This is a genomic window from Thermosyntropha sp. (genome assembly GCF_017656155.1).
In the GTDB taxonomy this organism is placed as follows: domain Bacteria; phylum Bacillota; class Syntrophomonadia; order Syntrophomonadales; family Syntrophomonadaceae; genus Thermosyntropha.
Window position 1 is genome coordinate 57,672 of sequence record NZ_JACDOH010000005.1, and the last position, 57,671, is coordinate 115,342.

The 57,671-nt window shown below is 38.9% G+C and carries 56 protein-coding genes (2 of these 56 cut by a window edge); 2 read left to right on the top strand and 54 right to left on the bottom strand.

What is annotated here, in order from left to right; translation table 11 throughout:
- The 24 genes from H0Z36_RS06235 to H0Z36_RS06350 form a co-directional block, all read right to left on the bottom strand.
- Positions 1-1,062: the 5' portion of a TrpB-like pyridoxal phosphate-dependent enzyme gene (locus tag H0Z36_RS06235; protein WP_296864536.1), read on the bottom strand. The gene continues 306 nt to the left of window position 1, outside the view; the window shows 1,062 of its 1,368 coding nt (coding positions 1-1,062); its start codon is at positions 1,060-1,062; the stop codon falls past the left edge of the window.
- 116 nt (positions 1,063-1,178) lie between these two features.
- Positions 1,179-2,405: a sporulation protein YqfD gene (gene yqfD, locus H0Z36_RS06240; RefSeq protein ID WP_296864538.1), complete on the bottom strand. Its 1,227-nt coding sequence runs from the start codon at positions 2,403-2,405 to the stop codon at positions 1,179-1,181.
- A 13-nt stretch (positions 2,406-2,418) separates the two neighbouring features.
- Positions 2,419-2,697: a sporulation protein YqfC gene (gene yqfC, locus H0Z36_RS06245; RefSeq protein ID WP_296864540.1), complete on the bottom strand. Its 279-nt coding sequence runs from the start codon at positions 2,695-2,697 to the stop codon at positions 2,419-2,421.
- 383 nt (positions 2,698-3,080) lie between these two features.
- Positions 3,081-3,512 carry a MarR family transcriptional regulator gene (locus tag H0Z36_RS06250; protein WP_296864542.1) on the bottom strand — a complete coding sequence of 144 codons (432 nt, stop codon included), beginning with the start codon at positions 3,510-3,512 and terminating at the stop codon, positions 3,081-3,083.
- Between the two features lie 134 nt (positions 3,513-3,646).
- A complete protein-coding gene (locus tag H0Z36_RS06255) occupies positions 3,647-5,311 on the bottom strand; it encodes an EAL domain-containing protein (RefSeq protein ID WP_296864544.1) in 1,665 nt (554 codons plus the stop codon).
- Positions 5,312-5,348: 37 nt separating this feature from the next.
- Positions 5,349-7,097, bottom strand: a complete 1,749-nt coding sequence (locus tag H0Z36_RS06260; RefSeq protein ID WP_296864546.1) for a methyl-accepting chemotaxis protein — start codon at positions 7,095-7,097, stop codon at positions 5,349-5,351.
- A 448-nt stretch (positions 7,098-7,545) separates the two neighbouring features.
- Positions 7,546-7,995 (bottom strand): GatB/YqeY domain-containing protein, encoded by a 450-nt coding sequence (locus H0Z36_RS06265; protein ID WP_296864548.1) that lies wholly within the window; start codon positions 7,993-7,995, stop codon positions 7,546-7,548.
- 12 nt (positions 7,996-8,007) lie between these two features.
- The gene (rpsU, locus tag H0Z36_RS06270) at positions 8,008-8,184 is read right to left on the bottom strand and encodes a 30S ribosomal protein S21 (RefSeq protein WP_296864550.1); all 177 of its coding nucleotides are present in this window, start codon (positions 8,182-8,184) and stop codon (positions 8,008-8,010) included.
- 73 nt (positions 8,185-8,257) lie between these two features.
- Complete coding sequence (locus H0Z36_RS06275; protein ID WP_296864552.1) at positions 8,258-8,605, bottom strand: histidine triad nucleotide-binding protein; 348 nt, start codon at positions 8,603-8,605, stop codon at positions 8,258-8,260.
- 107 nt (positions 8,606-8,712) lie between these two features.
- The gene (locus H0Z36_RS06280; protein WP_296864554.1) at positions 8,713-9,891 is read right to left on the bottom strand and encodes an acyl-CoA dehydrogenase family protein; all 1,179 of its coding nucleotides are present in this window, start codon (positions 9,889-9,891) and stop codon (positions 8,713-8,715) included.
- Positions 9,892-9,911: 20 nt separating this feature from the next.
- Entirely contained in the window at positions 9,912-11,087 is a 1,176-nt protein-coding gene (locus H0Z36_RS06285) for an acyl-CoA dehydrogenase family protein (protein WP_296864557.1), read from the bottom strand.
- Between the two features lie 11 nt (positions 11,088-11,098).
- The gene (locus H0Z36_RS06290) at positions 11,099-11,467 is read right to left on the bottom strand and encodes a helix-turn-helix transcriptional regulator (RefSeq protein WP_296864834.1); all 369 of its coding nucleotides are present in this window, start codon (positions 11,465-11,467) and stop codon (positions 11,099-11,101) included.
- Entirely contained in the window at positions 11,457-12,818 is a 1,362-nt protein-coding gene (gene mtaB / locus H0Z36_RS06295; RefSeq protein ID WP_296864560.1) for a tRNA (N(6)-L-threonylcarbamoyladenosine(37)-C(2))-methylthiotransferase MtaB, read from the bottom strand. Before mtaB ends, H0Z36_RS06290 begins: the two co-directional genes overlap by 11 nt.
- A gap of 26 nt (positions 12,819-12,844) precedes the next feature.
- The gene (locus H0Z36_RS06300) at positions 12,845-13,588 is read right to left on the bottom strand and encodes a 16S rRNA (uracil(1498)-N(3))-methyltransferase (RefSeq protein WP_296864562.1); all 744 of its coding nucleotides are present in this window, start codon (positions 13,586-13,588) and stop codon (positions 12,845-12,847) included.
- Positions 13,589-13,638: 50 nt separating this feature from the next.
- Entirely contained in the window at positions 13,639-14,565 is a 927-nt protein-coding gene (prmA, locus tag H0Z36_RS06305) for a 50S ribosomal protein L11 methyltransferase (RefSeq protein ID WP_296864564.1), read from the bottom strand.
- 9 nt (positions 14,566-14,574) lie between these two features.
- Complete coding sequence (gene dnaJ / locus H0Z36_RS06310) at positions 14,575-15,729, bottom strand: molecular chaperone DnaJ (protein ID WP_296864566.1); 1,155 nt, start codon at positions 15,727-15,729, stop codon at positions 14,575-14,577.
- A 194-nt stretch (positions 15,730-15,923) separates the two neighbouring features.
- A complete protein-coding gene (gene dnaK, locus H0Z36_RS06315; protein ID WP_296864568.1) occupies positions 15,924-17,723 on the bottom strand; it encodes a molecular chaperone DnaK in 1,800 nt (599 codons plus the stop codon).
- Positions 17,724-17,763: 40 nt separating this feature from the next.
- Positions 17,764-18,348, bottom strand: coding sequence for a nucleotide exchange factor GrpE (gene grpE / locus H0Z36_RS06320; protein WP_296864570.1), 585 nt, complete (start codon positions 18,346-18,348; stop codon positions 17,764-17,766).
- Between the two features lie 18 nt (positions 18,349-18,366).
- Positions 18,367-19,929, bottom strand: a complete 1,563-nt coding sequence (locus H0Z36_RS06325; RefSeq protein ID WP_296864573.1) for a TCP-1/cpn60 chaperonin family protein — start codon at positions 19,927-19,929, stop codon at positions 18,367-18,369.
- Positions 19,930-19,944: 15 nt separating this feature from the next.
- Entirely contained in the window at positions 19,945-20,970 is a 1,026-nt protein-coding gene (hrcA, locus tag H0Z36_RS06330; RefSeq protein WP_296864575.1) for a heat-inducible transcriptional repressor HrcA, read from the bottom strand.
- 92 nt (positions 20,971-21,062) lie between these two features.
- Entirely contained in the window at positions 21,063-22,217 is a 1,155-nt protein-coding gene (hemW, locus tag H0Z36_RS06335) for a radical SAM family heme chaperone HemW (RefSeq protein WP_296864577.1), read from the bottom strand.
- A 22-nt stretch (positions 22,218-22,239) separates the two neighbouring features.
- Entirely contained in the window at positions 22,240-24,039 is a 1,800-nt protein-coding gene (gene lepA / locus H0Z36_RS06340; RefSeq protein ID WP_296864580.1) for a translation elongation factor 4, read from the bottom strand.
- Positions 24,040-24,187: 148 nt separating this feature from the next.
- Complete coding sequence (locus H0Z36_RS06345; RefSeq protein WP_296864582.1) at positions 24,188-24,481, bottom strand: hypothetical protein; 294 nt, start codon at positions 24,479-24,481, stop codon at positions 24,188-24,190.
- 6 nt (positions 24,482-24,487) lie between these two features.
- Positions 24,488-25,522, bottom strand: coding sequence for a stage II sporulation protein P (locus tag H0Z36_RS06350; RefSeq protein WP_296864584.1), 1,035 nt, complete (start codon positions 25,520-25,522; stop codon positions 24,488-24,490).
- A gap of 149 nt (positions 25,523-25,671) precedes the next feature.
- Between H0Z36_RS06350 and rpsT the strand changes: the two genes are divergently transcribed.
- Entirely contained in the window at positions 25,672-25,938 is a 267-nt protein-coding gene (gene rpsT / locus H0Z36_RS06355; RefSeq protein ID WP_296864586.1) for a 30S ribosomal protein S20, read from the top strand.
- Between the two features lie 25 nt (positions 25,939-25,963).
- On the opposite strand, the gene holA is transcribed toward rpsT, so the two are convergent.
- The 20 genes from holA to spoIVB all read right to left on the bottom strand — a co-directional run bounded on the left by holA (position 25,964) and on the right by spoIVB (position 46,344).
- On the bottom strand, positions 25,964-26,935 hold the full coding sequence (holA, locus tag H0Z36_RS06360; protein WP_296864588.1) for a DNA polymerase III subunit delta: 972 nt from the start codon (positions 26,933-26,935) through the stop codon (positions 25,964-25,966).
- A gap of 89 nt (positions 26,936-27,024) precedes the next feature.
- On the bottom strand, positions 27,025-27,363 hold the full coding sequence (locus H0Z36_RS06365) for a hypothetical protein (RefSeq protein ID WP_296864590.1): 339 nt from the start codon (positions 27,361-27,363) through the stop codon (positions 27,025-27,027).
- Between the two features lie 68 nt (positions 27,364-27,431).
- Positions 27,432-28,739 (bottom strand): pyrimidine-nucleoside phosphorylase, encoded by a 1,308-nt coding sequence (locus H0Z36_RS06370; RefSeq protein ID WP_366508873.1) that lies wholly within the window; start codon positions 28,737-28,739, stop codon positions 27,432-27,434.
- Positions 28,736-29,908: a phosphopentomutase gene (locus H0Z36_RS06375; protein WP_296864592.1), complete on the bottom strand. Its 1,173-nt coding sequence runs from the start codon at positions 29,906-29,908 to the stop codon at positions 28,736-28,738. The genes H0Z36_RS06370 and H0Z36_RS06375 overlap by 4 nt, the downstream gene beginning before the upstream one ends.
- Positions 29,909-29,934: 26 nt before the next feature.
- The gene (gene xerD, locus H0Z36_RS06380) at positions 29,935-30,825 is read right to left on the bottom strand and encodes a site-specific tyrosine recombinase XerD (protein ID WP_296864594.1); all 891 of its coding nucleotides are present in this window, start codon (positions 30,823-30,825) and stop codon (positions 29,935-29,937) included.
- A 55-nt stretch (positions 30,826-30,880) separates the two neighbouring features.
- Complete coding sequence (locus H0Z36_RS06385) at positions 30,881-31,138, bottom strand: hypothetical protein (RefSeq protein ID WP_296864596.1); 258 nt, start codon at positions 31,136-31,138, stop codon at positions 30,881-30,883.
- Between the two features lie 13 nt (positions 31,139-31,151).
- Positions 31,152-31,757, bottom strand: coding sequence for a stage II sporulation protein M (spoIIM, locus tag H0Z36_RS06390; RefSeq protein ID WP_296864598.1), 606 nt, complete (start codon positions 31,755-31,757; stop codon positions 31,152-31,154).
- Between the two features lie 142 nt (positions 31,758-31,899).
- Positions 31,900-33,819, bottom strand: coding sequence for a long-chain fatty acid--CoA ligase (locus H0Z36_RS06395; RefSeq protein ID WP_296864837.1), 1,920 nt, complete (start codon positions 33,817-33,819; stop codon positions 31,900-31,902).
- A 233-nt stretch (positions 33,820-34,052) separates the two neighbouring features.
- Entirely contained in the window at positions 34,053-35,405 is a 1,353-nt protein-coding gene (locus tag H0Z36_RS06400) for a putative manganese-dependent inorganic diphosphatase (RefSeq protein ID WP_296864600.1), read from the bottom strand.
- Between the two features lie 28 nt (positions 35,406-35,433).
- Positions 35,434-36,108, bottom strand: a complete 675-nt coding sequence (locus H0Z36_RS06405) for a hypothetical protein (protein ID WP_296864602.1) — start codon at positions 36,106-36,108, stop codon at positions 35,434-35,436.
- Positions 36,074-37,255 carry an endonuclease Q family protein gene (locus H0Z36_RS06410; protein ID WP_296864605.1) on the bottom strand — a complete coding sequence of 394 codons (1,182 nt, stop codon included), beginning with the start codon at positions 37,253-37,255 and terminating at the stop codon, positions 36,074-36,076. The genes H0Z36_RS06405 and H0Z36_RS06410 overlap by 35 nt, the downstream gene beginning before the upstream one ends.
- 3 nt (positions 37,256-37,258) lie before the next feature.
- On the bottom strand, positions 37,259-37,801 hold the full coding sequence (locus tag H0Z36_RS06415) for an NUDIX hydrolase (RefSeq protein WP_296864607.1): 543 nt from the start codon (positions 37,799-37,801) through the stop codon (positions 37,259-37,261).
- Between the two features lie 174 nt (positions 37,802-37,975).
- Positions 37,976-39,073 carry a DUF3866 family protein gene (locus H0Z36_RS06420; protein WP_296864609.1) on the bottom strand — a complete coding sequence of 366 codons (1,098 nt, stop codon included), beginning with the start codon at positions 39,071-39,073 and terminating at the stop codon, positions 37,976-37,978.
- The gene (locus H0Z36_RS06425) at positions 39,070-40,203 is read right to left on the bottom strand and encodes a M20/M25/M40 family metallo-hydrolase (protein WP_296864611.1); all 1,134 of its coding nucleotides are present in this window, start codon (positions 40,201-40,203) and stop codon (positions 39,070-39,072) included. Before H0Z36_RS06425 ends, H0Z36_RS06420 begins: the two co-directional genes overlap by 4 nt.
- 21 nt (positions 40,204-40,224) lie before the next feature.
- Positions 40,225-41,040, bottom strand: a complete 816-nt coding sequence (locus H0Z36_RS06430) for a hypothetical protein (protein WP_296864613.1) — start codon at positions 41,038-41,040, stop codon at positions 40,225-40,227.
- A gap of 2 nt (positions 41,041-41,042) precedes the next feature.
- The gene (locus H0Z36_RS06435; protein ID WP_296864616.1) at positions 41,043-41,717 is read right to left on the bottom strand and encodes a glycosyltransferase family 2 protein; all 675 of its coding nucleotides are present in this window, start codon (positions 41,715-41,717) and stop codon (positions 41,043-41,045) included.
- Positions 41,714-42,622, bottom strand: a complete 909-nt coding sequence (locus H0Z36_RS06440) for a copper transporter (protein WP_296864618.1) — start codon at positions 42,620-42,622, stop codon at positions 41,714-41,716. The genes H0Z36_RS06435 and H0Z36_RS06440 overlap by 4 nt, the downstream gene beginning before the upstream one ends.
- A 17-nt stretch (positions 42,623-42,639) precedes the next feature.
- Positions 42,640-43,761, bottom strand: coding sequence for a putative cytokinetic ring protein SteA (steA, locus tag H0Z36_RS06445; protein WP_296864621.1), 1,122 nt, complete (start codon positions 43,759-43,761; stop codon positions 42,640-42,642).
- A 226-nt stretch (positions 43,762-43,987) separates the two neighbouring features.
- The gene (spo0A, locus tag H0Z36_RS06450; RefSeq protein ID WP_296864623.1) at positions 43,988-44,791 is read right to left on the bottom strand and encodes a sporulation transcription factor Spo0A; all 804 of its coding nucleotides are present in this window, start codon (positions 44,789-44,791) and stop codon (positions 43,988-43,990) included.
- Between the two features lie 206 nt (positions 44,792-44,997).
- Positions 44,998-46,344 carry a SpoIVB peptidase gene (gene spoIVB, locus H0Z36_RS06455; RefSeq protein WP_296864625.1) on the bottom strand — a complete coding sequence of 449 codons (1,347 nt, stop codon included), beginning with the start codon at positions 46,342-46,344 and terminating at the stop codon, positions 44,998-45,000.
- Positions 46,345-46,567: 223 nt separating this feature from the next.
- Here spoIVB and H0Z36_RS06460 point away from each other — a divergent pair, with 223 nt between their 5' ends.
- Positions 46,568-47,524 (top strand): Rpn family recombination-promoting nuclease/putative transposase, encoded by a 957-nt coding sequence (locus H0Z36_RS06460; RefSeq protein ID WP_296864627.1) that lies wholly within the window; start codon positions 46,568-46,570, stop codon positions 47,522-47,524.
- Positions 47,525-47,861: 337 nt separating this feature from the next.
- On the opposite strand, the gene recN is transcribed toward H0Z36_RS06460, so the two are convergent.
- From recN to xseA, 10 genes are all read right to left on the bottom strand, one after another.
- Entirely contained in the window at positions 47,862-49,541 is a 1,680-nt protein-coding gene (recN, locus tag H0Z36_RS06465; protein WP_296864628.1) for a DNA repair protein RecN, read from the bottom strand.
- A gap of 11 nt (positions 49,542-49,552) precedes the next feature.
- Positions 49,553-50,014 carry an arginine repressor gene (gene argR, locus H0Z36_RS06470; protein WP_296864630.1) on the bottom strand — a complete coding sequence of 154 codons (462 nt, stop codon included), beginning with the start codon at positions 50,012-50,014 and terminating at the stop codon, positions 49,553-49,555.
- An 18-nt stretch (positions 50,015-50,032) separates the two neighbouring features.
- Positions 50,033-50,602 (bottom strand): class I SAM-dependent methyltransferase, encoded by a 570-nt coding sequence (locus H0Z36_RS06475; protein ID WP_296864632.1) that lies wholly within the window; start codon positions 50,600-50,602, stop codon positions 50,033-50,035.
- 12 nt (positions 50,603-50,614) lie between these two features.
- A complete protein-coding gene (locus H0Z36_RS06480) occupies positions 50,615-51,424 on the bottom strand; it encodes an NAD(+)/NADH kinase (protein ID WP_296864634.1) in 810 nt (269 codons plus the stop codon).
- Positions 51,402-52,235: a TlyA family RNA methyltransferase gene (locus tag H0Z36_RS06485; RefSeq protein WP_296864636.1), complete on the bottom strand. Its 834-nt coding sequence runs from the start codon at positions 52,233-52,235 to the stop codon at positions 51,402-51,404. The genes H0Z36_RS06480 and H0Z36_RS06485 overlap by 23 nt, the downstream gene beginning before the upstream one ends.
- Positions 52,216-54,135 carry a 1-deoxy-D-xylulose-5-phosphate synthase gene (gene dxs / locus H0Z36_RS06490; RefSeq protein WP_296864638.1) on the bottom strand — a complete coding sequence of 640 codons (1,920 nt, stop codon included), beginning with the start codon at positions 54,133-54,135 and terminating at the stop codon, positions 52,216-52,218. Before dxs ends, H0Z36_RS06485 begins: the two co-directional genes overlap by 20 nt.
- Before the next feature lie 9 nt (positions 54,136-54,144).
- Entirely contained in the window at positions 54,145-54,717 is a 573-nt protein-coding gene (locus tag H0Z36_RS06495) for a hypothetical protein (protein ID WP_296864640.1), read from the bottom strand.
- Between the two features lie 727 nt (positions 54,718-55,444).
- Complete coding sequence (locus H0Z36_RS06500; RefSeq protein ID WP_296864642.1) at positions 55,445-56,386, bottom strand: polyprenyl synthetase family protein; 942 nt, start codon at positions 56,384-56,386, stop codon at positions 55,445-55,447.
- Positions 56,386-56,616, bottom strand: coding sequence for an exodeoxyribonuclease VII small subunit (gene xseB, locus H0Z36_RS06505; protein ID WP_296864644.1), 231 nt, complete (start codon positions 56,614-56,616; stop codon positions 56,386-56,388). The genes H0Z36_RS06500 and xseB overlap by 1 nt, the downstream gene beginning before the upstream one ends.
- Positions 56,604-57,671: the 3' portion of an exodeoxyribonuclease VII large subunit gene (xseA, locus tag H0Z36_RS06510; protein WP_296864646.1), read on the bottom strand. The gene runs 150 nt beyond the window's last position; only the last 1,068 of its 1,218 coding nucleotides appear in the window; its start codon lies off the right edge, out of view; the stop codon is at positions 56,604-56,606. The genes xseB and xseA overlap by 13 nt, the downstream gene beginning before the upstream one ends.

Here is a 57,671-nt window from a genome sequence, read left to right on the forward strand (position 1 = left end):
ATGATAAAGCTGACTTACTAAAGGCGATTCTCCATGATATCTTAATCCTCCTGCATGAATGCCGGAAGGGGTAAAATTATGACCTAAAGTATACATCTTAACCATAGGAACCAAGCCTACTGAATCCCCATAATCATAAGCAAATACCCCTTTAGTAAGGGTAGGACATGCAGCCGGTTCTACCGCAACTAAACGGACATTCTTGCCTGCCAGCTTATCAGGGACAAACGGAAAGGCAATGCCTGCAAAGTTGCTGCCTCCACCACAGCAGCCTATAACTACATCCGGATAATCATCTACCATTTCTAGCTGTATTTTAACTTCCTGCCCTATAATGGTTTGATGCAAACATACATGATTAAGAACGCTTCCTAAAGAATAATTAGTGTCGTCTCTCTTTAAGGCTTCTTCTACCGCTTCGCTTATCGCAATAGCTAAAGTGCCGGGACTGTCAGGATTTTTAGCCAGTGCATCACGGCCACTCTGGGTAAGTTCACTCGGGCTGGGTACACATTTAGCCCCGTAAAGCTCCATTATAGAACGGCGGTATGGTTTTTGATAATAGCTGACCTTTACCATATATATCATGGCCTCAAGCCCAAAAAGCTTGCAGGCTAAAGCTAAAGCTGTTCCCCACTGTCCTGCTCCAGTTTCAGTAGTTATCCTTTTAATCCCCTGTTTTTTGTTGTAATAAACCTGGGCTAAAGCCGAATTAAGTTTATGGCTTCCGACCGGGCTTACCCCTTCGTATTTATAATAAATACGGGCAGGAGTATCTAAAGCCTTTTCCAAACCATGAGCCCGATATAAAGGAGTTGGACGATATTTTTTATAAAGCTCCCTTACTTCTTCTGGAATTTCTACATACCTTTCCTGTGAAACTTCCTGAAGAATAAGCTCGCGGGCAAAAATCGGCTCCAAATCAGCCGGAGTGAGAGGTTTTCCAGTTTTGGGATTAAGGCCAGGTGCTAAAGGGTTTGGCATGTCAGCCTGCACATTATACCAGAACCTGGGAAGTTTCTCCTCGGGCAGGACAATTTTGGTGAGCTCTTCTCTGCTCATCCTATCTACTCTCCTCTCAGCAAAATAATTAAAGAGTTAGCTTAAGTTTAACACAGAGATTCAATGTTTTACAAGATATGTTTACTTGTAATAACCTCATCCCACCTAACCATTTTCTATCGTGAAATTATCGGCTGAGGAACTGCAATATCTTCAATCACTTCAGCCTCTGCTTTAACCCTTACTAAAGAATCGCTGGGGGCAGAAACTACCTCAAACTTAATCTTAAGGAGCTCTTTATCTTTTCCCACTTCTTTTTTAATAACATCTAAAGCTTTTTTTCGGGCAATTTTAAAAGCTTCTTTATCTGAATATAATGTTACCTTTTTTGCCTGTTCATATAGATTCTCAGTTCCAATACCTATTTTACCCCAGGGAGTATTTATAGAATTTTCCCTTATTTCTTTTTTAACCATCTTAAATCCTGAATCATTACCTTTTTTCAAATTGAAAATCCTATCTCCCGCAATTATATAAACCTTTTTCTTTTTGTTTCCGGTCATAATCAAGGTTTCCTTTTTTAACGGACATTCCCCATAGCCTTCATACCATACCCTGGCCTTGACCTCCCCGCGCGCCCTTACCGTCCAAGGCTTTAATTCTTCATCCGAAACACCTTCAGATTCATTTTCTATTCCTGATATCACCTGATCTTCAGGAAAAATTATACCTGATATAAGAATATCCCCTTTGGCAACTACATCACCTATCTTTACATTAGGCTGTCCCTGTAAAACCAGTATATCATCTACAATACCATCCTTAGCAGCTACTATATGACACGGCTCAGTAACCGTTTTATCTGGCATAATTTTTTCCACTACCTGAATGTTAACCTTTACCCCCTCAATATCCACCTTAACGTAAGACAACTCATCTAAATCCTTTAAAATTCCTTCTTCCACTTCACTTCCTTTAAAATTCCATTTAGGGGCTCCTTCATAAAGACCATATTTAGCCGCAGTTATAATTATCCTGTTTTTATCAATCTTGCTGTTGCCGCTCACCTCAAGCACCCATACAAAAGAAGATAAAAGATATAAAGTAAGTACAAAAACTAAAGCTCCAATAATAAAACCTAACCGCCTTTTAACTATACCTCTTAACAAATAAAATCCTTTTTCTTCCACAACTTCAACTTCATGCCCGTTTTCTGCAGCTATATTACGCAAAGCCTCAAAACCGCTGCTTCTAACCTTAAATTCCATCTTATCCCCGTTCTTTTTTATCCCCCATATATATATTCCGCGGGCAGAAGCCATATTTACTATTTTTTCCTGTTTTTTCCCTCCTATGCGAACCTTCTTTACCCCGCCTACCAAGTCAAAAAAATTACCAGCCAAACTATCCTCCCCTTTAATCCATAAACCTTATAACATAAAACTCCCCTACTATGCTCATCTCCTCAGCTAAAAGAGCCTTTATCATCAAATCTTTGCCCTCAATCTCCAAAAATCCCCGTACCAAATTTATCCGCAAACGATTCAAGTTATACTCAATAATTCCCCGATGGTTTTCCAGATAAAGCTCATTCCTGCCTATAATAGTTATTTTAGGTAAATCTAAAACCAAATCTTTAGGTATTTCAAATATATCTGTCATAATTTTATTGATAACCTCCCGGCGTTTGCTCATCTTTTTCCTCCCATCCTTTGAACAGGTATTTTACTTTTCATACAAATATATTCCTGTAAAGAGGTCTAAATTACAAAAAAAATAACCCCCGGCTAAAACCGAGAGTTTAAAAAATCTTTAGATTTCCTCTGTTTGCATAACAAACTGCAAGCTCAACCACCATAACCATCTCTCTTCAAACAAAATTATAAGATTATAGAGTATCCGAAAATCCAAAGCGATTTTTATATAGGCAAGGCAGTGCTTTTTATAGACGCAATATCATGAGGAAGCGCATCAGCAGCAAAAATAAGGGGAACCAACGATTTTTCAAAATATGTTGGCAAAATAAAAAAAACAATAATGTAAAAATATTTGAATTTAAAATTATTAGTTTAAAAAAATTATCCTTCCTGGTTAAGTTTTTTGAGCAGGTTATATAAAACTTTCTTTTCTTCATCATTAAGAGGGCCGAAAATGTGATCAGCTACTATTTTTTTTACCTGGTCAATACGGCTGAAAGCTTCCTGCCCCTCTGGGGAAAGGGTTACCTCTACAATCCTTCGGTCTTCCTCTGGACGATTGCGCAAAACATATCCCTTCTCAACCAAACGATTAATGGTAGTAGTAAGCGTCCCTACCGTAAGCCGCAGGTGTCTAGCTAAATTGGACATTTTTTCGCGGCGCAAAAGTCCTAAACGATGAACTGCTCTTATATCAGCACGGGTAAGGTTTTCTAGGCCGTTTTTTTGCCAATATTGTTCTTCTATTGCTTCATATTTTTCCACCAAGTGCCAAAACAAATAACTTAACAATTCATGATCGGTTTTTTCCATTTTACACCTTCCTCAATACATTTTGAGTTTCAAAATATATATATATCATAAAATAAATCAAATGTCAAACATATAAATAATCCTCCCATAATAATTGGGAGGATTTACTATTACCGAAATATATTTACCTTAACCTATATATTCCTTTCAAATAAATAAGCTATAAAGTCTTCTTCATTAAGCGGTTTAGACCAGAAATATCCCTGTCCGTACTGGCAACCTAATCCTTTTAAAAATCTGATTTGCTCTTCAAATTCCACTCCTTCTGCCACTATCTCCATACCTAATTCCCTGGCCACAGAGACAACTGCTCTGGTTATCTTATTTTCTCTATCCCTCTCAATCTTGTCAATAAACTGTTTGTCTATTTTTATCTTATCAACTTCCAGGTTTAAGAGCATGGCAAAAGAAGAATAGCCGCTCCCAAAATCATCCATAGATATTTTTATTCCTAACTCCTTAATTTTTTGCAAATTCTCAGTTATAACTTTAATATTTCCTGCTGCTACCCTTTCAGTAATTTCAAACTCTAATTCCCTTCCCTCTACACCGTAATGTTTTAAAATCTCCCGAACTTCTTCCGCAAAATTAAGGCGTTCTAACTGTTTTAAAGATATATTAATCGATAAAGCCAATGATCTCCTTATTTTATTTCTATACTGATTTATAAACCGGCATGCCTCTTTAAGCACAAAATCTCCTATATCATGAATAACTCCGCTTTCCTCAGCCAAGGGGATAAACTTATCCGGAGGAATATTTCCCAAAGCCTCATTTTCCCAACGCAGAAGAACTTCAGCCGTTTTTACCTGTCCGCTTTTTAACTCTACTATTGGCTGAAAATGAATAAAAAGCTCTCCTTTTTCTAAAGCCTGGCGCAAACAGCTATGTATAAAAAACCTTTCTTTTATCTCTTCTTCCATTTCAGGTGAAAAAAATTTTATCCGATAAGTTTCATCATAGACGGCTTTAGCCTTATACATGGCTATATCCGCATTTTTCAGCAAAGTATAAGCATTAAGCCCATCCTCAGGATAACAGGCAATCCCTATACTGGCTGAAACATAAAAAGTCCTTCCTTCCATCCGGCAGGGCTGATTAATAGCATCAATTATCTTTTCTGCCAGCTTATAAAGCCTTTCTTTATCTTCCTTTTCTTCTAAGAGTACAACAAATTCATCTCCCCCGTAGCGGGCAATCATTGCATTTGAAGGAAGAATTTCTTCAATTCTTCGGGCTATTTGCTTTAAAAGCTCATCTCCCGCCTGATGCCCCAATGCATCATTTATCTCTTTAAAACGATCCAAATCAATAAAGAAAAGAACAACCTCTGAATTCTTACGCTCAGCCTTAAGAATATATTCCAGCTTTTCCCTGAAAAACCTTTTATCATAAGTCCCTGTAAGATAATCGCGCACCGGAGTAAAATCTAAAGCATCTTTATGGTCACATGTCCCATCCAGGTTGATAACTGTAGCCAGGCAAAAATCACCTTCACATTTTATAGCAACTTCTGCCCAAAATTCCCCTCCATCTTTACGCCTGTAAAGCCAGCGAAAACGGTTAAAGCCGGCCTCATAAGCCTTCCTGATCATCTTTTCTCCCTTATCTTTGGAATTGCCTTCATCAGGCTGGTAGGAAGGAGAAAACTTTAAAAACAACTCATTTATAATTTCTTCCCTTTCATATCCTAAAAGCTTAGCTGCCTTTTCATTGCACAAAACAATTTTTTCTCCTTTAAGGATATAAGAGGGAAGAGGAAAAAACTCTATCAAGCTGGTGTAAATAAATTCCTTCATGTTTAGCCGTCCTCTCCCCTGAGCAAAATCAAATGTTTTAAACTTTAAACCTTTCTACTGTGCGGTTCATATCTTCGGCAACAGAAGCCAGGGTCTGAGCAGTTGCTGCTACTTCCTCAGAAGAAGCTGTCATTTCTTCAGAAGATGCGGCTACTTCTTCAGTTGCCGCAGAGTTTTCCTGAGTTACCGCACTTACCTGCTCTACCCTCTGCATTATCTCATCTTTCGATTTTACGATTTCATCCATAGCCTGATATGTACGGTTCATTAAAGGAGCAATGTTTTCTACCGAATCTAATATATCCCCAAAGGCTTTCACGGTATTCTCTACCGACTTGGTCTGTTCTTTTACTGATATTTCTACATTGCGGGAAGTATTTATTACTTCATCTGTGTCTTTAGTTATAGATGTAACCAGGTTTACAATTTTCTCCGTAGAGTTTTTAGATTCTTCTGCCAGTTTGCGCACTTCTTCGGCTACTACCGCAAAGCCCCGGCCGTGCTCTCCTGCTCTTGCTGCCTCTATAGCGGCGTTGAGGGCAAGCAGGTTAGTCTGCTCAGATATGCCGGATATAATCTCCGTAATACCGCTTATCTCTCTTACTGAAGAAGTTAATGTCTCTACTTTTCTTACTACGGTTTCAAAAGCAGCCCTTATTTCTTCTATGGATTTAACCAGTTTATCCATTTCCTCTTTTCCAATATTAGCCTTGTTCTCTGTGTTTTCAGTTTCTTCTTTTACATTCTTAAGTTCTTTATAAACATTGTCTATATTATTGGTAAGCTGTTCCAGAGAACTTACTATCTCTGTAAGATCCTGGGCCTGGTTAGTCGCTCCTTCTGCCACCTGCTGCATGGTAGTTGCCAGTTCCTGAGAAGAAGCCGAAAGTTCCTCTGATACGGAAGCCAGGGTTTGGGACTGGCCGGTTACCTTGCCCGCATTGTCTTTTACCTCAGCCAAAGCCTGTTTCATGTTGCGGATAACACGGGATATGGTTAGGTTCATCTGGGCAAATTCGTTCTTGCCGTCTTCCTCTAAGTCAACCGTAAAGTCATATTCAGCCAACCTTGATAAGACATCATTAACCTGAGCCATAGAATCCCGAATAAACCTAATTAAAATCAAAATTAAAACCGCCAGAAGAATGATAAAAGTAAAGGCCAAAGTTGTAAAAAGACTGCGGGCTTTTCCGTAAAGCTCATTGGCCCTGTCTACCGCCTTCTGGGCAGTATCGGCATTAAGAGCCACCAAATTATTTATATTATTCTGCGCTTCAGAAGCATAGCCTATTATTACATTTACCTCCTCTGCACTTACACTGTTTCCTTCTTTTAAAATCCCCATAAGCCTTTCAGCTTCAGCTAAATACTGTTTATAGCTTTTTTCGATTTTATCAAATAAAGCCCTTTCTTCTGGAGTTAAGTCATAATTGCGGTATTTATCAAAAACTGCGCTAAGGCTTTCCTTTTTGCTTTCTATTTCTGAGGCTGTTTTGCCGTCATAATAATTGGAATAAAGCATCTGGGTCATATTAAGCCTGATAACATAAAATTCAGTTTCCAGGTTTTTGAGCTCGAGGGAAACCAGCATATTCCTGGTATAGAGGCGATTCATATCATTGCTTAAAATCCGCATCTCTTTTATAGAAGAATAAGAAAGATAAGATAAAACAGCGATGGTAAATATCAGAAGGCTAATTAACAGCGAGGTTATTTTTACATTTTTCAAAAAATTGCGGCTTCGTTTGTTCTGTTTACCTGAATCTTCCCTACCCAAGTTCTGCATACCATATTCCCTCCTCACACTTTACTTATAATCCTGCAAAACAAAAACATACAATAAAGATCTTAATTCCCCCCTTTCCCGGCAATTTAAAAACCGCAAAATTAATCCCAGTATAATGCAAAAAAGAATTATCAAAAAATATATATGTAATAGGACTTTGGTTATAACAATTTTATAATATCACAAATTTTATACCTTGAACAGCATTTGCCTCCGTCTTAAATTGCAGCATCCGAATTCTGAACTAGATAAAAGCTACGGCAACTATACTGGTCAGAAAAGATATTATAACCAGGCTTACTATTATAAAAAGCAGCCTTTTCTGTCTTTTTCCCTGCCTGATACGATTCATAAAGCTCACAGTTATACCCCCACTTAATAGCTTATATTCAAAATAATTATAAAATTAAAAGTCTGGTAAATTTATAACTTACCAGACTTCATTACCTTAAGCGAGCATTTCCTTTACCATCTCATTTACTGTTTTTCCGTCAGCACGCCCTTGAATCTTAGGCATCAAGACTTTCATAACCTTGCCCATGTCCTTAAGGCTATTAGCTTCAGTTTCCTGAATAGCCTTTTTCACCAGGGCTCTCAATTCATCTTCACCTAGCTGCTCGGGGAGATATTCCTCTAAAACACGAATCTCTTCATTTAACTGCTCAACCATTTCAGGACGGTTTGCTCTTTCATAGTCGGCGATAACATCCTGGCGTCTTTTTACCTCGCGCCTTATAAGCTGGATAAGTTCCTCATCCGTTAATTGGCGCTTTTTTTCTATTTCCAATTCTTTCTGCGCCGCTCTAACCATCCTTATAGTGGACAGCCTTATTTTGCCAGCTTCTTTAGCTTTCATTGCCTCCTTCATATCATTAAGCAGTCGTTCATTCAGAGACAAAGGATTACCTCCTTAGTATTTTTTCTTTTTACGCGCAGCTTCTGATTTTTTCTTTCTGCGAACACTTGGCTTTTCATAGTGTTCATGCTTTCTAATTTCCTGCATAACCCCTGCTTTCTGGCAGTTGCGTTTAAATCTCTTAAGAGCACTGTCCAAGGATTCGTTTTTGCCTACTCTTACTTCGCTCATCGTTTCCCTCCCCTCATCAACTAGGTAAGTAAATGCCTTTATATTTTACTATTCATAAAGAGACCCGTCAAGATTAGCCTGGAGGCCAGGCAAATGGTCTACCGCCCAAGAGATGGTAGTGAATGTGGAAAACAGTTTGCCCGCCCCATTCTTTGCAATTATTCACCAGACGATACCCGTTTTCCGCAATCTTAAGCTCCCTCGCCAAACGCGAAGCAACAAGCTGTATATGACCCATTATATTTAAATCATCTTCATTTAATGCATCGAGTGAAGGTATATGTTTTTTAGGTATTATAAGTATATGCACCGGAGCCGCCGGATTAATATCCTCAATTGCCATCACTTTATCATCTTCATATACGATCTTTGACGGCATATCTTTAGCAATTATTTTACAAAAAATACAATCATCCGCCATTTTTTCACCTCCTTTATCTTTTTTCATTTATTAATATCAGTTTAGACGTATTTTCTTAATTCTAACAGATAATTTAACCAAAGTGAACTGTTCAGGCCTTTTGGCATCTACAACTGAGCAGCTAAAACCTTTTTATGCAGATAATCACTTCCTGCAATCATAGAGAGCATCTGGGCATCACGCAGATATTTCTCGGCAGGATGCCCGATTAAAAAACCTAATCTGCCAATTATATCGACAGCATTTGAAGTTACCTGCTGAGCTACCTGAGTAGCATAAAGCCTGGCCATCCCCGACACACGGGCATAGTTTTCATCTACATCAATACAGTAGGCCGCCCGCAATACGGATAGCCTTGCTGCATCAATCTGGGTGGACATATCTGCCAAGCTGGAAGATATATAATACTTTGAAGGTGAATTCATTCCCAGCAAAGAATTATTACGGGCTGCTTTAAGTGCCAGGTTAAACGCAGCCTTTGCTACCCCTACCGCAATAGCCCCTAAAAGGGTGCGGTTAATATCAAAGGTTTGCAGGAGTAAAAGATAGCCTCCCCCTCTTCTTCCTACCGCATAATCAGACGGAATTTCCACATTATTAAATCCCATCTTTACCGTATGGCATGATCTCAGACCTATCTTGCGCAGTACTTCTCTTACCTCAACCCCAGAATTATCACCTGGAATAACAAAAAACTGCAGGCTCGATTTATGGCGGGATTCTTTGTCTCTGGCCAAAAGTGTGACAAAAGAAGCTTCGGCACCGTTTATTATATAATCTTTGCTTCCTTCAATAAGGACCTTTTCACCATCTTTATTATAACAAAAGGTAGTAGAAATTCGGGTAATTTCTTCACTCTGACTTTCCGGCCTTTCCAAGTTATAATCAGGTCTGGTCTCATTTATTGCAATAGCAGCCAAATGCGGATGCCGGACGCTAAGCAAAGGCAAAAACTTTTCTTTTAATTTTTTATTTCCGGCTATTAAAATCGGGGTAACTGCATAAATATTCTGCACTACCATCGCTGCTGCTCCTGCACATCCGGCAGCTAATTCTTCAATTACGGCTGCAGTAGCAACCATGCTCAAACCTCTTCCTCCATATTCCTCAGGAATAATGGGCGCCAGTAGATTTTTCTCGGCAAGAAGTTCGGGAATACTCCAGTCCTGAATTCCATCTCCAATAACATCTAAATCGGCAGCTCTTGGCGCAATCTTTTTAACTGCCAGTTCATGCACTTCATTTATAAGTTCAATTTCTTCCTTGCTTAAAATAAAAGTAGCCATAAAATTTCCCTTCCCTCCCCTCAGTATAGCTGAGAAGCCAGGAGATTTCGATGAAACTGCTCACTGCCGTCAATTATAGAAAGCATCTTGGCATCTCTTAAATATATTTCGGCATGGTGACCGTAAAGATAAGCCTGTCCTCCAATAATCTCCATGGCTTTGGCTGTAACTTCCTGAGCTACACTGCTGGCAATTATTTTCGCTTTAGATGAGGCCTGAGAATAATCAAGATCCTTATCAATAAGCCAACATGCAAAATGAACGCTTTGTCTGGCAGCATTAATCTTGGTTGCCATCTCAGCTAGGGTAAAGCTAACTGTGCTCTCTTCAAAAATAGGTTTTCCCATAAACATACGGTTTTTAGAAGCATTTAAAGCAGCTTCATAAGCTGCTCTGGCAACACCAAGCGATAAGGCAGCAGCCAAAGGAACCATTCGGTCTAAATTCTGCATAAATACTAAAAACCCACTTCCTGGTTTACCTATAAGATATTTTTCACTTACTTCAACATTATCAAAAATCACTTCATTTGCCTGACAAAATCTAAGACCCAAAGTTTTACGCTGTTTTCCGATAATAATCCCTTCTGTTTCTACAGGCAAAACAGCAATCTGCAAACCTGCTTTGTCTTTTTCCGGATTGGTAGATAAAGCAACTGCTAAAAAACCAGCTATTCCAGCATTCATAACATAATCTTTTAATCCTTTTACAACCAGGTGACCTTCTTCGATATTTTCCACATTAACTGAAGAATGTCTTATATCCATCGTTTCAGGTTGAGCAATCAGTTCCAGGTTAGGTTTATGTTCAATAATAGTAGCTGCAGCCAGTTTAGGGGATTCTCCGGTCATAAGAGGCAATATTTCTTTTTTCTGTTCCTCGGTTCCTACCGTTAAAAGAGGGCTTACCGCATGTAAATTGGTAAGCAGAACAGCCGCCAAACCGGCTGATCCAACCGCAATTTCTTCTAAAATCATCGCAGTGGTAATATTGCAAAGCCCTCTGCCCCCATATTCCTCAGGTATATTGGGAGCCATCAGGTTATAGCGGGCCAAAAGATTTACAGGGGACCAATCAAAACTCCCATTTTCATCTTTATCGTAGCTTACTGCCTTTGGAGTAATATGGGTTTCCACCAGTTCCCTTACCATCATTACCAGTTCGCGGTCTTCTTTAGGAATAGTGCTTCTAAACATGTTCCTCCCCCCTAGCTGCGCGTTTTCTGCCAAATAATATAATCCATCACTGAACGCCTTTTTTCCCTCGGTAAATCATAAAGTGCATTTATTATCTGCAAAAGTTCCGGTTCATCATCTAAAGCTGAATCAATATTTTTTTTGATTTCCTCCTTGCTGTTATTCTCAGCCGGTGTACTGCTTTCCAAGAAATACTCAATAGGTTTTCCCAAAACCGCAGCGATCTGCTCCAGTTGGTTTAAATAAAGTCGGCGTTTCCCTTTTTCATAGTTGGATAAAGTTGACTGGGCACAGCCCAACATACTTGCCAGCTGCTCCTGGCTCAATCCTGCCTCTTCCCTTGCCATCTGCAGTTTTTTCCCAATCTCTTTAAATCCCATATCCTTCACCTTCCATATTCTGCTGCTGTTTATTTGCACAACAATTATTGTCCAAGATTAAACTGCCATAAACTTTGCCATCTTCAATTTTTTCAATCCTAACCTTTGTCAGTTCACCTGTTAGATCATTTTCGGAAAAAAACTCCACTTCAATATAATTATCACTCAACCCTATATAACTCTTTATACCCCATTTTCTTTCTACCAGCAACATAATTTCATGTCCTAAAAATCTAGAAATAAAATTTGTTCGCTTTTTATCAGCCAATTTGATTAATTCTTCACTTCTTTTTTGTTTTTCTTCTTCTGTAACTGCAGAAATCATCTGGGCCGCCTTGGTGCCAGGGCGGCGGGAATATTTGAAAACATGCAGGTCATAAACAGGTAAGCTGTTTAAAAGTTCATAAGTATCTTCAAAATCCTTTTCAGTTTCAGTGGGAAATCCCACCATAACATCAGCCGTAAAAGCTATTCCAGGAACCTCCTCAGCAATTTTCATAATAAGATCACGATAATATTCGCGGGTATAGCGTCGATTCATATCCTTTAGAACTTTATTGCTTCCGCTCTGCAAGGGAATATGCAGATGACGACATAATCTTTTTTCTTCTTTTATAAATTTACAGAGTTCTTCATTTAACTCTAAAGGTTCGATAGAACTTAATCTTATTCTATATTCTCCTTTTACCTCGTCCAATATAAATTTTAGTAAACTGCCTAAATTCCAACCTTTAAGGTCTATTCCATACATTCCCGTATGTATACCTGTAAAAACTATCTCTTTGTATCCTAAATCGATAAGCTGTCTTACCTCAGATAAAACAACTTCCGGCAGCTTACTGCGCACCGGCCCTCTAGCATATGGGACTATACAATAAGAGCAAAAGCTCTGGCATCCATCCTGAATCTTTATAAAAGCCCGGGTCCTTTCATGTTTATAAGTATAAATTACTGGATTCAGCTTGTCTTTAGAACTTATCACAGGATTTATTACTTTTTTTTGCCGGCCCAGATTATAGTCATCTATAATAGAAGCTATATTATACTTCTCTTTATTCCCTACAATCAAATCTACCCCTTCAATCCTTCCTATCTGTTCCGCATCAATCTGAGCCAAACATCCGACCACTGCGACTATCGCTTCGGGATTTCTTCTCACCGCCCTTCTTATCACAGCTCTTGATTTTCGGTCGCTTATATGAGTAACTGTACAGGTATTAATAACATAAACATCAGCCGATTCAGAAAAATCAACAATTTTGTAGCCTTTTTTAATAAATTCTTCTTTTATCTGTTCAGTTTCCACTTGATTAACTTTACAGCCTAGAGTATAAAATGCTGCTTTAGGCAATTTTTATAACCCCTTTTCTGTAATTTTCAACCTAAATCACCTAGTTCATAAAGAATTATACTTAACCCAGCTATACCAGCAGTCTCAGTCCTCAAAACCCTGGGACCCAGCCCGGCCAGAAAGATTCCTTTTTCTTGCGCCAACTTTGCCTCATGGGGAGCAAAGCCCCCTTCAGGTCCTACCAGCAAAAATACTTCCTGTTCTCCAGTCCCTTTTTTTTCCCTCAAAATATTCTTTAACCTGGCATTTTCTTCTTTTTCATAGAGCATTATAGCCCAATTTTCTCCTATAATTTCCAAAATATCCGAAAAAGCTGCAACCGGTTTAACCTCCGGAATTATATTGCGTCTACACTGCTTGCAGGCTTCAATGGCTATATCCTGCCATCTGGCAGCTTTTTTTACAGCCTTATCTCTTGCAAGCTTTACCACTGTTCTGGTGGTTACCACCGGATAGATACTGGCAACTCCAAGTTCTACGGCCTTCTGAATGACAAGGTCCATTTTATCTCCTTTAGGTATTCCCTGTACCAAATTAACTTTTAAAGGAGGTTCATTATTAATTTCGCAAATCTCTTGAATTAAAGCAACAAGCTGATTATTTACCTTTTTCTCTAACACCGCATGATATTCTGTCCCTCTGCCGTCGAATAAAATAATCTTATCCCCCGGTTTCAGCCTTAAAACTTTTTCGATGTGATGTGATTCATCTTTTTCAATAAAAGCTTTATCACCTTTAACATTTTCCCTTTTAACAAAAAAGCGGTGCATAAGCACCCTCCTTTTGTTTAAATTCAATAAATACATATGTCGTTCCCAAATTAGATTTTGCGGGCTGCTACTCCTACCCAATCTACATCCGTTAAAACTTCTACGACAGTAAAGCCGCATTTTTCAAGCTTTTCCTGCACACCAGGAAAACGGCTGTCAACTATGCCGGAACCGAAAAACATCCCCCCCGGCTTAAGCGCTTTAGCAGCTTCGGGAAGTAGGATATTTATAACTTCGGCAGTTATGTTAGCAAGTATTATATCAGCCTCTAAATCACCTATTTTTTCAACTATATCTCCCTTTTCTACTTTTATCCTGTCACTGAGACCATTTAGCTTAACATTTTCTCTGGCTGCTTTTACCGCAACATCATCGATGTCCATGGCAAATACGCTTTCAGCTCCCAACTTTACAGCAGCAATAGACAAAATTCCCGATCCACATCCTGCATCAATTATCTTTTCTCCTCCTCTTAAAAAATTATCAAGAAAACGGAGGCAGAATCGCGTGGAAGCGTGAATTCCTGTTCCAAAAGCCATTCCTGGATCAAGTTCCACCACTATTTCCCCATTTTGAGGGGTATATTCTTCCCAGGAAGGCTTTATAACTATCCTTTTTCCTACTTTAAAAGTATGGTAATATTTTTTCCAGGATTCTTCCCAGTCTTCGTCTTTTACCTCATCCATCAATATTCTACACTTTACACCAAAGTTTTCCTCCACCCTGGACAGCAGCTCTGAAACCTGATCTATAACCTGGGAATCTTCACTGAAATATGCTCTAATAACTACAAAATCATGATCTAGAAAATCAGGAGAAAACAAACCTTTATTCCACTTATTCCGGGTTTCATATCTTCTAGCTGCCTGAAAATCTTCTACTACTACCCCTCCTGATCCCAGCTCATGAAATATACCGGCTACGGCTTCGGCACAAATTCCTTCAGTTACTACACTTATCTCTTTCCACTTCATCATATTACTCCTTTATCCCATAACATCTTTAAATTTTTCAAAAATACCTTTTTTATGTTTTTCTTCTCCAGTTTCTTCCTCATAAAACTTTTCCAAAAGTTCCCTCTGTTTCTTGGTAAGCCTTTTAGGTATCTTAACATTTATAACTACATTTAAATCGCCGCGACGCTGGCTGTTAAGATATGGGACACCTTTTCCTTTTACCGTAAAAACATCTCCCGGCTGGGTTCCTTCTGGGATATGCAAATTATAAACCTCTCCTCCAGGAAGAACAATTTCAATTTCTCCTCCTAAAGCAGCCTTGACAAAACTTATCTCTTCATCGGTTATCAAATTATAGCCATCCCGCTCAAATTTAGGATGTTTTTTTATAAAAATATTAACATAAAGATCTCCAGGCGGTCCTCCTCTTATGCCGGCTTCTCCTTCTCCTTGAATTCTTAAGCGGGAACCAGTATCAACCCCGGGCGGAATGCGGACATTAATACGCCGTGACTTTCTTACCTGACCGGTTCCCCGGCAAGAAGAACAAGGCTTTTCTATTATTTTACCTTCACCATGACAGCGGCTACAGGTTCTAACTGTTTCAAAGTGTCCAAAAGGAGTTCTCTGAATATTGCGTACCTGCCCATGGCCGTTGCATACAGGACATGTTTTAATATTTGAACCTGGTTCTGCTCCAGTTCCATTACATCTCTCACACTTTTCCATCCGGGGGAGTTCAAATTCTTTTTCTACCCCAAATATAGCATCTTCTAGACTTATCTCTAGCCTGATTTCACGGTCAGCTCCACGCTGCGGACCAGTCTTGCGTCTTCTGCCTGTTCCTGCTGCACCACCGAAAAACAGATCAAAGATATCGCCGAAACCGCCTAAGTCATCAAACCCGCCGAAGCCTCCAAATCCTCCAAAATCACCTGCCCCCGCATTTCCAGTCTGTTCAAAGGCAGCATGACCAAAGCGATCATAAGCCGCCCTTTTTTGAGGATCGCTCAATATTTCATAAGCTTCGTTTATTTCCTTAAATTTTTCAGCGGCATTAGGGTCATCTTTATTAACATCTGGATGATATTTTCTTGCCATCTTCCTGTATGCTTTTTTTATTTCCTCAGGAGAAGCGTCCCGGTTGACCCCCAAAATCTCATAAAAATCGCGCTTAGTCGACATATTTCCCCACCTTTCATAAAAGGCGCATACTATTATTATTTAATATCTAATCACAAATTATAATAAAATTATACCGAATTTTATGCTTCTATAAATAATATACTATTCATCAGCAGCGCCATTTTTAAATAAAAACAGGGCAAAACCCGGAAAGCCTTAAAGCTTTCCGGGCATTAATTTGCTTTTTTAAAGCTTTATTTATCATCTTTTACTTCGTAGTCAGCATCATAAACTCCATCTTCACTTCCTGCACTGCTACCAGCAGCATCCTGATACATCTTTGAACTCCATTCAAAAATAGCCTGCATCAAAGCATCCGTCTTGGCCTTTATTTCATCAATATTATCCCCATTTATAACTGCTTCTAAATCAGCTTTTGCCTTTTCAATCCTGTTCTTAGTATCAGCATCCATATTTTCGCCGTGTTCTTTCAAGGTCTTATCTGCCTGGTAAATCATGCTGTCAGCCTGGTTTTTAGCTTCAATTTTGCGCAGACGCTCTTCGTCTTCTTTAGCATATTTTTCCGCATCTTTTATCATTCGTTCAATTTCTTCCTGGCTCAATCCGCTGGAAGATGTTATGGTAATCTTTTGTTCTTTGTTGGTTGCTAGATCTTTTGCCGATACATGGACTATGCCGTTTACATCTATGTCAAAGGTAACTTCAATCTGTGGAACTCCCCTCGGGGCAGGAGGAATTCCCGTAAGGTTAAACCTTCCTAAGGTTACATTATCAGCTGCCATCTTTCTTTCACCCTGTAGTACATGGATCTCTACTGAGGTCTGGTTATCAGCTGCAGTAGTAAATATCTGGCTTTTAGAGGTAGGAATCGTAGTATTTCTTTCAATAATCTTGGTAAACACGCCTCCTAAAGTTTCAATACCTAAAGAAAGCGGAGTAACATCTAAAAGAACCACATCTTTAACTTCTCCTGCCAGTACTGCAGCCTGAATAGCTGCTCCTATTGCTACTACTTCATCAGGGTTAATACCTTTAAAAGGCTCTTTGCCGATGAAGTTTTTAATCGCTTCCTGCACTGCAGGGATACGGGTAGACCCTCCTACCAAAATAACTTTATCTATATCTTCAGGCTTTAGCCCTGCATCTTTTAAAGCCTGACGGGTTGGTCCCATAGTCTTTTCTACCAGATCAGCCGTAAGTTCATTAAATTTTGCCCGGGTTAAAGTCCTCTCCAGGTGTAAGGGGCCCTCTGAAGTAGCAGTAATATACGGAATATTAATTTCAGTAGTTAAAACCCCAGAAAGCTCATGCTTAGCTTTTTCCGCTGCTTCTTTCAAACGGTGCATAGCCATCTTATCATTGCGCAGGTCAATTCCATTTTCTTTCTTGAATTCTTCAATAAGCCAATTTATAATTCTTTCATCAAAATCATCTCCACCTAAATAGTTGTTACCGCTGGTGGCTTTTACTTCAAAAACCCCATCCCCTATTTCCAGAATAGATACGTCAAAGGTTCCTCCGCCCAAGTCAAAAACAAGTATAGTTTGATTTTCTTCTTTATCAAGTCCATAAGCTAAAGCAGCCGCTGTAGGCTCATTTATTATGCGCAGAACTTCAAGCCCGGCAATTTTACCCGCATCTTTAGTAGCCTGTCGCTGAGCATCTGTAAAGTAAGCCGGAACCGTTATTACTGCTTGGGTTATCTTTTCCCCTAAATAGCTTTCGGCATCTGCCTTAAGCTTTTGTAAAATCATGGCAGATATCTCTTGGGGAGTATATTTTTTTTCATCGATTTCCACTTTATAATCAGTTCCCATTTTACGCTTGATAGAAATAACCGTTCGTTCAGGATTAGTAATTGCCTGTCTTTTCGCTATTCTTCCTACCAGTCTTTCACCTGATTTAGAAAAACCTACTACTGAAGGAGTAATTCTTTCCCCTTCAGCATTAGGTATAACTGTTACCTCATTTCCTTCCATAACTGCTACACATGAATTGGTAGTTCCCAGGTCAATACCAACAACTTTGCCCATCAAAAACACCTCCAAAAAATATAAATAGTTGATTATTTTCTCAGCTGCTTACTTTAACCAGGCTAGGTCTTATAACCCGCCCATGCATCAGATAGCCTTTTTGCAATTCAGCAATAACTGTATCTGCAGGGTGTTCACTGCTTTCTTCTACGGAAAGGGGCTGATGATACTCCGGATTAAAAGGCTTGCCTAAAGCCTCAATCGGCTCTACCCCTTCTGTCTGCATAATTTCATGCATCTTTTTCAAAATCATCTCCAAACCTTTTTTAAGGCTTTGGTAGTCCTCATTATCTTCAGAAGACTCCAAAGCCCTTTCTAAGTCGTCAACTACCGATAAAAACTTTTTTATAAGGGGAAGGGAGGCATATTTTATGTATTCTTCCCTTTCCCGGGCAGCTCTTTTCCTGAAATTTTCAAGTTCTGCCAAAGCCCTTAAATACATTTCATGATTTTTTTTAGCCTCAGCTTCCTTAGCCTCCAGTTCATTTCTAAGCCTGGTGAGTTCATCAATTTCACCTGCATCAGCTTCCCCTGTTGTAATTTCTTCCATAATTTCTGTATCTTCTGCTGCCTTGATTTCCTCTTCTTCGCTTATTTTTTCTTCTTTAAAATCCTTGTCAGACATAAAAAACTTCACCTCTTATCAACTTTTTTCAAAAGCATCCTGATTTAAAGCATCATCTTTCATCTTTATCAGCGTATTTATACGCAAAATAGCTACCGCCACTTCCCCAGCAGCCTTAACAGCATGTATTTTTACAGGGGCAGGATCTACTATTCCGCTTTTTAAAGCATCAATCAAATGTCCACTGTCGCTGTCAAAAGTAATGGAAGAAACCTTCTTCTGACGCTGGGCAAAACCTACATCTCCTAGCTTTTCCAAAGGATTAAATCCAGCATTGGTAGCCAAACAGTAAAACGGCTTAAGCAAAGCCTCTTTCAGGCAAAGAACTCCAAACGAAATCATTCCATCGAGGTTGCGCGCCAGCTCCTCCAACTGAGTCGCCAGCCAGACTTCCAGGGCTCCCCCTCCAGGAACAACTCCTCCTTTTAATGCTGCCTGCAATGAAGCAGCAGCATCTTTAGCAATCCTTTCCTTTTCCTCTGCCACTTCTTCGGTAGAAGCTCCGATAATTATGGTCGCCTGGTTTTCTCCTCCACCACCATAAAAGCAGGTTTTTTTAAGCTTATCATCTACTTTTACCAGGCAGGCAGTCCCTGTATAAGAATCTATAACCTGAATATCTTTTTTAAGAATAGTTCTTTTTACTTTTTTTGCCCCTGTATGGCGGCACAGCCTATCAATCTCCCGGGAAGAAACCCGGCTTAAAACCAGGACTTCTCTTTCCGCAAATACCTGTTCAGCAATATCATCAACCGAACTTTCAACCACTATCACATTTATCCCGGCATCACAAATTTTATTAAGGTTTCTTTCATAATCTTCTCTGGCTTTAAGATAGTAGCTGAAACCTGCTTCGGTTTTCAAGACTTCGTGTTCCGCATCAACCGGTTGCAGAGCATCATCAATTACCAAAATCCTTGCATTTTCTATTTTATCAGGCATTTCTTCATTTACCGGTTCTCTGTTTATAACTACTCCCCTGAAAACCTGATGTTCTGCCAGTTCACAGGCTAAAACTGTATCCGCTAACTTATAATCTCTTTCCTTGAGCTTTTCTATTCCTGCTAATTTAGCTCCTTTTAAAACCAGTTTGGCTATATCTTCCTGTCCTCTTCCCGCAACTTTAGCTACATTAAAAAGCAGTTTATCATCTAAATCTTCTATTTTTATCGTCTGACTTTGGATAAGCTCCAGGGTTTTATCGATCCCGTAATTTATCCCTTCAATGACCTTAGTAACGGGTACTCCCTTTAAAACACAACTGCAACCTTCTGCTACCAGACTGCCTGCTATAATAGTGGTGGTAGTAGTCCCGTCCCCCACCTCTGATTGCTGGGCCCGGGCAGTATTTATAATCATCCGAGCAGCAGGATGACTTACTTCCATAAACTTTAAAATAGTAACTCCGTCATTGCTTATAACTACATCTCCAAAACGGTCTACCATCATTATGTCAAGCCCTTTAGGTCCGATAGTGCCTTCCACAACCCGAGAAATAGCCCGGGCCGCGTTGGCATTATTCAAAAGGGTTTGAAATTTATCATCTACCTGCTGATTAGAAGATAAAAAATTTTCACCCATCTATACCTCCGAATTCTAGAAACGTTCTTTTAATATTTCCTCTAAGATTTTTCCTACTGTCTCGACTGTACCTGCAGCCTTCCAGTATTCCATTCGTATAGGTCCTATTACCCCTATCTTCCCTCTCTGTCCCAGTGTATTATATCCTGAAACTACCAAACTGATCTCCTTCACCCCTTCAATCTTGTTTTCAGTTCCTATGCGTATTTCCACTTCATCCGTTACATCTTCGGGAACAATACTCTTAAACAAAACCCCTTCATCTAATAAGGCCAGTATCTTCTTGAGTTTTTCCAAATCCTTAAATTCAGGCTCATTCAATATATTAAGGGTACCACTTATCACTAACCTTTCTTCCTCTGAAGTGGTAAGAATATACTCTACCGCGTCTAAAACCTTATCAATAAATTTTTTTCTTCGTCTAAGACTGTCCCTAATCATCCTAAGGTCACTTCGGCTTATATCATTAAGCCTTCTGCCACTAAAAACCTTATTCATAGCTTTACCAATAGTTTCTAAATCTCCCGGAGTAACTGATTCCGGAACATCTATCTTGCGGTGCATAATAAGACCGCTGTCAGTAACTGCAATAACCAAAGCCTTGTTTTCCTCTATAGGCAAAATCTGAAGATATTTAAAATGGCTCAGTGAAACCGAAGGAAAAATAACAAATGAAGCATAACTGGTGACTTGAGCTAAAAAATAACTGACTTTTTCTATTACCTCATTCCACTCATGTATATTATCCTGTAATATTTTTTGCAAAATCTCAATTTCCTTATCAGATAAAGCCTCTTTTTCCATCATGCAGTCCACATAATAGCGGTATCCCATCTGGGATGGAATACGCCCTGCCGAAGTATAAGGCTGCTCCAAATATCCCATTTCTTCTAAATCGGCCATCTCATTGCGAACTGTAGCTGGGCTTATGTTAAGTGCATGTTTCTTTACAACCGTCCTTGAACCTACCGGTTCGGCAGTTTCTACATAATCCTTTATGATAGATTCTAAAATGAGCTTTTTTCTGGCATCTAAAGTCATACTGATCACCTCTATTAGCACTCTCATTAGTTGAGTGCTAATCAGTATTTACTAAAAAAATAGCACCTGCAAATTTCTTTGTCAAGCACAGCTTAAACTATAAATCTGCATAATATATCATTGGAAATAAAATAACCTTTTTTAGTCAAATATATATACCCATTCTTTATTTCAAGCAGTTTTTCTTTCTCATATTTTTCAATTATAGTTTTATATTTTTTTTCGATGTCTATTCCAAAACGCATTTTAAACTCTAAAAGGTTAATTCCCCTGCAGAGTCTTAAACCTAATATAATCGCATCAGCTGCCAACATTTCAGAAGTATTCATAAACTCAAGCTCTTCTTGCAAAGGCTTTAATCCCTTTTCTAATCTTCTGATATATTCATAAACTGAAGCAATGTTGACAAAACGGCGACCTTCAAGATAACTTACAGCACCAGCACCTAAGCCTATATATTCTTCAGCATGCCAGTAAATCATATTATGTCTGCAAACAAAACCTGGTCGACAAAAATTAGAAAGTTCATAGTGTTCAAACCCACTATTTTCTAAATATTCTGTTCCTATATAATAAAAATCAGATACCATTTCCTCATCCGGCAAAGTAAACTTTCCTTCCGTAATCCGTTTAGCTAGGGGAGTAGATTCATCTAACTGAAGCAGATACATTGAAATATGGGATGGATTACATTCTATCGCCTTTTTAATATTATTTTCCCATTTTTTCACAGTCTGATCTGGAATGCCGTAAATGATATCGAGATTGAAATTCTTAATCCCTGAACGATGAAGAGCATCTACCGTTTCAAAAACTTCTTTTACCGTATGCGTTCTCCCCAAAACCTCAAGTTCAAAATTATCAAAGCTTTGAACCCCCAGAGAAAAACGGTTTACCCCTGCATTATAAAAATGACTAATCCTGCTTTCAGGCAGGGTAGCAGGATTAGCCTCAACAGTTATTTCTGTATCTTTTCTTAGATTAAACTTGCGGTTCAAGGTTTTAAGCAAAAGCTCCATCTGTGAACCGGATAAAAGAGAAGGGGTTCCTCCCCCTATATAAACAGTAGGAAAAATAGCGTCTTCTTTAAGCTCAATCTCTTCAATTTCCTTTATCAGAGCCTTGACATACTGCTCTAAAAGCCCGTTTTCAAAGCTGCCCAGAGAATAAAAATCACAGTAGCTGCATTTGCGCAGACAAAAAGGTATATGAACATAAATGCCGATTTTTCTAGCTTTATCCTCCACTTTATAACACCCCGGCTGAAAACTATTCATTTTCAATATTCAAAACAGTCATAAAAGCATCCTTTGGAACCTCCACATGTCCTATCTGCTTCATCCGCTTTTTACCTTCCTTTTGCTTTTCTAAAAGCTTTTTCTTACGGGTTATATCCCCGCCATAGCATTTGGCTAAAACGTCTTTGCGCAAAGGCTTTACTGTTTCACGGGCGATCACCTTGCTTCCTATTGCCGCCTGAATAACTACTTCATAAAGCTGACGGGGAATGATTTTTCTGAGCTTCTGCACTATTGCCCTGGCGCGATAATAAGCATTATCCCGATGGACAATAAAACTCAAAGCATCTACTACCTCGCCGTTAAGTAAAATATCAAGCTTAACCAGATCTGACTCTTCATATTCACTTATTTCATAATCTAAAGAAGCATAACCCCGGGTACGCGATTTTAACAAATCAAAAAAGTCATACAAGATTTCAGCTAATGGAAGTTTATAGGTTAACAAAATCCTCTGCTGGGATAAATACTCCATATTTATATATTTACCTCTTTTTTCCTGGCACAGTTCCATTACCGCACCAACATATTCAGAGGGAACCATTATAGATGCTTTTACAAAAGGTTCTAAAATCCTATCTATCTTCTGCGGCATCGGCCAGTGTTTGGGATTTTGCACTTCTGCCACTGAACCATCGGTAAGAACTACTCTATATACAACACTGGGTGCAGTAGCTAAAAGACTCAGGTCATACTCGCGTTCCAATCTTTCTTTAATTATTTCCATATGCAAAAGTCCCAAAAAACCGCACCTAAAACCAAAACCTAAGGCATCGGAACTTTCCGGCTCATAAAAAAGCGATGCATCATTGAGTTTAAGCTTATCTAAAGCATCCCTCAGCCTTTCAAAATCAGAATTTTCCAGTGGATAAAGCCCGCAATATACCATCGGCTTTACCACTTTATAGCCGGGCAAAGGCTTATCTGCCGGGTTGTCAGCCCGGGTTATAGTATCCCCCACCTTGGTATCGCTCACATTCTTTATGCTTGCCGCTAAATAGCCTACCTCTCCTGCCTGCAGAGAAGAAACTTCTGTCATATAAGGATTTAAAACACCTATTTCGGTAACTTCAAACTCTTTTCCCGTAGACATCATCCTTATGACATCACCTTTTCTTACTTCCCCTGTAACTACTCTGATATAAGAAATAGCTCCTTTATAAGGGTCAAAATAAGAATCAAAAATTAGAGCCTTAAGGGGTTCTGCAGAGCTTCCCTTTGGGGCAGGTATATATTTGACAATCGCTTCCAAAACCTCTTCAATGCCTATGCCCAGTTTTGCAGAAATAGGATAAATTTCATCCTTATCAAGACCTATGACATTTTCCATCTCTTCCTTTACTTCTTCAATACGGGCTCCAGGCAAATCTATTTTATTCAAAACACCTACTATTGTAAGATCTAAATCCATAGCCATATAAACATTGGCCAAAGTCTGCGCCTCTATCCCCTGTGAAGCATCAACTACCAGCAAGGCTCCCTCACAGGCAGCCAAGCTTCGGGAAACTTCATATGAAAAGTCAACATGCCCTGGAGTATCGATAAGGTTTAATATATATTCCTTACCATCCTTGGCTTTATAGTTAAGGCGAACCGGCTGCAGCTTTATAGTAATACCTTTTTCCCTTTCTAAATCCATCTTATCCAAAAACTGCTCCCGCATTTCCCGGTCAGTTATAGCACCGGTAAACTCAAGCAGCCTGTCGGCCAAAGTTGATTTACCATGGTCTATATGGGCAATTATGCTGAAATTCCTTATCCTTTCCTGCAATTTATAACCCTCCAAGCTGTGAACACTTCAAAATTATCCTATAAATTATACCTGATAAGTCGCAGCTATTCAATTGTGATAAAAAGCCTCATCTTTAAACGACCCATGGAAAAAGGACAGAAGGTTTATCCTTACTGCCCCTTAAATCTCAAATATCATAAAGAAAAACTACTTCAAATATGTGCCGTATCCTATAGAAGTGTTTTTCAACTCTATAAATAATCTCTTTTAATGATGATACAATTTCCTGTTTGTCAACTTTTATAGCATAATCACTCCCCAGGAAAGTAAAAACCAGCTTTCCCTCATCTACTTCAACATCGATTACGGCTCCTCTATCCTCCATAGTCAACTGATTAATTCCATAGTTGCTTATATTAAGCCCCATAGCCACCAGTAAAACTATAACTATTATCACGAATAACCTGTCTATTCTTGCCATAACCCGTTACACTTCCTTTTTTAAAATATTAATTAAAACATCAGCAAATAAATCTGCAGCATATAAAACTTCCTCCAAAGTATTATAATCACTGCCAAACTCTAATAAAAGTGCTTTTTCATGAAATTCCTGGTTATAAGTACCTGCTTTGGTCCTTACCCCTTTTATAAGGCCGGGATACATCCTTTCCCCTTCATTATATATATTTTGGGCAAAAATTAAATTTTTTCGCCAGTTGGGATGAGGTTTCCTTTCATCTGTCCCCACAATTATAAGAATACGGGCACTTTTTTTTCCCCCTATTTCAACTGTTTCACCTTGTGGGAGACCGGGAATACTGTCACGATGAATATCAAAAAGTGCTAATATCTTATCCTCGGTATTTAACACTCTTTTTACTGTTTCTCTAGAGTTAGCATAGCTTTTACTGTAATCCGGAAAATCATGAATGGTATCAATATATTCAGTCCTAAGTCCCCGCCTTTCAAGTTCAAAAGCTAAAGTTCTGGCAACTTCATCGACAAGCCCTCTTTCCCCTTCACATCTAGCCTTGCCGCTACTCGGCACATATGATTCAGCGGTATGAGTACAATACAAAACTGCTTTACATTCAGATGAAAAATCATATTTAACTATATCGCGTTCTTTAGTTTTCGTCTTCTCCCTTTTTATTACTGGAGTTTCCAGGTCGTTCTTCAACTTATCCTGCTCTTCATTCTTAGAAAAATCAGACGTATAAGCCAAAGCTTGAATAGTCGTTGCCATAAGTTCTTCATGAAAACTTTTGCCATATGTTTTTTCTCCTAAAATATTAGCACCACCGGAAAGAGCCAAATTGTTTTGAGCAAACAGGATTGAACCGGTTCTGCAGCCTAAATGAACTTTGGCAAAAGGCAACATAAGGTTTTCGATTCCATTTAGTGCAAAGTCTTTTTCCAACCATTTATTTATATCGACGCTTACCCCGGTAACCATCACCAGTAAAAAAACAGCAAGCAAGAAAATCCCACGTATAAAATGACCCAAATAAGCATTCTTCATCCTGTCCACCCCGGTTTCACCTGTGATCTTTAAAAATTTATGCAGGAGAACCAGGTATAGAACAAAAAAATAAGCGAAAGCCGGTTGCAATTTAAAATCAGTAATGATATAGTAATTCTGTTAGTGTAAACGTTTAAGGAGGTGAAATTTTGGCAAAGGGCAAAACACCAGCTAAACGGGCAAGAAAAGCTGAAGCTAATCGTTTAAGAAATAAGGCATATAAGAGCAGGCTTAAAACTGCAGAAAAAAAATACTTAGCTTCTCTTCAGGCCAATGACATAGAAAAAGCTAAAGAGAATCTGGTTAGTTTGATTTCTCTCATTGACAAGAGCGTTTCCAAGGGAATTATTCATAAGAACAAAGCTGCCCGCAAAAAATCCAGCCTTACCAAAAAACTTAACGAAATAGCAAAATAAGCCTGTCATACGACAGGTTTTATTTTTATCCACATATTTCGCTTATAACTGTTTCCATAATTATATCTTCATTTTGCGTTCCCATGCCGCCTTTTAAAGCTAAATCGATTTCTAAAAAGCGACTGAAAAAAAACTTAAGTTCCTCTGAACTGTAATTTTTAGCATAAACCGCCATTCTGTTTATAACAAAATTTTTTATACCAGTTTTCTCTTCAATCTGCTTTTTGTTGTAACCTTTTTCAAGATAAAATTTAACCTTTCCTAAAACCATAAACTGACGAACCACCATATATAATATAAAAATCACGCTTACACCTTGTTCCCGCAATTTATAATAGGCATCAAAAGCCTCTTTAAGGTCGCGTTTCAAAAGGGCATCGGTAAATTTAAAAACTTTAATCTCTTCCTTATTCTCAATTTCCCCAGCCACATCCTCTTCGGTCACAACCTCATTTTCCATAAGAGAAAGCTTTTCAATCAAATTAAAGATATAATACATATCCTGCCCGCTTTCTGCAAGCAAATTTACGGCTTCATGCTTTACTTTTTTGTTTCTCCGGGCAAATTCGCTTTCAATCCATTTCCGCAAAACAGGTTTGCTTAAAACCTCACATTTGATGACCTTGGTATTTTTCTTAAGCCATTGTGCTACTGGATTTGAAGCCTCACTTTCCAATCCGGCTATTACCAGCATCTGTCCTGCATAATCTCGCTTCACATACTCTTCCAACAACTGCACAATCTCTTCTAACTCAGCCTTTTTCCGTACTTTACCCAGCCAATAAGGGTTTTTAATTATCACCATTCGCTTTAAAGCAAAAAGCGGGCTGAAATCTAGCTTTTCCAAAAGTGCACGGGGATTTAAGGCTTCGGCATCCAAATATTCAATTTCTGCTCCTTCATCATTTAAAGAAAAATCTTTAACCAGCTTTCTGATCTCCTCATCAACTAAAAAAGCTTCCCTGCCGTGTATAAAGATAATATTACTATAGCCCATAAAAAAACCACTCCAAATTTTTTAATAAAGCACTTTATATTTCTTTTATTATTAAGAAAAGGTATACTCGGACTGTTCAATATAAATTATTATCCAAACCTCATTAAATCAGCATTAAGCACTACCGTTCCCGGAATATTCTTACCCTGGCTTTTGCCTCCTATCCAGGGACGCACACTAGTAGAACTAGTACTTATCTGGACTTCCCATCTTTCCAAGCCTTCAGCCGGAATATCAATGGTCGCTGTCGACCTGCTTGTAATCTTCAACTCTTGAGAAATTAGGAGCCGTTTGGGAGCAAAAGAAAGGTCATAAAGCCTTAACCTTGCCGTTCTTCTCCTTGATGAGTTATTAAGTATTTCTACCCTAATCTGATCTATGTCACTACTGCTGCTTATAGGGCCGGTAGTATAATTCACTACTGCCATATTTCTCATCCTTTCTTTAATTATTTCAATACTATCTTATGCGGATGAGAAAACAAATGATCTTTAAATTATTCAATTACTGCCATTATCAAGGGGCTCTTAAGAGGCGGATTATTGGTTATGTTATAAGCCTTAAGTATCTTTTCTTTTACTTCTTCCGCTTTTTCTTCAGAATTAGCATGAATTACCGCCAAACTATCCCCTTTTTCTACCCAGTTGCCTACCTTCCGTTTAAGCTCTATTCCTACCGCATAGTCTATTATATCATCTATTTTTCTCCTTCCTGCTCCTAAACACATAGCAGCATGTCCAATTTCATAAGCATCTATACCTGAAATATAGCCGCCTTTATCAGCTTTAACTTCAATACAAAAATCTGCCATTTTAAGCCCATAATTTTCTTTTGCTAAATCAATCTTTCCTCCTTGAGCTTCAACTATCTCTATAAATTTCTTAAGCCCTTTTCCGCTTGCAAGGAGTTCTTTTGCCTTCAAAAGTCCCTTATCAAAATCCTCAGCTTTTCCGCCTAAAACGAGCATATGGGAAGCTAAAGCCAAAGAAATCTCTTCTAAATCTTTAGGTCCTGATCCCTTCAGGGTATCTATCGCTTCTCTTACCTCCAGGGAATTACCCACCATATTGCCCAAAGGCTGCTCCATATCAGTAATAAGTGCTCTTACCTCCCGTCCCGCTCCCCTTCCTATTTTTACCATTAGTTTGGCCAGCTGGACTGCCTCTTCTTTATTTTTCATAAATGCCCCCTTACCTACTTTAACGTCGAGGACAATTCCTGAAGCCCCAGCTGCCAGTTTCTTACTCATAACGCTGGAAGCAATAAGCGGAATACTCTCAACGGTAGCAGTTACATCTCTTATTGCATAAAGTTTTTTATCAGCTGGAACTAAATTGCCAGTTTGGGAAACAACTGCCGCTTTTATCCGGTTTACCTGTTCTATGAATCTATGATGACTCATCTCTACTTTAAACCCTGGAATTGATTCAAATTTATCTATCGTACCGCCGGTATGTCCTAAACCTCTCCCCGACATTTTAGCTACCGGCACTCCGGCTGCCGCCACCAAGGGAATAACTACCATGGTCGTCTTGTCCCCTACTCCACCGGTGCTGTGTTTATCCACTGTTTTGCCTTTGACCCCTGATAAGTCCACTTTTTCGCCTGATTCGGCCATAGCTAATGCTAAGTCACTAGTCTCCCTTTCACTCATGCCTTTAAAATAAACAGCCATAGCAAAGGCAGATATTTGATAATCAGCCATAGAACCATCGCTTATCCCTTTAACCAAAAGGCGAATTTCTTCTGTACTAAGCTCCTTTCCATCCCTTTTAGCCTTTATAATATCCTGGTAATTCATCATAAAGTCCTCACCAGCCTGTAAAAACTTTCTCCAGCCAAACCCTCAATCTTTATATCTAAATGCTCTGCTGCAGTTTGTCCAACATCAGCCAAACTCTTTCTAATCCCTAAATCAACATTCTTCTTTATTCTCTTTCCATAAACCAATAGAGGAACATATTCTCTGGTGTGATCAGTCCCCGGAGCAGTAGGGTCACAACCGTGGTCAGCAGTAATTATAAGCATATCTTCCTTCGTCATCCGTTCAATCACTTCCGGAAGGCGCAGGTCAAACTCCTCTAAAGCCTTGGCATAGCCTTTAGCATCATTGCGGTGCCCGTAAAGCTGGTCAAAATCAACCAGATTAACAAATATAAGCCCTTCCTCATGTTTTTCCATAGCATTTACCAGTTTATCCATCCCATCCATATTGTTTTTTGTCGGATAAGATGTCTTTATCCCCCTGCCGGCAAATATATCTTTTATTTTTCCTATGCCAATCGTCTCCTTGCCCTGCTCTAAAACAGCATCTAAAATATTGTAAGCCGGTTCTACCGGATAATCATGCCGGTTAGCTGTTCGGTAAAAATTTACTGGTTCTCCTAAAAAAGGTCGGGCAATAACCCTTCCTACTCGATGCTTTCCGGTTAGCATAGAACGCGCTATCTTGCACATATTATAAAGTTCTTCTAGAGGAATAACTTCTTCATGAGCAGCAATCTGAAAAACACTGTCAGCAGACGTATACACAATAGGGTATCCAGTTTTTATGTGTTCCTTTCCTAACTGTTTTATAATTTCAGTTCCAGAAGCGGCAACATTGCCTAAAACCTTTTTCCCTATCCTTTTTTCAAATTCTTCTATAATCTCAGGAGGAAATCCCTCGGGATAAGTAGGAAAAGGCTCTTCGATTATAAGACCCATCATTTCCCAGTGTCCAGTTGTAGTGTCTTTTCCTTTTGACCTTTCCTGAATAATGCCATAAGCCCCTTTTGCCCTTACGGGCTTAACCCCCATTATTTCCGCTATATTGCCAAGCCCCATAGCTTCCATGTTTGGAAGACTAAGCCCGCCAACCGCTCGTGCGGTATTAACCAGCGTATTTACTCCCCTGTCACCATACTCATGGCTATCCGGCATCTCCCCTATTCCCACACTGTCTAGGACAATGATTATGACTCTCTTTTTCATGTCTTTTTCCTCCTTTAATTCCACATCTAAGCCCTGGGATGACATTCATTGTATATTTCCCGAAGCCTGCTTTTGGTAAGATGGGTGTATATTTGGGTAGTCGATATATCAGCATGTCCTAAAATTTCCTGCACCACCCTTAAATCAGCCCCATTTTCCAGAAGATGAGTAGCAAAAGAATGCCTTAAAGTATGCGGCGTTACTTCTTTGTTTATATTAGCTTTTTTGGCATAATTAGCCAAAATTTTAAAAAACCCTTGCCGGCTCATTTTCTTGCCTTTAGCATTTACAAACAAAGTTCTTTCAAAATGGTTTTTTACCAAAAAATTGCGGGATTTCGAAAGATACCTGCCTATCCAATCCAGTGAAGTCTGATTTACCGGGATTATTCTTTCCTTTCTTCCCTTGCCAAAACATCTTAAAAATCCAGCTGTCATATTAATATCATCAATATTGAGAGATAAAAGCTCTGACACCCTTATCCCGGTTCCATACATAAGCTCCAGCATAGCCCGATCTCTTATACCTATAGGGGTCAGGACATCAGGCTGTTGCATAAGCTTTTCCACTTCAGCAACACTTAAAACATCAGGCAACTTCCTTTTAACCCTGGGAGTTTCCAGATTAACCGTAGGATTTTTTTCAACATAGCCTTCCATCTGCAAAAATTTATAAAAAGATTTTATACAGGAAAGGCTGCGGGCAACTGTAGAATGAGCCGCTCCTTTTTCAAGCTGCCATCCTAAAAAATCTAAAATATCGTCCTTTCCTATATCATTTGGTTCTTTAAACTTGTCCTTCTGTTTGAGAAAAGAAAAAAACTTGTCTAAATCACGGCGGTAGGATTCTACCGAATTAGAAGACAAACCTTTTTCATAAATCAGGTATTCAATAAATGCAGCTTTATATCTTTCCATATATTCTCTCCCAAAGTTTTCTTTTTAAATTTGACAAATAATAAATATTATCCTGCTAATCCTCATAATAAAACTCCTGCAAATCAAACACCAACGAATCTATCATCTGGTCAAAACGGCTTGACTTTTCTTTTTCTACCCGCATAGGATTACCGCTTGGCTCTTCTTCATCAAAAAAACTATTCCACACCGGAATTATATCCTGCAAACTTCCAGCTACATAAGGTACCACCAGGGTAAAAGATATTATAAGAACCAGGACAGCCAAAAATCTTATAGCTTTTTTCTTCCAGTTTCTTATTATAATTATCATTCCTTTCACCTCCTTAAAAAACTATACTTAAAAACCAGGGAACTAAATAGGCTTCGATAAGAGCCCCTAAAGCGAGAAAAAACAAGACTGCTAAAAGGAGCAAGGTATAAACAAATATTCCTCTGAATAAAGGCATGGCTTGATTTTGATTCCCTTTCAATATGTAGAGTGAAAAATCAAAAGCAGTTACCGCCCAAAAAATAAAAAGGGGAATATATACGAGATTTTGCGGCAAAACCGATAAAAGAGCTATGATCACACCTGAACCGGCCTTCTCATGAATCAAAAAACCGGTAGTAAACCCCAGAGAAAAGCCGCGAAAAAATACCACTGCCAAAATCAAAGGAAAACCTATTACAGTAAGCCCTAAAAACCATATAAGCAAAAGCATCTCAGCCTGATTTAAAAATGCCTTTAAAAACAATTCATTTCCCTCGAGATGTAAACTGTAATCCAAATAATTATCAACCAACTCTAATAAATATCCTCTCACCCCCCCTTCCAAAGCAGTTGACTTATAATTACCCAAGAAGATACCGATGGCTAGAACAGCTACTATAAATATGTATTTAAAAAGATTATCTTTTATATGATTTTTAAAAACTTCCTTAAAACGCATATTCTTCTCCTTTTAATAATTCCTGAAACAAAGAAGCTTCTTAAAAATAATATTTTATAAAAATCAACTTTATGCTCTTAATCAAAACATATAAAAAAGCCGCCCGGACTTATAAGTCCGGGCGGCACTACATTTAATCAGTTTATTTTTTTCGTTCGTACATATCTTCTATAACATCTGCATAATGTTGTAAAACAACCCGTTTTTTTGTTTTCTGAGTAGGGGTAAGCTCGCCATTTTCCTCGGTAAAACGCCGCTTAATTATGGTATATTGCTTGATAGATTCAAATTCTTCCAACTGCTTATTAGCTTCCTTTACTGCCTGTTCAACCATATCTTTGAGCAAAGGCTGATTTACAAAATCTTCTCCTACTTCAACACAAAGCTGAGTTCCGCCAACTTCAGAATAAATCAGCTTACTCTTATCATAGCTGATGCCTTCTTTTTCAAACAATTCCATAAAATAAGCAAAATTAGGCACAATTAATGCTGATATGTATTTGCGTTCATCACCTATAATAAATATTTGTTCCACTGCAATACTGGTGGTAAAAAGGCTTTCAATTTTAGCAGGTGCCACATTTTTACCGGTTGCCAAACATATTATAGCTTTCTTACGGTCAACTATCTTATAATAGCCATTTTCATCCTTTACTGCTATATCACCAGTTTTAAACCAACCATCTTCCGTAAATGCTTCCGCCGTTTCTTCCGGCTTGTTAAGATAACCTGCAAATAACCCTGCACCGCTTACTTCTATTTCTCCATCAGGGGCAAGCCGCACCTTAGAGCCATTAGCTTCTGGGCCAACATAACCAGGCTTAGCAGCGCGCATCGGATTATAAGTTACAGCCGAACAAGTTTCACTCAGACCATAACCTTCCAAAACCGGAACCCCCACTATATAGAAAAATTTCAACAAATCAGGAGCAATTCCCGCACTAGCTGAAAAAGCAAACCTAAACCTATTTCCAAACAATTCCCGAACTTTGGCAAAAAGCTTATCAGCCAGCATATATTTAAATCTCAAACCGAAAGGAAGCCTTGATTTTAAATCAAACTCCCAAGTCATATTGTATCTGCCGTATTCGTCCATTCGGTATTTTACCGCTTCTTCGCCTACCTTTAAAGCCCAGTCAAAAAGCTTTTTCTTGGTCGGACTAGAATCAAGCTGCTGCTGAAACTGCATATATATCCTCTCATAAAGCCTGGGAACACAACTAAACCATGTAGGGTTGTATTTCTTCAGATCCTGCATCAATGTGGAAGGACTGTCCGCATAAGCAATGGTTGCTCCATGCCAAATAGCAGTCCACTGGGAACATCCGCGGTCAAATATGTGGGATAAAGGCAGAAATGAAAGAACAGTATCATTTTCGTCAAGCGGATGTCCGCTAGCGTTAAAATAATCATGGGTCCCATCCATACGCGAAGACATGCTCCAGTGGGTAAGTATTACCCCTTTACCCTGCCCGGTAGTTCCTGAAGTATATAATATAGTAGCCCAATCTTCCAAGACATTGCTCTGCCAGCGTGAATCATAAACTTTTTTCTGTTTCTCCCAATTCTTCTTTCCTAAATCCAAAAGTTCCTGCAAGTTCATGACTTTAGGATGATTTGATTCGTATTTGAAATCAAGAATTATAATCTTTTCAAGTTTAGACATTTCACTAAGTCCCGGAAGCACCCGGTTCAGTATTTGTTCATCTCCAACAAAAAGATATCTGCTCTCAGAATCATTAACAATATAAGAAATCTCACTCAAAGAAAGGGTAGGATAAATAGTTACCAAAACTCCTCCACAGTTTATTACCGCTACATCAGTATGCGTCCAATAAGGGCTGTTCTTAGCCATTATAGCAACCCGCTCTTTTCTTTCCAGACCTAAACTTAAGAGAGCACATCCTATAAGCTCTACCCTTTCTGCCATCTCCTTCCAGGTAAACCTTCCCCCATTATCCCCATTATACAGGTCAGAGTTGAAAAGCTGAGCCGTCCTATTGGGAAAATTGTTGACCGTGTGGTAAAACGCTTGGCTCATGGTAAGTCCCTTCTTATACATCACATATGCCCCCCAAATATTTTTTAATTAAACATTTATCCTTTGCAAAAAATAAAATTTACATTTTTTTGGCAGATTAAGTCAATATTTCGTTCGATATATTTTGCTTATAAATATTTTATTTCATTATTTTTGTTATTTCAAGTTAAAATAATAACTGTTATTATGTAATTAAAAAATTTATCACTAAATACAAAAAAGCAGCTGTTTTAAAACAGCCGCCTCAGACATTATTATATTGCATTAGCCTTGCGCAGAGCTTCATAAAGCACCGGAACCACCTGCTTCTTACGTGACATTACTCCCTTTAAAAAAATGCTGCCATCGTGTCTTTTATTCCCAAAAGCTTCCTCAACTAAAAAAGCTTTATCTCCGCTTATAATAAGCTCAGTCCCTTCTTCCATAATATCTGTAACCATCAAACACATAAAAGCATAATTACTACGCCTACATATTTCTTCCATAGTTTTTATAAGGCTTTGCTTGCGCTCGGAGAATTTGGCAAAATCTACGGTCTCAATTTGAGATATAGCAAAAATCGTATTGCCGCTCATATATTCTTTTAAATCTTCATTTATAAGGTCTTCATCACTTGCCTTTTCAAAGTGGTCGCTGTTGTTAAATATCTTCTTTCCCCAATCTAGAGGATCCAAACCTGAAAACTCAGCCAGTCTTTGCGCAACCCTTCGGTCTCTCTCCGTAGTAGTAGGAGATTTAAAAATCATGGTATCGGATAAAATACCAGACAGCATAAGTCCTGCCAGATTAGTATTTATAAAAAGCCGGTTTTCCAAAAACATTTCACCAATCAAGGTGCAGGTAGAACCTACCGGCTCATTATGAAAATAAATCGGAGAAATAGTTTCTACATCTCCTATACGATGATGGTCAACAATTTCTAGGATTTCCGCCTCTTCAATTCCATTCACCGCCTGTTTACGCTCATTATGGTCGACTAATATCAGTCTTTTTCTTTTCATATCTAAAAGATTATGTCTAGAGATCATACCCAGATAGCGGTTTTGTTCATCAACCACCGGATAATTACGGTAGCGGGTAGCAAGCATCTGTTTTCTAACTTCACTTACTGTCTCATCCTTTTCAAAAAGCACCAAGTCACGCGTTTTCATAATATCAGCAACTTTACGGTCAAAAATTTCCCTCAAAATACGCGGACTTTGCTCAATATCCTGCCCTTTACCAAGATTATCTAAAAAAATCATGGCTAAATCCCCTATAGTCAAAAGACCCAAAAACTGTTTTTCATCATTTAATACCGGCAAAGTCTTTATATTATGCTTGCGCATCAGGTTGCCCAGCTCCATTATGTTCATGTCAATGGTAGCATAAACCGGATCTTTGTCTTCCAGCAAATCTTCCACCGTTGTGCGAACATTATCCAAAACTAAAGGAGGCTCAAATTCAAGTTCTTTTAAAAGCCAAAGTATATCATCCGTTAATTCACCGGCTGCAGCAGCAACATATAAACCTTTATCAGTTATCTGCTTATACACTTTATAGCTTATTGCAGCGGCAACTGAATCTATATCTGGGTTTTTATGTCCAATTACATATACAGGTTTCATATCATATTACCTCCTTATCAATAAAAAGCTACCTCAATATGTCATATCTTTCCAGAAAAATATTAGTTATGAACTGAGCAGCCAAAACATCCTCCATTGAATTTCGGCTGGCTGCAACCACAGCTATGCCTCTCTCTTTATCAGTCATTTTTTCAATAGCACGCTTAGCTGCCGTAAGAGCAGGCTGCACACCTTTCTTATGCAGGGTACGGGCTATGGTGCCGGTTATAACCTGGCGCGTTTCCACAAAAGCGGCATCATAAGCTACCCCTCCCGTATCTGTAACTGCTACCACCACCCGGTCTTTCATATCTACAAGTTTAGGAGTTTCTGCTCCAATATTTGGGATTACTGCTTCAATAATCCCTTTCTCACTTTCTATGCCTTTTATAACCTTGGTGCAGCGGGTAATACGTTCCTCATCCGAACCTACCCGCGGTTCGGAGACTATTATTATCCCCCTGTTTTTTTCTCTGGCAAGCCTTCCAGCTTCTCTGCCTATTTTCTCCGGCATAACCGGCACTGGAGCCCGGGTAAAATCAGGACTGGCACCTAAAACCGCATAAGCTCCAGCGTCCAACGCACTTTCTAAAGTAGTTGACATATCTATTACATCTACTATTATAACCAGCATACCTTCGCGCGCTGCTTGTCTTGCTCCACTAGCATCAGTCGTCGTTATTACAAGGGGCGATTTTGCCATAATACCCTCCGCCTCCTGGCAAAATAGTAAGCTCTTCATTTCTCATTTTCTGTATACTTTGGGCGACCTTTCGCCCTGCAACTCTCTCAATATCTTCTACTGGAACCGTCTCGGTTATTTCTATTTCGCTGCGATAAACTTTTAGAAGCTTTTCGATAGTTTTTATTCCTATTCCCGGAAGTTCTTTTAAAGGTACCCGATATTTATAAGGAGCCCTTCCTACTGGATGATGAGGTTCCTCATAATCCCTTATCTCATATACCCGGTCTAAAACCCCTTTTACCAATTTCGAATCACTGCCGCAAAAAGTGCATTTTAAAACCGGCGGGGGAGAATCAGCAATTCTCCCGCATTCCAAACAAAAACTGCGGTGATATTTCCCTAGCCTTGGATCCATACCATAATTAGCCTTAATCCGACGTCCATCATATCCTTCAATACATAATTTCAGTTCAGTAAAACTTAATTCCCGCATGGAAAACAGATTATATTCCCTTCCTACATTAGCTGAAGAATGTGCATCTGAATTAGATAAAAAAGTAAAGCGATAAGCTTCTTTAAGCATATCCGCCATATCAGTATCAGCACTCAAACCCAGCTCTATTGTTTTTATCTGAACTGCATCTTTTCCTAAAAATTTATCAATACTACCGGTAAGCATCCCATATATTCCTTTATGAGGGGTAAATGCATGAGCCGGACATATAAAACCTTCAAGCAGTATCGCAAGATTGATAAGTTCGGGAAGAGTAGCCGTCGTTTTCTGGGTAGAAAGGTTTAAATTAGTAACCCTTTTTTGCATGTATTTTTGATAATTATAGAGGCTTTCTAAATTGGGCAAATATAATACAACATGAGCTCCTTCAGCTGTTTCAATTTCGCAGCCGGTAATAAGCATTACTCCATTTGAAGCTATAAATCCCCCTTTAGAATGAGGAATTAATTCTCCGTCTTTTATCATTTCTTCTATTTCGGCAGTAACCAGGGGACTTCCAGCATCGACGATCCCTATTATATCAAGTCCTTTTCTTTCAGCATCTATAAATAAAATTCTTCTTAAATCAAGCTGGCGGGAAGCTGTTATCTTAACCGGCTTTCCTCCTGCCTTTCCTATATGTATATGTAAATCTCCAAAGAACTGGCGCAAAGACTAATCCCTCCAACCGAGTTTAACCTTAGCAAGCTGTATGCCTATTATGGTTTTGGCATCTATTATCCCGCCATTTAAAGCCATATCATAAGCCTTTTTAAAGGGCATAACTTCCACCTTAACAAATTCATCCTCATCCAAATTAACCTTGCCCTCTATGAGCTCCCTAGCCAAAAAAAGATGAATCTTTTCATCTGTAAAGCCGGGTGCAGTGTAAAAAAAGCCGAGATTTTCCCATCGTTCTGCTTTAAAACCTGTTTCTTCCTCCAGTTCACGTTTAGCTGCTGCTAAAGGCTTCTCCCCTTTATTCATTATTCCAGCAGGAATCTCCAGTAAAACTTTTTCTATCGGTTTGCGGTACTGCTGGACTAAATAAATATTTCTTCTTTCATCTATTGCAACTATGGCTACTGCTTCATCGTGTTTAACTATTTCCCGGGTGCTGTATCTGCCATCGGGCAAAAGCACAGTATCAACCTTTAATTCAACAATTCTTCCTTTAAATACTTCTTCTGACTTTACGGTTTTTTCTTCTAAATTCATATAAACCTCCTGCATATTTTTTCCATAAATGCATAAACTGTGGATGAGGTGATGAAAATGAACATTATCGTACAAAAAAAGGGATTAATATTTTACGGCAAAATCAAAGATCTGCCCTACATCTTTTCCGGTTATCCACCTTATATCACTTTAGAGGAATTCATAAGGCTTAACTTAAACTAGCCTTATTCTTCTCAAAGGCTGACCTTTCAGAAGTTTAACTGCAGCATGGGCAGCAGCTCCTAAGGCCAGGAAAAATTCTTTATCTTCATCAATACCGCGTCCCATAGTAGAAACCTTTAATTCACTCTGTCTCAATATATCCAATATAGCCGTACTTTCTTCTAGACAAACTTCATACCGATCGAGGAGATTTTCTTTTCTTAACTGTTCCAGGACATATTCAATTTTATCATCTTCCATAACTGGAATGGGAAGTACGGCTTTTGCCCGACACACCCGGGTAAGAACAGTCAAAGTGTGATGGCTTATCCCCCTATGTCTTTCTCTCCCGTCTGCAAAACTTATCCGCGGAACACATAAGGGCATACCTTTAAGGTTTTCCACCGCATTAAGGATTTCCCCCTGTTCAATGCCGGTAAACCCCCATTTAGTTCCTGTTCCTACTATACCTGGTCCCATGCTTACAATAATGGCATCCGGTTTAAATACTTCCCGGGCAGCTAAAAGTCCGGAATATATATTAACTGCTTCTAAGTCCCCACCGAAAGCATGGCCAATAGTTACCGTTCCAGCAAGTATTCTATTTTTTTTCAGCCAATCAACCGTGTTGCTGAAATATATAGGAAGAGCCGCTCCATCAGTCATAACATAAGCGGTTTTAAAGCCTTCTTTCTCAAGCTGCAGACAAAGCGGTGCCAGCATTGAATGCAGACTAGCAACTAAAACCGGCATTCCTTCCAAACTGTCTTTTTCTTTCAAAGCTTCGTGATAGGGACTTTCTTCTTCTTCTACACTTAAAACCTTAAGCTGCATGGGCGTATAACGCAGCTTCATTATATGTCCACCTGGTTTTAACTCTTTTTCTGTCCGGTTAAGATTAGCCATTATATAATGATAACCACCGCTGCCTAAATTTAATGAAACAGCGGTAGTATTAACTAAAACTTCATCTCCTGCCTTAACTTCACCTGTTAAGGCAGGATAAGCTATACATTTTTCCTCTCTGCCTTCAATCAAAACTAAAAAACCCTGGACCTTTTCCCGATCAAATATTTCTTTTATAATCCGACCTTTTTTTATCTCTATCACACACAGCTCCCGCTTTCTTTTATAGATTCTTCTATAATAGCCAGAACCAACTCTACATCTTTTATTAAATCCTCAATTTTTATATATTCCTCAGCAGTATGTACTTTGCTCATACCTATACCTAAATTAACACATGGGATACCGCTGCCATTTATTATACTGGCATCACTGCCTCCACCTGTGCCCGTAAGGTTCGGTTTTAATCCTATCTTCAAACACGCCTTTTCTGCTATCTTCACAACTTCACTTTCTTTATCCAAATTTACTCCGGGATAGAGGGATTCTATTTTAACTTCCGCCCTGGCTCCCTCTTTTTCCGCTTCACTTACAAAAATTTCTTTAAGTTCATGGGTAAGCCTATCCAATTTATCTTTACTGAGGCTGCGGGCTTCCCCTTTTATCCTGCAAATATCAGCCACAATATTTCGTGCTTTGCCGCCTTCTATCACCCCGAAATTGCAGGTAGTTTCTTCATCAATTCTGCCGCAAGGCATTTTAGCTAAAGCCCGCCCTGCCGCCTTGATTGCATTAATTCCGTTTTCGGGATCCATTCCGGCATGAGCCGCTTTGCCATAGACTGTGTACTCTATTTCATTATGCCAGGGTGATTTTATAACTATTGAACCAGGACTCCCCCCAGCATCAAGCACATAAGCTTTTTTAGCCTTCACTCTGGTAAAATCGAAACTTTTAGCTCCTTTAAGCCCTTCTTCTTCGGCAACCGTAAATAAAAATTCTAAAGGAGGATAAAGAAGGTTCTCTTCCCTCAAAATATCATAAACCTCCATCAAAACCGCAATAGCTGCCTTATCATCTGCCCCTAAAACAGTATCTCCCTGGCTACGAATAATATCTCCATCGACAACTGCTTTTATCCCTTCTCCAGGTTTAACCGTATCCATATGAGCAGCAAATAAAACAGGAGAAGCATCAACAGTTCCGGGTATCTGAATAAAAAGATTGCCGGCATTTCCCCCTATAATTTCTCCCGCATTATCTTCCTCAGGATTAAGTCCACGCTTTATAAATTCTTTTTTTAAATACTCTTTAAAATCTTTTTCATTGCGGGAAACTGAGCTTATGCTTACTAAATTTACAAATTTTTCAATAAGCCTTTCCCTTTTAACCATTTTTCTCACCTCTTAACCATTTTATCTCCCCAGCTCATCTATCCATCTTAACACCCGGTTCTGTTCAATAGTTTTGGTAAGCGAGTATCTTTCCGTATATATATGGACAGCCAGCAAAAATATAAGAACCCCAATCCTTAAATTCAAAGTGAGACTCAAGGCGCTTATATAACCTAAACCAAGCCCCAAAACATTTGATCCTGCATCTCCCATCATAGCTTTAGCCTTAAGGTCAACCGGAAAATAAATTATAACTGCACCTATCAAAGGAACAATAAACATCCATTCATTATCAAAACGGGCAAACCCTGCGATAATAGCCAGCAAAAAGAAAAATCCTTTTATCGCTCTTCCCGGTCTTAAGTCAAAAAGATTTAAAAGATTGGTAAAAAGAGCAATTATAAAAGTATTAAGCAAAACATCATACCAGGTTCCTCCAATAGAAAAGGCTAAAAATAAAGCAATCATCCCTCCCCCCAAGGCCTTTAAGCCACCGGTGGTAAGCTTCCCTTTAAACAACTTGCCAAAATGCCCCTTAAAACCTAAAGTATCTCTCCTTCCCAAGCGGTCATCTATAAAACCTAAAAAAGAAACAGCTGTTATGCCAAAAATAAATAAAAGGTACGCATTATCGTACCATCCCAATAGCATATAAATTACCATTGTTGTAATCAGAGTCATAGGAAAAGATATTCCTGCACTTACAGGTATATCTATCCCCTGATAATTCTGGGCTGAACATCCCGTTTCTTTTAACATGGGAAGAACTAAAAAAAGAACAACCCCTTCAACAAAAAGGCCGATTAATAAACCTGTTATTATCGTCCAAGCCGACAAAATTATTTCCTCCTCAACTCATTCTTTATAACCTTAAGCACATCAATAAACTGTTTTCCTCTATGTATAAAACCTTTCAAATCCCGACCCGTTTCATTATGTCGCATCTCGGTAGGGACTTCTAAGACTCTGAATCCTTGTCTTAAAGCACTTAAAGTCATACCCAATTCAACCCCATATGCTTCACTGAAAGGGGTAATTGCTTTTAGAACTTCCGCTGTCATAGCCCGCTGTCCGCTTAAAGGGGCAATAGAATCAAATTCCCCTGTCTTTCTTATAATCCAGGCAGCTGTTCCTTTAACTAACCCAAAGCCTCCTTTTTTCCTGGGAGGAGCAAAAGCAGCAATACATAAATCAGCTTTTCCTTCCAGAACAGGTTTAATAATCTTTGAGGCTTCTGCAGAAGTTTCTCCCAGATCAGCATCAAGAAAAACTACTATATCCGTATCTTTTAAATAAGGCAGAGCCGCATTCATGGCTCCGCCTTTTCCCCGATTAACTTTAAGATCTAAAAGCTCTGCTCCTGCATCTTTAACCTTCCGGGCAGTGCCGTCTGTCGACCCATCGTTTATTACCAGAATGCGATTTATCTCCGGGACTTTTTTTACTCCTTCTATAGTAGCAGTAATACGCTCTTCTTCATTATATGCCGGAATAACACAGGCTATATTTTTCATCTATTTGCACCCCACATACTGTCAACAGGAAGTGAAGGCATAAACTTTTCAGCCGTTTCCTTTATTCCATAATGGCCAGACTCTCCTTCTAAAGCTAGGATCAAAGATATCTGTCCCGGGCTTAAGTCTACGTTATCAATAGTCGTTATATTGTTCTTTTGATAATCTTCCATATATGAATACTCAACTCCTGACACTTCTACCCCCAAAACCTTCATACCTTTATTCAACAAGTCCTCAATAAGTTTCTGGTCAAAATCAGAAGCAAAATAGTTTTCTATATTATTACATCCTCCCACCAGTATTACTCCACTTACAGGCTTATTATAATCGCCGCTGAACTTAACCAGCTCGCTTTCCTCCAAAAAATCTACAACATTAGGGTCAGCACCGCCGGGATTAATAATTATTCCAGCTACACTTGAAGCAATATACTTCCTTAAATTATCCACCGAAGTGTCAGCGGGAAGATTATAAAAATCAACAACTTTTTTTATCAGACTGCTGTCATTGAGCTTTATATTGGCTAAAACTACTGTCTTAGACCCTACCTCAGCCCCAGCCATATTTAAGGCGTTTATAATTCCTGCTGGAATATCAGTGTTTCCAGTAACCACCACTGCCAGATTATATCCTTTTAAATGATCCTTTATCAGAAAAGGCATTACAGTCCGGCTGTAGTTCTCATAATTTTCAATTATTCGGTTTTTACTTTCATTTTGAGCTAAAAGTGCACTTTCCCTCTCGCGCAAAACATCAAATTCCTTTTCCAAACGATCAATAACCTTCTGCTGCTGGTCAACTAATATGCCACCTCCCTGTATGGTGCTGCCGATAAGTATACCAAGTCCTAAAGCTAAAAAAATGGCAATAATTGAAGCTATGTGATACCTTAAATCAACCATAACACTTATCTCCTTAATTAAATACTAAAAAGCAGTTTGATCTGCAGCCAAAGCAGTTTAAAAAAAGGTTTGGTCGCAGGTGAAACCCAGAGTATGATAGTTATGGGTACCATTGCCGCTATCAAAAGCTGCATAAGATATTTTGACTGCAAACTTTGCCGGTAAAGCTGACTTACACCTCTTGCATCAACCAAAATTGACCCTACTTTGAGGCGAACCAAAAAAGTGCTTCCCATTCCTTTACGTCCTTTTTCCAGGAAATCTATCATATTCGAATGGGTTCCTACTGCTACAATAAGACTTGCGCCGTATTCCCAGGCTAATATCATGGCAACATCTTCACTGGTTCCAGGCATAGGCATTATTTTAGCATCTATACCCATTCCTTTTACTCTTTCAAATCCAGGAGCTCTGCCATCAGCATAAGCATGAACTACTATCTCAGCTCCACTCTTCAAAGCCTCATCAGATACGCTGTCCATATCTCCTACAATTATATCAGGTTTAAGACCAAACTCTAAAAGCGCATCTGCTCCTCCATCTACTCCTATTAAAACCGGCCTTTCTTCCTGAATATATGAACTTATAGTCCGTAAGTCTTCTTTATAGCTGCTGCCGCGGACAACTATGAGCACATGCCGGTTTAACATGTTGGTAGTGAGGGAAGGAACCTCTGTATTGCCCAAAAGAATATCTTTTTCCTTTTTAGCATATTCCAGGGTATTATCGACAAAATTGTCCAGTTCAACTTGAATATTTTTATTAGCCTCTTTAATCCTTGCTTCTACATCTTTTAAAGTAAGAATCCTGCCATGGGCAATCAGCTTTTCTCCCAAAAAAATTTCACCGTCTTTTATAGTAACTAGAGCACCTTCCTTTATCTCCTCAAAGACAGCTTCACCCACCTCATCTATTATAGGTATCCCTGCCTTTAAAATCTTAAAGGCACCTTTAGCCGGATAGCGCCCGGTTATAGAAGGTAAAGCATTGATTACAGCCTGCGGCTTTATATCTATTAACGCATTAGCCGCTACCTCATCTATATCATCATGGTTTATTATAGCAATTTCATTTTTTCTAAGCCTTTTTACCAAATTCTTAGTGCGCCTATCCAGTCTAGCCCTTCCTTTTATGAGCATACCGCATCTCCTTAAAATAACCTGAAGTCATTATCTGGTTTATATTGGAATTAATATCTTTCAAAATAGTATTATAACATATAGCCATCAAATTAACCAAAAAGTATTTGAAGAACGGAAAACGCTCATTTTCCATATATTTCACCAAATATTATTATAACCTACTCCAAATTATATTGCTTTAATATAAAAGCCACCTGAGTTATCAGGCGGCCAAGAAAAAATTCTAACTAACCTTATTTTCCAACCTAAGACGATCCGCTATTATCGCTATGAATTCGGAATTGGTAGGTTTGCCTCTTTCTCCACTTACCGTATAACCAAACAATTTATTTATCTTTTCCATGTCTCCACGATCCCAGGCTAATTCAATAGCATGTCTTATAGCCCTTTCCACTCGGCTGGGAGTAGTGTCGTATTTCTCCGCAATGGCAGGATATAATTCCTTGGTTACTGCACCTAAATAATTTACTTCTTCAACTACTAGCATTATGGCATCCCGTAAGTACTGATAACCTTTGACATGAGCAGGGACTCCAATTTCATGAATAACCCTGGTAACTTCCACCTCAAGATTTTTGGGGTTTGATGCCGGCTGAGTAAACGAACCTAAAGTAGATCTGGCTTCATGCCCGGGCTTAATGTCACGTGCAACTTCCCGCACTCTATCACCCAGCACATTTAAATCAAATGGTTTAAGAATATAATAATCCGCCCCTAACTGTACTGCCTTCTGGGTCACACTTTCCTGTCCAAACGCAGTCAAAACTATAATTTTAGGGGAGACTTGAGGTTTAACTGTGCTCATGCGTTCTAAAACTCCAATACCATCGATATAAGGCATTATCAAATCAAGTATCAAAACTTCAACATCCTCTTTTTTCAGAACTTCTAAAACCTCCATCCCGTTGCTGCATACATCCACCAGATGAAAATCAGGTTCATTGTTGAAATATTCCCTCAAAATACCGCAAAATTCCCGGTTATCATCGGCCACCAAAACTTTAATAGGATTATTTTCGTTAAACATAAACCATAATTCCCCCTCATCCCTCTTTGCAGTTTTGTATATTAAAATTTTTCGACTGGACACCAACTATTTCCTGCTTTTTTTTTCTAGCAAATTAATCTATAATTTTGCAGACATTAACACAAATATACATTAGCTTTACTATAAAAAAAATCTACCTTCAGCCTTATACCCTATTAAATCAATATTTTTAAATAAGTGTTGTCTTAATAATTTGTCGAAACCTTTTCATTTATTTCTTCTTCCTCAGCTAATTCCGACAGCATATTATCCATAAAAACCGCGTATCCCCGTGCAGGATCGTTCAAAAAAACATGGGTTACTACCCCTATTATTTTGCCATCCTGCACTATAGGACTTCCACTCATTCCTTGGATTATGCCTCCGGTTAAACTTAACAACCTAGGATCAGTAACCTTTATTATCATTCCTTTACCATTTTTTCTTTCCGGATAAACTTTTTCAACTTCAATAGAAAATTTTTCAATAGCATTATCATTTACTACAGTATACATTTCTGCCGAACCTGTTTTTACCTGGTGGGCATAACCTACTTCTACTGGATAATCCACCAAGGGATTTTCCAGCAATTTATCCATCTGCCCATAGATTCCAAACATTGTATTCTTGGTAATATTTCCGGAAATCTCGTCTTCTCCATCAAAAGTCCCGATCTTTTCTCCCGGTTTTCCCGGTTTGCCTGCTTTAATTGTTTGTACTGAAGCCCCTACTATCCTTCCTTTTAAAACATTTATACCCTCTTTGGTATCAGCATCAATTATTATATGTCCTAAGGCTGCATATTTTTGAGACTCCGGATCTATAAAACTCAAAGTCCCTACTCCAACAACACCATCACGCACAAAAAGACCTATCCTGTATCTTTGGGTTTCTGGGCAAAATCTGGCTTTAACCGGTATACTCATAATCTTTTTTCCTCTTTTTATTCTGATATTAAATGTTCTATCCTTTTTTTCATCAATAATGCGTGCTAAATCGTTCTCAGTTTTAACTTCATTTCCATCTACCGCCATAATTAGATCTCCTATTTCAATCCCCTGTTCTTTAGCAGGGGAAACTCTTTTGCCATCACTGCTGGTTATAGGTGCAAATCCTACTACCATAATACCATTCGACTGTAACAACACCCCAATAGAATGTCCTCCTAAAATTACCCTTTTAGGGGGTATTGATTCTACTTCAATAGTTTTAACAGGAATATACCCTAAAACTTTAAGTTTTATCTCAGCTTTTCCTGGTTTCAAAGCTAATATTTCATAACTGTCCCTATTTTTCCTCACCACAATTGGCGGATCTCCAGGCTGGGCAAAAACGCTCTGAGAACTGTGGCTTACCAGCATATCAATCTTATCACTGAGATTTTGAGGAACCTTTATGCTTATCCTGCTCTTTTCTCCCACCACCAGCCTCTGGCTTTCTGGGAGAGTCAAAATACTTCGCACCTGTGGACTAAAAACAAAAAGTAAAAATAAAATAACAATTATAAAACCTAAAACCGGTCGAAATCGGCTTAACTTACGCAACTTTTTCACTCCCCTGAAAAATTGACATTATATATTCTCTCCCTGCAGGAATGAAAGTATACTGCTTTTTCAGGGGTCTTAAAAAGCATGATAAATATTATATATAGTCAAAACAGCACTGCCTAATTTCTAAAAAACTAGCTGTTGTCTCAAGTATGCTCAAAAATTTTATATCACTCTAATATATACAATGGTATAATATTACAAAATATTGAATTAATGGAGGAGTCCTGTGGAGTATATTAAAAACCCGCATGACAGATACTTCAAAGAAAACATGGACAATACAGAAATTGCTAAAAGTTTTTTTGAATACTACCTTCCCTCAGAATTAAAAAACATCGTCAATCTGGATTTCTTAATCCCCCAGCAGGAAAGCTTTATCGATGAAGAGCTTAAGGAAAGCTATTCAGATTTATTATTCAAAACCAAAATCAAAGGTGAGGAAGGCTATATATACCTTCTGGTTGAACATAAAAGCAGCCCTGATTATTTCACGGTATTACAGGTTTTAAAATACCTTTTAAACATCTGGAACCGGGAAGTAAAAAAGAAAACAAAAAGGAGTTTTCCCCCCATAGTCCCTCTGGTATTTTACCATGGACAGAGAGAGTGGAAAGTCCCACGAAGCTTTAGCTATCTCATAAAAAACATAGAAAAATATCCGGAACTTAAACCCTATATTCCTGATTTTGAATACCTATTAGCCGAAATCTCCCCGGACAAGCCGATAGAAAATATAGAAGGAGCAGTAAAAATATTTCTTGAATTTATGCGGATAATCTTTCATCCTGATAAAGAAATCTTTAAAATAGAGCTCACACGAAACTTGGCAGAACTGCGCAGGCTTCTTAAAAAAGAAGGAGTTTCAGATCATTTAATCGATATATTATACAGGAGCTCAGTATTATATATAATAGTGGTAAGGGAAGACATAGAATATGAAGACATAAAAGAATGCATAGATGTAACAATCCCGGAAAGGAGTGAGGAGCTTATGACTATCGCGGAAAAGCTTATAAAAGAAGGAATGGAAAAAGGGATACAAAAAGGTGAACTTAAAGCCAAGGAAGAAACCGCCCGAGAAGCTATAAAAGCAGGAGCCGATTTATCATTTACAGCTAAAATAACCGGACTATCTATGGAACGGATAAAAGAACTGGAGAAAGAAGTCCAAGAAAATGGATAATTTAGTCCAATTTTTATATGTTAGTTCCAAAACAATATACAAAACACATGTTTTGCTGGGTTTCGGGCTTTTCTTCAACTTCTAATAAACCTTTTTTCAATGATTAATAGAAGAATTCAAGAGCCATTTATACAGCACCAGCAGGCTCAACAGTTAAACTTTATATAAAAAATATAACGATAGAAAAAAATATAAACAAAGTAGCTGTTGCTTGGTATGGTAGTGATTGGAGAAATCTGAATTTCTAAAAACAAACAGCTTTTTCTAACCAACCTTATATGCAAACCAAAAGGCTATCGGTACTTTCTCCCTACCGACAGCCTTTAAAATAATCCCTCTAATTTTCCAATATTGCTTTATCCAGCATTTCTCCTGCATGTTTAAGGGTAATATCAGAATAATTTTCTCCTCCCAGCATACGGGCTAACTCTTTGATTCGGGCATCATAATCAAGTTTTCTTACTAGAGTATAAGTCCTTCCTTCTTTTACTTTTTTTTCAATGAGATAGTGGGTATTGGCATAGCTTGCTATCTGGGGCGAATGGGTCACCAGAATAACCTGGTGGCTCCGGGAAAGCTCTCCTAATTTCCGTGCCATAGCAGTCAAGGCAGTTCCTCCCACTCCTACATCAATTTCATCAAATATTAAAGTAGGCACCCTGTATACTTCCGCCAAAGCTTTCTTGAGTGCTAATATAAAACGCGATATTTCCCCTCCGGAAGCAATCTTTGATATAGGCCGCATTTCTTCGCCCGGATTAGGTGAAAAAAGAAAATCAGCCTCATCTATTCCAGCTTCAGAAGGAGCATTCTTTTTTTCTAAAGCCACCATGAACTTTATATAAGGCATATTTAACTGCATAAGTTCATGATGTACCTTTTCCTCCAGACGCAGAGCCCCTTTCGTTCTGAATTCTGTAAGCTCCTCAGCTAAATGGTAATATTCCTCTTCAACCAGTGCAAACCGATGTTTTAAATCTTCCTGTCTTTCCTCTACTGTGCTGAGCCTTTCAAACTCCTCCTCGGCCTTAGCTAGAAAATCAAGAATTTCTTCTATACTCTGGCCATATTTCTTTTTTAATTTTCCTATCTCATAAAGCCGGGATTCTACTTGATCTAAAAGCCCGGGTTCAAAATCAAGCGAATCACGGTAGCGGGTAAGCCTGTTTGCTATTTCTTGCAGATTATAGTAGATATCCTCCAGCTCGCCGCGCAAGGATTCAAAAAATGCATCAGGTTTCCCTGCACTTATAGCCTCAATAGCCGAAGATATCTGATCATAAGCACTGAATCCTTCTTCACCGGTATATAAAAGCTTCAAAACTTTATCTGCTGTCTTCCCTAAAATATGAGCATTACGCATACGTTCAGCTAATATGCCTAACTCTTCTTCTTCATCCTTTTTCAAATCAGCTTTTTTAATCTCATTTATTTGAAAAGCTAAAAAATCAAGTTTTTGGGCTCTATCCTTTTCTTCTGTTTTTATAATTTCAAGTTCCTTTGCCAGCTTTTTATATTCTGCATATGTCCTAGAAAGCTTTTCTTTTACTTCCCTGGCTTCTGGAACAAAACTGTCAATATAGCTTAAATACATTTCAGGACGCAGCATAGTCAAGTGGTCATGCTGCAGATGCATATCCACCAAAAAGGGTGCCAAGTTCTTTAAAAAAGTTATATTAACAGTTTTGCCATTAATCCTCGCAGTGCTTCTGCCCTGCGGATATATTTCGCGGCAGATTATCACATCTTCATCTTCTTCTTCAATGAATCCGCCTTCTTCAAGAGTTTGTCTGACCTCTTCACTTTCTAAACTGAAAACACCCTCGATAATTGCCTTATATTTATCATCTTTTATAAGGTCATTTTTACCCCTTTCACCCATAATCAGGCTTAAAGCATCTATTATAATAGATTTGCCTGCACCTGTTTCCCCAGTTAAAACATTAAGCCCCTTATTAAACTCCAAACGAAGTTCGTCAATCAGGATAAAATTCTTTATATAAATTTCCCGTAACATACCATCCCCTCTCATTCTTGAACCGGCATAATAAAGCTCTTAAATTCCTCAGCAATCTTTGCTGCTGCCTTTTCCGGCTTTACCGCTACAAATATTGTATCATCCCCACCTACTGTTCCCAAAATCAAAGGATTATCATAAGTATCTATTAAGGAAGCTATAGACTGAGCCGCCCCAGGCAGTGTTTTTATTACCACTATATTCCCGCTGTAATCAATTGCTATTACCGAATCAGCAAAGGCCCTTTTCATCCGTTCCTGTGAACTTCGCACTGGCGTAGAAGCAGGCATAGCATATCTATAACCATGTTCGTCAGGGATTTTAATAAGTTGAAGTTCCTTTATATCCCGGGAAACAGTGGCCTGGGTAACATCAAAACCATTTCTTTTCAAAGCTTCGCACAGCTCTTCCTGAGTAGCTATACGCTGATTAGATATTATGTCTATAATAGCAAAATGTCTGCGTGATTTCATTACTTTTAAAATCACCACCTATAGTTTATGTACTGCCATCATCTGAGGAGGATTATTAATCTGATTAATAAATCTTGTTTCTAAAACTTCAAATTTTTGTTGAGGCAAAGAAATCAAATAATCCCTTATTATGCCTACTTCCTCTGTTCCTCCTTCATGTCCAGTATACCCTACTATAACAATTAATCCTCCTGGAGCTAAAAGTTCAATAGCAGCTTTAACCGCTGCCAAACTAGTTTTTCCTTCTGTTTTTATTTCATGATTTCCTCCCGGAAGATAGCCTAAATTAAAAATACATGCATTAATAAATCCATCTATGTACTTTGCCATATCTTTATGGTCAGCTTTTATAAGCTTAACCCTCTTCTCCAGGCTATTCTCTCTCAACAGATTATAAGTGCTTTTAATAGCCTCATCCTGTATGTCAAAAGCATATACCAGGCCATTATCCCCTACCAAATTGGCTAAAAAAAGGGTATCTTTCCCCCTTCCACAGGTTGCATCAACTACCACATCCCCGAACGTTATCCACTGGCTAATTATGAAATGAGAAAAATCTACCGCACTTTTAAACCTGCCTCTTTTCATAAGTCCTCTCCTTCAGTTTCTGGAAAGTCGGCTATCAATATTACTGAAAAAAGGTCTTCCTTTTACATCCACCATTTTCAGTTTATAATCCGCTTTTTTTATAAAAAGCTCATCTCCCGGCATAAAATCAAGCTTGGTCTGCCCATCTGCATATACAATTATTTCTTCGCTGTGCAAATCTGTTAAATGCAAAATATTTTCTCCGCTCACTACTACTGGCCTGCGGCCTAAAACATAAGAAGCCAGAGGAGTTATAACCATCACTTCTAAATCAGGCTCTAGAAGTGGCCCCCCCGCAGAAAGTGAATAAGCAGTAGTTCCGGTAGGAGTCGCAATTATAACTCCATCCCCTTTATAATCGGCTATCTTATTTTTGTTTAAATAAAGGGAAAAGGATATTAAACGCGGATTTTTAGACCTTACAACCAGCTCATTGAGGGCGTGTACTTTTTGTACGGGGACATTGTTTCTCAACACATTAATTTCCAGCATCATTCGCTCATCTAAAACATAATCCCCTCTTATAAACTTATCAATACAGGCTTCAATCTCAGCAACTTCAATATGGCTTAAAAAACCTACTGTGCCCATATTCACCCCTAAAACGGGAACATTATAAATCGCATAATGGCGTGCTGCCCTTAGAATCGTCCCATCTCCCCCCAGCACCATTATCAGATCAATGTCATCAACAGCTTCAGGGCGGGTGTAGCCATTATCGAAAGCCACTTCTATTCCTTTAAGCTTCAAATCCTCAGCTATATTAAAAGCCATAAGCTCAGTATTTTCTTTTAATCGGTTATTTACTAAAAGAATTTTCACCTTTTTGCCCTCCAAGCTTTTCATGCGCTTCTTTCACTACCGCTTTCAGCTTTTTTTCTATATCATTTAAAACCTCTCCATCTGGACACAGCTTTAAAAAATACTCAATATTACCCTTTGGCCCTGTTATTGGGGAAAAAGTTACATTCTGGCAAATCAGATTTTCTTCTGCAGCGCTTTTTATACATTTAAGCAAAACTTCCTTATGCACCAGGGGATCCCGAACCACGCCTTTTTTGCCTACCTTTTCCCTTCCCGCCTCAAATTGAGGCTTTATCAAAGAAATAACTATTCCTTCAGGCTTTATAAGCTGGCTTACCACTGGAAAAACCAAAGAGGTAGATATAAAAGAAACATCTATGGTTACAATATCCACCAGTTCTCCCAATTGTTCAAAAGTAAGATAACGAACATTGGTCTTTTCCATATTAACTACCCGCGGATCATTGCGAAGTGACCAGTCCAGCTGGCCATATCCCACATCAACCGCATATACCTTAGAGGCACCATGTTTTAAGGCACAATCTGTATATCCGCCGGTAGATGCTCCTACATCTAAAACAACCTTGTCCTCAAAATCAACCTCAAATTCCTTTATCGCCTTTTCAAGCTTTAATCCTCCACGGCTAACATATCTAATGCCCGACTTTTTAAGGACAATTTCAGCTTCTTCATCAATACCAACCCCGGGCTTATCCGCTCTTGCGCCATTAACCATAACTTCTCCTGCTAATATCATGGCTTTAGCTTTTTCTCGGCTCTTTGCCAGACCTTTCTTAACCATCAACAAATCAAGTCTGATTTTGGTCAAATTTCAGCAACTCCCATGTATTATTATTTAATAGTTCAGGCCAGCGGTTTATTATCTTCTCAGCTATTGACTCAGGATCCATATTAAGATATTCCCACAAAACCTCAACTTTACCATGTTCTACAAACTCATCAGGAATCCCTATACGCATAATGTCAGTCTGTTTATTATAATCCGCTAAGGCTTCGACTACTGCACTGCCAAATCCGCCTGCCAGGCAGTTGTCTTCGATAGTTACCAGCCTCTTTACACTATCTGCCATATCTATAAAAAGCTCTACATCAAGCGGTTTAATAAAGCGAGCATCGGTCAAATAAACTGAAATTCCCTTTTCCTTCATAAGCTCTGCTACATCTCTGGCCAGGCTCATTCCCCGGCCTATACCAATTATACCCAGGTCTTTTCCTTTTTTTATCACCAGACCCCTGCCTATTTCAAGCAGGTTTCTCTTGTCAGCCACAGGAACTCCTTCTCCTGCCCCACGCGGATATCTTATGGCAACAGGCCCATTAACAGCAAAAGCAGTATGGAGCATATCCGCAAATTCATTTTCGTCAGAAGGTGCCATCAGAACAAGATTTGGAATACTGCGTAAATATGAAATATCAAAAATTCCATGATGGGTTGGTCCATCTTCTCCTACCAGGCCTGCACGGTCGATAGCAAAAATAACCGGCAGGTTTTGCAGTGCCACATCATGAATAATCTGATCATACGCCCTTTGAAGAAAAGTTGAATATATAGCCACAACTGGTTTAAGACCATTCCTCGCCATACCTGCCGCCATAGTTACCGCATGTTGTTCACATATACCCACATCAAAAAATCTATCTGGAAACTTTTTAGCAAAATCAGTAAGACCAGTTCCGCTCGTCATGGCCGCAGTAATAGCCACTATTTTATCATCTTCTTTAGCTTTAGCTGTAATAAATTCTCCAAATATTTCAGTATATGTTTTTACTTTCTTCTTTAAAGGACTGCCCGTATCTATATTAAAAGGGCCAACTCCATGAAACACATCCGGATTACGGCGGGCTGGTTCATAGCCACATCCTTTTTCCGTTATGGCATGAATAAGCACCGGCCCTTTCATCTTCCTGGCATTAGAAAAAACTAAAGTCAGTTCATTTAAATCATGTCCATTAATAGGACCTATATAGGTAAACCCCAGCTCTTCAAAAAATACGCCAGGAACCATTATATATTTTACCATATCCTTAAATCTGCCTGCAGCCCTGGCAATATTAGGTCCTATACCTGGAATTTTGTTCAATACCATCTCTATTTCTTCTTTAGTGCGGGTATAAGAAGGTTCGCTGCGAAGACGATTTAAATAACCTGAAAGTGCACCCACATTTTTAGATATAGACATTTCGTTATCATTAAGCACAACAATAAGGTCAGTACCTTTATGTCCAGCATGATTTAAAGCCTCAAAAGCCATACCGCCTGTAAGTGCACCATCGCCTATCACGGCGATTACCGAATATTTTTCCCTTTTTAGATCGCGGGCTAAAGCTATACCTAAAGCGGCAGAAATAGAAGTGCTACTGTGGCCGGTATTAAAAACATCATGTTCAGACTCTTCATATTTGGGGAAACCGCTTAAGCCACCGTACTGGCGTAAAGTGGGCATCTTATCCTTGCGACCGGTAAGTATTTTGTGGACATAGCTCTGATGTCCTACATCCCAGATAATCTTATCGTGAGGAGAGTCAAAGACATAATGCAGAGCAAGGGTCAACTCTACTACCCCCAAATTTGGAGCTAGATGTCCCCCGCACTGCGAAACTGTATTTACTAACAATTCTCTTATTTCTGAAGCCAGCTGGTTCATCATAGAAAGGTTTAAAGCTTTCAAATCACGGGGCGAATTTATTCTATCTATTATTTTAGGCATAAAAATCTATCACCTTCTGTCCTTAAACAACTCTACACCTGTAACCCTTTCCCACCAGCTCATGATAAGGGCAACTCTATAAATAATATCATTCGCTTTATTTACAGCTATACTCTTGCCTATTGCTTTTCCTCCAACCGTTAAAGCTGCGATAAAACTGGTCACCAACGCCCCCAAAAGTACAATATCGATAAAATTAAGCATTTCAGCTATACTTACCACTATGCCTGCTCCTATAGCTCCACTTAAAGTACCTGCTATATCGCCGATCACATCATTGCAAAAATTAGCTACAACATTGGCATTTTTTATGATTTTTACCGCCTGTTTAGCTCCCTTTACCTTTTTGGCCGCTTTAGCATTAAAAGGAGGCAGATCGGCAGCTGTGGCAGCAGTCCCAATTACATCAAAAAATATGCCAGTTAAAATAACCAGCAATAACAAAACAACAGCCAGCAGAACATTATTAACTGCCCTTACTAAAGTTTCGGAACCTAAACTTAAAATAAGGGCTATAAAAAATGTAAAAAAAGCTGCTATTAATCCTGATAATAAGTTTTCTCTTTGTATGTACCTCGTCAACTTTTTTTATCCTCCAGATAAAAAAAAACGGTTCTGGCAAAAGGTTGTTTATCGAGTAAACGCTGCGACATAGGTCCAGTAGGTTTTCCCAGCAGGTCTCCCATTTGTCGCCAAATGGGCGGTTTCCCTTTACGCCTGCTTCACCGCGTCGCCGCAGGTGAGACTGGATTACCACTAAGTACGCACTTTAATCCTCGATAAACCGCGCTAACACCGCGCACAGTCTAGGAGTTTTCCTCAACAGCCCTACTTGATGTCTAGCCTCTTTTGCAGCAGACGGTTTCAAAACAGATAACAGCACCCTGGCCGAGGTACTGCTATCTACCAGGTTTATCCACCGCCACCACTCAAGGCAGGCTACACTGCACCCGGCTTAAACCGAATGCAGGTTTTCTCATTACCTCGCGGTAATGAGCCTCCACGAATACAGGGGTCATGCCCGCATGCCATTGCGGATTGCCCCTGTACTCTTACCTCCCAGCACTAACCCCTGACTGGGCGTCAAAAGCCAGTACCAGAAGCTTCATCGATGTGCCCTTAACGGATTTTTAGGCCCGTCTTCGACATCAAAAGGGCTGACTAGAATACTGCAACCTTTTGCCAGATATTGTTCGGTTGTATATTATAACATACCATAAGCAAGTTTAAAAGAAAAGTTCTCAAAAAGGGAAACCTTTCTTTTCGATAACATTATAAACTTTACTTTGTAATTTAAAATATGTAAAAACTAATAATCACGACAAATAGTAAACAAAGCAAGCTTTCTCAAAAAATCAGCTTTCTTTCCAAAATTACCTAAATACATAAAACAGTTTTCTACCCTTTTTATTGCCAGCTTCTGTGCTTTTTCCACTCCAAAAATTGTTACATAGGTGGTTCTATTGTTTTTTTCATCACTTCCTATCGGCTTGCCAATAAGGTTCTGATCACCCTTAACATCTAAAATATCATCAGCTATCTGAAAAGCTAACCCGAACTCATATGAAAATTTTTCCAACAAATCTAGTTCATCCTCAGGCATATCTTTAAGTATTGCCCCTGCTTTAAGAGAAGCCTTAAATAATTCTCCTGTTTTTAGCTGATGAAGCTTCTGCAAATTTTCATAGTCTATATCGATTCCTTCTGTGCCTAAATCAATTATCTGTCCACCAATCATGCCCCGGCTCCCTGCAGCTTTAGAAACTTCAGCAATAACTTTCACAACATTATCAGCTGAAATCCCGCTTAATTCAGCATTACTGGCTATAAGCTCAAAAGCAGCAGTAAGCAGAGCATCACCCACTAAAATAGCTACTGCATCGCCATAAACTTTGTGACAGGTAGGTTTGCCCCGCCTGAAGTCATCATTATCCATAGCTGGAAGATCATCATGCACCAGAGAATAACAATGAATCATCTCCAAAGCGCAGGCAGTCCGAACTACATCCTCCGGATTTCCTCCAGCCAGCCTTGCTCCTTCCAAAACTAAAATCGGCCGCAGCCTTTTCCCCCCATTAAACAAAGCATAATGCATAGCTTCATGAATTAGGGGAGGATAACCCTTAATCTTTTCAAAACATTCATTTAATGACTTTTCAATATACTCCTGCCTTGTTTTAAGTTCCTGCAAAAAATCATCCCGATTAAACTTTAAATCATACTTATTAAACATTTCTTCTATCTTCATCATTAATCTTCTCCCAAATCAAAATCTACCAGCTCTATTTCTCCCTGAGCATTGCGCAAAAGCTGTTTTATTCTGGCATCAGCTTTCTCCAGTTCTTTCCGGCAGAATAAAGAAAGTTTTATGCCTTCTTCAAATACTTTTATCGATTCTTCCAAACTTAAATCTCCCATTTCCAGGTCTTTAACTATATTTTCAAGCCTCTTTATAGCCATTTCAAAAGTCATATTTTCCATAGCTCTTCCTTCTCCTTACCTTTAACCTCAAGGATTAAATAGCCTTCCGCCACCCTGCCAGTTAAAAGATCTCCTTCTTTAATATTATCAAGATTTCGGACTGCATTTCCATCTTTCATTAACACTGCATACCCTCTTTTCAAAACATTTAAAGGACTTAACTTTTCAAGTCCAGAAAGCACCAGCATAAAACTGTTAGCCTTTTTCTGATAAATATTATCCACTGCTCTGATTAAATCTTTATTAAGGCTGTGTAAATAATCCTGTTTTGTCTTAACCGTCCATTCCGGCTCCTGCCAGATTTTTCTCATCATAAGGTTATCCAGGTTTTCACTGTAATAGAGAAGTCTCCGTTCCATAAGCCGAATCAATCTTTGTTGATACTCTTTTATATTCTCTCTTAAACTTTCAAAATCGGGCACAGCCATCTGAGCAGCCTGCGTAGGAGTTGCCGCCCTTACATCTGCTGCCAAATCGGTCAGACTGAAATCCACTTCATGTCCCACAGCAGAAATGACCGGTATTTCAGATTCATATACCGCCTTTACTACTTCTTCCGTATTAAAAGCCTTTAAATCTTCTACCGACCCACCCCCACGGCCGATTATTATGAGATCAACTTCCCCATATTCATTTAAAAGCCTTATCCCTTCAGCCAGCTGATAAGGAGCCTCCATCCCTTGAACTGCACTGTGCACCAGAAGCACTTCTATCCCGGGATGGCGGCTTTTCAAGATACGCCACATATCGCGTAAAGCTGCACCATCCTGAGAAGTAACTATCCCTATTCTTCTAGGAAAAAAAGGAAGAGTTTTTTTCCTGCTTTGGTCAAAATACCCTTCTTTCTCTAGGCGCTCTTTAAGTTGGTTTAAATACAAAAAAAGCCCTCCTACTCCATAGGGCTGCATTTCTTCTACATATAACTGATATTTACCCTGAGGAGGGTAAACTGAGACCCTACCCCTGACCAAAACCTCTTGCCCATCTTCAGGGATAAAATTCAATCTCAAATTTCGGTTTTTGAACATGACACAGCTTAAAGTGCTTTTTTTGTC

What these genes read in the sequence shown, in the direction of transcription:
- yqfC (WP_296864540.1), bottom strand. Translation starts at nt 2,697, where the DNA reads ATGAGCAAACGCCGGGAGGTTATCAATAAAATTATGACAGATATATTT.
- H0Z36_RS06250 (WP_296864542.1), bottom strand. Translation starts at nt 3,512, where the DNA reads ATGGAAAAAACCGATCATGAATTGTTAAGTTATTTGTTTTGGCACTTG.
- H0Z36_RS06255 (WP_296864544.1), bottom strand. Translation starts at nt 5,311, where the DNA reads ATGAAGGAATTTATTTACACCAGCTTGATAGAGTTTTTTCCTCTTCCC.
- H0Z36_RS06260 (WP_296864546.1), bottom strand. Translation starts at nt 7,097, where the DNA reads ATGCAGAACTTGGGTAGGGAAGATTCAGGTAAACAGAACAAACGAAGC.
- rpsU (WP_296864550.1), bottom strand. Translation starts at nt 8,184, where the DNA reads ATGAGCGAAGTAAGAGTAGGCAAAAACGAATCCTTGGACAGTGCTCTT.
- H0Z36_RS06275 (WP_296864552.1), bottom strand. Translation starts at nt 8,605, where the DNA reads ATGGCGGATGATTGTATTTTTTGTAAAATAATTGCTAAAGATATGCCG.
- H0Z36_RS06280 (WP_296864554.1), bottom strand. Translation starts at nt 9,891, where the DNA reads ATGGCTACTTTTATTTTAAGCAAGGAAGAAATTGAACTTATAAATGAA.
- H0Z36_RS06285 (WP_296864557.1), bottom strand. Translation starts at nt 11,087, where the DNA reads ATGTTTAGAAGCACTATTCCTAAAGAAGACCGCGAACTGGTAATGATG.
- H0Z36_RS06290 (WP_296864834.1), bottom strand. Translation starts at nt 11,467, where the DNA reads ATGGGATTTAAAGAGATTGGGAAAAAACTGCAGATGGCAAGGGAAGAG.
- H0Z36_RS06300 (WP_296864562.1), bottom strand. Translation starts at nt 13,588, where the DNA reads ATGCACCGCTTTTTTGTTAAAAGGGAAAATGTTAAAGGTGATAAAGCT.
- prmA (WP_296864564.1), bottom strand. Translation starts at nt 14,565, where the DNA reads ATGATGAAGTGGAAAGAGATAAGTGTAGTAACTGAAGGAATTTGTGCC.
- dnaJ (WP_296864566.1), bottom strand. Translation starts at nt 15,729, where the DNA reads ATGTCGACTAAGCGCGATTTTTATGAGATTTTGGGGGTCAACCGGGAC.
- dnaK (WP_296864568.1), bottom strand. Translation starts at nt 17,723, where the DNA reads ATGGGCAAAGTTGTTGGTATTGACCTGGGAACTACCAATTCATGTGTA.
- grpE (WP_296864570.1), bottom strand. Translation starts at nt 18,348, where the DNA reads ATGTCTGACAAGGATTTTAAAGAAGAAAAAATAAGCGAAGAAGAGGAA.
- H0Z36_RS06325 (WP_296864573.1), bottom strand. Translation starts at nt 19,929, where the DNA reads ATGGGTGAAAATTTTTTATCTTCTAATCAGCAGGTAGATGATAAATTT.
- hrcA (WP_296864575.1), bottom strand. Translation starts at nt 20,970, where the DNA reads ATGACTTTAGATGCCAGAAAAAAGCTCATTTTAGAATCTATCATAAAG.
- H0Z36_RS06345 (WP_296864582.1), bottom strand. Translation starts at nt 24,481, where the DNA reads ATGGCAAGAATAGACAGGTTATTCGTGATAATAGTTATAGTTTTACTG.
- H0Z36_RS06350 (WP_296864584.1), bottom strand. Translation starts at nt 25,522, where the DNA reads ATGAAGAATGCTTATTTGGGTCATTTTATACGTGGGATTTTCTTGCTT.
- holA (WP_296864588.1), bottom strand. Translation starts at nt 26,935, where the DNA reads ATGGGCTATAGTAATATTATCTTTATACACGGCAGGGAAGCTTTTTTA.
- H0Z36_RS06365 (WP_296864590.1), bottom strand. Translation starts at nt 27,363, where the DNA reads ATGGCAGTAGTGAATTATACTACCGGCCCTATAAGCAGCAGTAGTGAC.
- H0Z36_RS06370 (WP_366508873.1), bottom strand. Translation starts at nt 28,739, where the DNA reads ATGATGAATTACCAGGATATTATAAAGGCTAAAAGGGATGGAAAGGAG.
- H0Z36_RS06375 (WP_296864592.1), bottom strand. Translation starts at nt 29,908, where the DNA reads ATGAAAAAGAGAGTCATAATCATTGTCCTAGACAGTGTGGGAATAGGG.
- xerD (WP_296864594.1), bottom strand. Translation starts at nt 30,825, where the DNA reads ATGGAAAGATATAAAGCTGCATTTATTGAATACCTGATTTATGAAAAA.
- H0Z36_RS06385 (WP_296864596.1), bottom strand. Translation starts at nt 31,138, where the DNA reads ATGATAATTATAATAAGAAACTGGAAGAAAAAAGCTATAAGATTTTTG.
- spoIIM (WP_296864598.1), bottom strand. Translation starts at nt 31,757, where the DNA reads ATGCGTTTTAAGGAAGTTTTTAAAAATCATATAAAAGATAATCTTTTT.
- H0Z36_RS06395 (WP_296864837.1), bottom strand. Translation starts at nt 33,819, where the DNA reads ATGTATAAGAAGGGACTTACCATGAGCCAAGCGTTTTACCACACGGTC.
- H0Z36_RS06400 (WP_296864600.1), bottom strand. Translation starts at nt 35,405, where the DNA reads ATGAAACCTGTATATGTAATTGGACATAAAAACCCAGATATAGATTCA.
- H0Z36_RS06405 (WP_296864602.1), bottom strand. Translation starts at nt 36,108, where the DNA reads ATGGCAAAATCGCCCCTTGTAATAACGACGACTGATGCTAGTGGAGCA.
- H0Z36_RS06415 (WP_296864607.1), bottom strand. Translation starts at nt 37,801, where the DNA reads ATGAATTTAGAAGAAAAAACCGTAAAGTCAGAAGAAGTATTTAAAGGA.
- H0Z36_RS06425 (WP_296864611.1), bottom strand. Translation starts at nt 40,203, where the DNA reads ATGGTTAAAAGGGAAAGGCTTATTGAAAAATTTGTAAATTTAGTAAGC.
- H0Z36_RS06435 (WP_296864616.1), bottom strand. Translation starts at nt 41,717, where the DNA reads ATGAAAAATATAGCCTGTGTTATTCCGGCATATAATGAAGAAGAGCGT.
- H0Z36_RS06440 (WP_296864618.1), bottom strand. Translation starts at nt 42,622, where the DNA reads ATGGTTGATTTAAGGTATCACATAGCTTCAATTATTGCCATTTTTTTA.
- steA (WP_296864621.1), bottom strand. Translation starts at nt 43,761, where the DNA reads ATGCTCATAAAAGGAAGGGCTAGACTGGATAGGCGCACTAAGAATTTG.
- spo0A (WP_296864623.1), bottom strand. Translation starts at nt 44,791, where the DNA reads ATGTTTAACGAAAATAATCCTATTAAAGTTTTGGTGGCCGATGATAAC.
- recN (WP_296864628.1), bottom strand. Translation starts at nt 49,541, where the DNA reads ATGTTACGGGAAATTTATATAAAGAATTTTATCCTGATTGACGAACTT.
- argR (WP_296864630.1), bottom strand. Translation starts at nt 50,014, where the DNA reads ATGAAATCACGCAGACATTTTGCTATTATAGACATAATATCTAATCAG.
- H0Z36_RS06475 (WP_296864632.1), bottom strand. Translation starts at nt 50,602, where the DNA reads ATGAAAAGAGGCAGGTTTAAAAGTGCGGTAGATTTTTCTCATTTCATA.
- dxs (WP_296864638.1), bottom strand. Translation starts at nt 54,135, where the DNA reads ATGCCTAAAATAATAGATAGAATAAATTCGCCCCGTGATTTGAAAGCT.
- H0Z36_RS06500 (WP_296864642.1), bottom strand. Translation starts at nt 56,386, where the DNA reads ATGATGAAGATAGAAGAAATGTTTAATAAGTATGATTTAAAGTTTAAT.
- xseB (WP_296864644.1), bottom strand. Translation starts at nt 56,616, where the DNA reads ATGGAAAATATGACTTTTGAAATGGCTATAAAGAGGCTTGAAAATATA.